We start from the raw sequence: 56,303 nt of genomic DNA, 5'->3' as shown, positions 1-56,303 counted from the left end.
GGTTTCGCTCACAAAGGAGACTTCGAGCGGCTTATAATTATCGCACCGCCCGTCGTGCTCGGCCAGATGCGTCAGGAATTTCATAAGGAAGTTTCAGACAAAATCGTAAGCGAAATTCCAAAAACGCTGACCAACCATTCGATCAACGATATTCAGTCAATTCTCGCGGCATAATGAACTCATCGCAAATATAAAGCAGTCAAACAAAACCCCTGGCCAATCGGTCAAGGGTTTTGCAAGTTGAGGCTTGATTCGGCTCTAACAAACTGGACTCTGGATAAATATATCGCGCATCGTTTCAGTGCGGCTCAGGCTCAAGACACCGCTACACTCAACTTAACTATAGTCTAGCACAATCGTCAGTAGATTCAACAATCAGCTTGAGCACGTATTATTTCAATTGCGCCTTTAGCCGTTCATTTTCTTCTTCTAACGCTTTAATTCTTTCTTCCAAAGCATTGATGGCCTTAAATACTGCCACGCCCATACTTTTGAAGTCTCCACTATGAATTGCAGCTTCAATTGCCTGTCTGGCATTTTCGAGCGACATCTTTCTCCTCCAAGGTCCTGTAAATTGGTCCGTTAAAACCGCGCCTGCCAGAGCGCTCCAGCCCAAAAAGAAATGCCCAACCCTCAGGGGCATGAGGATTGGGCTATTGGCTTGTGGGGTCTAGCCAAAACTGGTTTGGGGGAACCAGTACATGCAGAATGCATGTGCCGAAAATTGGTTCCGGCCTTGGTAAAAAATATTTGGTTAATTTACACCGATGGCAAAAGATTGAAGAGTATCGCCAGATGGAACACCAGAGCACCGGCGAAAATGAGAATAACGCCGAGACGATCCGTGCGAATAAGTTGCTGCCTTTTCAAAGGTGACGTTTCGCAGGAGGTAACATCAATCAGTGCCATGCCGAGATCTCACATTGAGCTGGAGGCAATATGCAACAGTTGATACACGATTGAAACGATAGAGATTGCCCTGCACCCTGTATTATCGAACAAATTTTTCACTAAACGACCAAACAGCGAAAAAATTCACTGGAGAATTGCAGTTTGAGGGCGGTTAGCAGAAGGATTCGGGCGATCTGCTGTCCGCCCCACCGCCCTGGCGTCTCAAGTGACAATATTGGTCACTGAACCGGCAATCATTACAAATGAAACAAACAAGATCAGCCCGTAAAGCCGCGGCCGGTCGAAAATAACTGCGAAACCGAGGAAAAAGGCACTGCAGGCTGCAGCAAGCGCGAAGATAAATGCCGGCTTGTCGCCGGTGGAAATGGCGAAAGCCATCAGGCCAGCAATGATGAGCGCCCCGAAGACAATAAATATCCACGTTGCGAAAGTTTCATAGCGGTCCATATTTCACTCCTGCAGTCCATGCGTATCAATCGGCGGCGATTACAACTGAATAAGTCTACACAGTCAAATCAGTTTGCGCTCTTGCCCGGCTTCGTCCAGCAACTGCAACTGAATTCCACAATTTGCACAAAAACAGGAATTGCCTACCCCATTTGTCATGGAATTTAACCGGCCCATCGTTCTGCTGTCATGAACAATGCCTATAATTAGGGAAAATTGAATCATGGACAGAAAGCGTAACCAAGATGAACGAACGAGTCGTTCCAAATGAAAATCCGGCGGTGGCCGGCGAAAAGCTTCTGGCATCTGTGCTGTCAGGGCAGGCAATACGCACGACCATCAATACCAAAATGCGTCAGGCGCTTTCCCGCATCGACGCGGCCAAACATCAGGTTTCCATTGCTAAAATTGCGGCCGATCAAAGCCTTTTGCGTGCAAAATCTGCACCACGGCCGCATGAAATCAGCAACCCCGCCTTTGTCGAGTTATTTGAGGCTCATCAGCGCGACAGGGAAGTGCTGTTTGCGGCAATGCGTGCTTTAGAAAATGCGCGTGCAGCACTGGATTAGTACGGGCTGAATTGCGACCGGCAATTCAGCAAATATAGACGACCAAAGCTGCGAAGGCGACACCGATACCGAAGATCGCAAGATACCAACCCTGGGAATTATGAACAGCCCATGCATCTTCATCGTCTTCATCAAAATCATCTACTACCAAGTATCCAATCCTTTCGGGATGGGCCGGGACCGGGATTATAACGACCCCGGCCTCAGATTATTTATGGTGTAGGATAACGCATTCTCAATGCAAACAGTTTCAACACTGCCTGATTGTGAGCTTCATGCTGGACGTTTGGGGATATCCAAACCACGTTGCACAGCGGGGCGAGCCAGGCCACGCTCCAGCCAAGCTGGAACATTCTTGAGCGCGTCGAACTGCACGATTTCGCGAGCTCCATAAAAGCCGATAAGGTTTCGCACCCAACCAAGCATCGAAATATCTGCGATTGTGTATTCTTCGCCCATAATCCATTCACGCCCTTCGAGGCGCGTTTCAAGAACACCAAGCAGACGTTGCGATTCAGCGCGGTAGCGCTCAAGCGGCCGCTTGTCTTCATACTCACGACCGGCAAACTTGTAGAAAAAACCGACCTGACCGAACATTGGCCCGATGGCTGCCATCTGGAAGAATACCCATTGGATGGTTTCATAGCGCTTGGCAGGATCAGCGGGAAGCAATTTGCCGGTCTTCTCGGCAAGGTAAAGCAGGATCGCGCCTGATTCAAACAAGGCTAGTGGCTCGCCGCCAGGCCCGTTCGGATCAATAATCGCCGGAATCTTGCCATTTGGGTTTAGCGACAGGAACTCCGGCGTCCATGTCTCATTGGCACCGATATTGACCGTGTGGGCTTCATAGGCCAGGCCAAGTTCTTCCAAGGCTATGGAAACCTTCACACCATTGGGCGTGGCAAAGGAATAAAGCTGCAAGCGATCAGGATGTTGTGCCGGCCACTTTTTAGTAATGGGGAAGGACGATAGATCAGTCATTTGATATTCCCTTGAAAAGACCTGTTTGGTGTGTGCGACTCGTGGAAAAGCTACCACAATCATCCACTAAAATGTTCCGGCGAAATGGGGGCTTCGCCGGAACATTTTTGCGTCATCAGGCGGTCTTGGCAAAGGACGCGAAAAATTCTTCCGGGCTTTCAACCTCAATCAGGCGACGCTTCTCGATAAGCCAGAAGCGATTGCCTATTGCCCGAACGAAACTGCGATCATGCGAAACAACCAGACAGCTTGCCTCATGCGCCATCAATTCGTTTTCCAATGCTTCCTGACCGTCAATATCCAGATGATTTGTCGGCTCATCCAAAAGATAGAAGTTGGGGGTTGACAGGCGCAGAACCAGCATTCCAAGCCGGGCTTTTTGTCCGCCCGAAAGAATGCTGTTTGGCTTGTTTTGGATATCGATTCCCAAGCCAGCGCCTGCAAGAAGCGTGCGAACCCGCTGATCGCCAATATCAAACCGGCGGCTGATTGTATTGAACGGCGTTGAGCTGTCAGAGAGGTCCGACAATGCTTGATCGCCATAGCCAAGAACCAGAGAAGGCGTTGCCTTTACCCCAACCTGAGATGTTGCCGGATCAATGATAGACTTGCGGATCATATCGACAAGGCGTGACTTTCCCGCGCCGTTCAAGCCCAGAAGGACGATACGGTCACCCTGACATATCCAGCGTTTTCCCGAGTTGAACAGAAGCATACCGTCGGGCGTTAACACGGCTGCCTCATCCAGCGTTACCAGAACCTTTGCGTGAGTGCCGCTATTGGCAAGCTTGATTGCCCCGGAAGAGCGTTCCTGATGCGCCGGTCGGGCGGCATCCTCCAGCCGCTCCGCCCTTTGCTTGAGTTGCTTGGTCTTGACTGTCAACAGATCGCTACCCGAATTGATGGCGATGTTGTTGAGTTTTGCAGCCTGTTGGCGCAGTTGCTGCGCGACCTTCATATCGCGCTGGAAACGCCGCGCTTCCGATGCATCAATCTCGTCCAAAGCCTGGCGGGCAGGGCTATAAGGCAGCGAGAATATCTGCGAGTTCTCAGGTCGAAGAAACAGCGTCCGGTTTGTCGTCGCATCGAGAAATGCGCGGTCATGGCTGCAGATGACAAGCGGCACATCGCACGGCAGATCATTGATCCAACGCTCCAGCTGGTTGATCTTGGAGAGATCAAGATGATTTGTCGGCTCATCCAGCAACAGAACATCCGGCTCTGTCACCCAAATGCGGGCAAGCATGGCCAGCCTTTGCCAGCCTCCGCTGAGTTTCGATAGCGCACGCTGGCGAAGCTCTTCGGGCACATCGAGCGAGTCCAGTACAATATCAACCCGCCAACTCTCACTGTCGATCTGGTCAGCGGGCAGGGCAAGGCGCACCGCCTCATAAAAAGCCACGCCCATGAGTTTGTGCGGAACGACCTGCTCGACATGCCCAACCCGCGGACCTCGTGTGCGGGTGATATCGCCGGTCGTTGGTTCGAGATCGCCGTTAAGACAGCGTAGAAGGGTGGATTTACCCCGCCCGTTGGCCGCGACAATACCCAGGCGGTCGCCATTTGCGATGGAAAGATTAAGTTTGGAGAAAAGTGGCGCACCAAGGGTGATGCCGAGGTTTCTGACGTTGATCAAAGTCATGTTCATTCTCTGGTCTGCCGAGCAGATACTGCATCTCTGATGCGAATCCATGGCGGGATATTCCCGCGATTACTCGGTGATTATCGATTGGCAGCGCGCCTGAATTTCAGGTTGGGCGCTGCTCTCAACGAAGGGCAGACCAGGATATGAAGTTGAAATAGATTTCCGGTCAGCCCTGCAAACGCGATTGCAGGGCGTAGACAGGGCCGCGCCGACGATGCTGGTGGAATGGTCCGTTCATGTGCAGCCCTCCTTTCTTGGTAAAATACTCAATGTTCGACGCATCGATAACATTGCTTTTTGATAGGCGCAATCGCTTCAGCGTAATGCAAGCGCAATCTGACAGCTCTATCTGACTGTGTAGTTCATAGTGGTCGGGGGAAATATGTCATGGCTTTGCTGCGGGCATCACAGCAATGATGATCTTTTCATCGAAAATCGCCAGAGAAGAGCGTTTTCTGGCTAACTTGCACGGTACCGAATATGAATATTACAGGCGGCACGTCCGGCGATTCATTCCCGGATTGCGCCACTGGCACCCCGGAAGACTGCCCAGCTATTCAACTGAAGCCGCAGCCACCGGTCTTCTCGACTCGCTTCACTATTTCGCAGCCTTACCATTCGCACTATTGCTGCAAGCCCTGCACGCATCCGGCCATTTGCCGGTATTGCTGGTTCTGCCTTAACTGGCGTGCGGCCGGCTCAAGGCACAAAAACGGCGATTGCCTTTTCGCGGATGGTAAAGCGAACCGGCGTTTCTGTTTTCAACTCACCGTCGAGATTAACGCGACGTGGTTTGCGTGTGCGAATCGTCAGATCCTTGGTGGAAAAGGCCCGCACATCATCCCATTGACCATGGGTGCCTTTCCGCAGACTTGGCAGCAGAGTGAGCAAACGCCACCAGTGATCAACCTCAAGACTGTAAAAATCGAGCAGGCCATCGGTCGCCGTCGCATCCTCATGAACAGTCATGCCGCCGCCATAATGCCTGCCATTGCCTACCGCGATCTGTAAGGTGCGCAGCTCTTCGCTTATCCCATCATGTTCGAGAGTTGCGGTAAAAAGGCGGGAGTCCGCAAGAAGCCGCGCTGCAACCAGACCATAACCAAGCTTGCCCCAATATTTCTTGGCTTTTTCTGTCAGTGACATAGCCAGATCTGCACTGAAACCAATGCTGGCAACGTTGAAAAACGGAAATCCATTGGCGTCGCCGAGATCGACCAGTGTCGTTTTGCCCTCGACGATGCTGTTGATGGCAGCGGGAATATCCAGAGGAATGCCAATTGTACGGGCAAAGTCATTGGCGGTACCGAGCGGTAGGACACCCAGCGGAAGACCGGTATCGAGCAAAGCCTTGGCGCAGTCGTTCAGCGACCCATCACCGCCTCCGACAATCACCAGATCAATGTTTCCTGCATGTTTGTGAATAAGATCAGAAAGGGGTTGGCCGCGGCTGGGCGTATCTTCGATGACATCAATGTCAGCCTGATCCAGCAGTTGCCGGACTTGAACAATGCCGGCCTTGCCACGGCGTGCATAGGGGTTCACCAGAACCAAAGCTCTTTTCGCTGTCAAACCGGTCTCCAGATTGGGGATTAAGTTCATCAATCACACTGCCAATATGATTCTGGTCATTTTCCGGCAGTCATCCGCATATGTGGCGGGCAGGGGCTATATTCAACAAATGGTCTCGTCGGGGAGGTATTTGCGAGAGGACAACAAAGGAAAAGGCGGCTTCGAAAAGCCGCCTCTCACGCATCGCTATCAATTATAGGGTGAATAACACTGGGCGCGCGGGCCGCCATAGGGCTGATAGCTATTGTCCGATGAACGGTACGAACGATATTTGTTATAGCACCACTGCACATGGGCGCTGCCGCGGGCCGGGGCAACCCGGCGAGGCTGATTGGCGATTGCACCTCCAATGATCGCACCCGCGCCAAAGGCAGCCAATGGATACCACCAGCCATCATTGTGGCGGCGATAGCCTGGACGGGAGTGGCGATAGCCGCGATGGCCCCGCCAATGATGGCCACGCCAGCGCCTGTCATGTCGGTATTGAACCTGCTCGACACTCGATTTGATTTCGAGCGGGGCAGGGACAAATGGAGCCGCCGATGCCGGAATGATGGACGTGACTCCCATTGCTAAGCTTAAAGCGCCTGCGAAAATTCCAGATACTATTTTCCTCATGCTTATTCCTCCTGAATGAGGCGTCCAGAATGAGCTTTTTCAGATGAATATTGGATGAATATAATAGAGGTTCAGCCCCACTTCATCTCGCCCTTTGCCACCTTCGCGCCGAGTTCGAGCGAAGAGACATCGGCGAGGTTCGGGTAAAGCTTGGTCATGGCTGCGATCAGTTCCGCGCTGTTTTTCGTGCGAGCCATCTCTTTGTCAAAAGCAATAAGATAATCACGCGTAAACATGACGGCATCAATGCCTTGCGGGGCCCCTTCGACCTGATGTCCAGGAACGACGATTTTCGGTGCGCGCGCGATGATTCCGTCGAGCGCCTTGACCCATGCCGCGCGCAGTTCGGTCGTTGCTGTATCTGCGATCCAGACATGATTCCCGGAATCGACCAGCACGCCGCCGAACACCGCTTCGAGTGCGGGAACGTACAGATAGCGACGGTCGTGCATGTCCGGGATTTCAACGATCTCGATCGTATTTCCCTCAAGGTCAAGCGAGGCAGCGCTCGATGCTTCCGGAATCACGACGTCTGCGAGTGTCTGCGGACCGTTTTCCTTTAATTGCGGTCCCCAAACACCCAGCTTGGCCTCAACATTGGCTTTGATCGCCGCGACAGTGACCGGCTTGGCAATGACCGCCGCCTTCGGAAAGGCTTCAACAATCGGGCGTAGGCTGAAATAATAATCCGGGTCGTTGCAGCTCACATAGATCGTTGTCAGGTTCTTGCCAGTCGCCTTGATGGCGGCCGCGACGGCTTTACCGTCGGAAAGAGTGAAACCACCATCGATCAGAATTGCGTCTTTCTCACCGGTCAAAAGCACCGGCGTGCGGCGGAATCCAGCTTCGTTTGCCTGGAAAAACGTCCATGCAAGGGCACTGCTGCTAGAGCGAGCGGAGGCGAGGGGCAGGACTGTCGCCAAGCCGGCAATAGCGGCGAGCTTAAAGGTTTCGCGGCGCGTGATCATGAGATGTTTCCCGAGGCTGATTTCTCTTCCCGCTTTATTTCACGCCTTGATGCGGTAATAAATATCAATCAATCATACAGACTGTACGATTTAATGAGACAAACATGCGTGATCTTCTCAATCTGAACCGGCTCATCTTCTTTACCTCGGTTATCGAAGCGGGCTCATTCACAGTGGCTGCTGATCGTCTCGGCGTCGCCAAGGCGGTCGTCAGTCATCAAATCGCGCGCCTTGAGGAGGAACTGGGCGTAACGCTGCTTTTGCGTACGACACGCCGTCTACATGCAACCGAAGAGGGCAATCTGTTCTATAAGCGTTGCATACTCATCTTAAGAGAGGCGGAAGCCGCCTACGGGGAATTGTCGCTTCGCAGCACGGAGCCGTCAGGAACGCTGACGTTAACGGCCCCGCTCGACTATGGCACTGCTGTCGTAGCACCCACGATTGCATCGTATATGCAGGCATATCCACAGATGCGGGTCGACGTGATCTTCGACGACAGCGTGAGCGATCTGATCGCTGACCAAATCGACTTATCGATTCGAGTCGGATGGCTAACCGATACCAGTCATCAGGCGCGTCGGATCGGCACGTTTGAACAGATACTTGCCGCAACACCGTCTGTTGCCGCTCGCATTCAAGCTGACTTAACCCCAGCAGAGGCGTGCAACCTACCATGGATCGCCAATGGGGCTTTGAAGAACCCTTTTCGCTGGACGTTTTCACGCGGACAAACGGAAGCTTTGACCGTTGAAATTCGTCCCATCATGATGGCGGACAAGACACCGTCAGCCTATGCCTGCACGCTGGCAGGAATTGGAGTTTCGGTTTTTCCCGACTACTTGGCCAAGGCCGATATGCAAGCTGGAAAACTCGTACGACTTTTCCCGGAATGGTCATTGCCGCAAGGAGGTATTCATGCCGTATTTCCTGCCGCCCGGTTTCGCCCCGCCAAGGTCAAGGCATTTCTGGATATGCTGGTGGTCGCAGAGCGTCAGCGCATGCGCGAAAGCGTAACACCCTCGATCCTGTAATCTTTGGTCGCTACGCCCAAACCCTAAGGGCACGTTCCATTCGGTCTGCTGCATATGTGACGATATAGGCAATGACCATGTAAACCACGACGGCGATGAGAAACGCTTCCAGATAATAGAAATTCAGCGCAGCGCTCAATTGTGATTGGGCGAAAATATCGACAACCTCGATTGCAAACCCCAGGGATAGCGCCTTCATGATCACCATGATTGAATTGGCAAGGTCCGGGATGGCCGCAACAATCACTTGCGGAAGCATGACACGCCGAAACACCTGGCTCTTCTTGTAGCCCAACGAATAGGCCGCATCAGCTTGGCCAGTGTCAAAAGAATTCAGCGCACCCTTCACGACCTCAGCCTGAAATGCTGCAACACAAGCGGTCAAGGCGACAATGAGCGTCACCCAGTTTGGAGTTGCATGGCCATTGTAATCTAACCCGACAAGGGAAGCGAGGAAACGCGTGGCTGGCGGGAGCCCGTAATAGGCGAGGAAGATCACGATAACCATTGGGACACCCTTGAAAGCGACCTTATAGGCGACCACAATTTCACGCAGTACGGGAATCCGTCGGTATTCGATCATCGCGAACAAACTGCCGATAATCGTTGAGCAAACAAAGATGATCAGCGCCATGCCGAGTGTAACGGGAACAGCGCCAAGAATGTCGTACAGATCGGGGAGGAGGACTTCGGAAGCGAACATGTGATGAACTTCTCTTCAATCAGACGCTTGGCATCAGTGTGGCTGCGGCCGGCGTGGTGTTGGAGGTAAACTTTGCGTTTCGCGCTTCAAAAAAGCGTACAATCAGCCATGCCACCAGGCATAAAAGCGAATAAATTACCGCCAGCACGAGGTAGGTTTCGAACTGGTACTGGTTGTAGTCCCGCTCCATGACAAGATGCGCCGTCGCCATCACATCAGCCGCGCCGATATACATGACCAGTGCCACGTTATGGATGAGATAGATGATGGCATTGCCGTAGCCGGGCAGGGCGATGTGGATAGCCTGCGGGCCGACGATGCGCAAAAGCTTCTTTAGAAATGTGTAGCCGAGACTGTCGGCTGCATCATGCTGGCCCCGGTCAATGGCGAGGTAGGCTGGACGCAGGACCTCTGACAGATAACCGCCATGATAGAGGCTGAGACCGACAATCGCAGCGACGTTCGGTGACACGAAATCCTCAACCTCGAATAGGGCTACCACCAGAGGAAGCCCGTAAAATGCTACGAACAACTGGAGCACCACAGGGACGCTCCGGGCATAGGACACGTAAATGTCAGCCAGTTGGCTGATCACTGGTATCCTGCGCACCCGGAACGTCGTTGCGATCAACGCCAGGCAGAAGCCGACGATCATGGCCGTGAATGTTATCGCGAGCGTCAGCGGCAATGCCTTCAACAACTCGGGAACCATTATCGAAAGATCCACCTTGCACTCCTTCTTTCAGTTTGGGCTTTGACCGTCAGGCGCGGCGTTATTTCATGTAGGTGGTGATGTCTTCGCCAAACCATTTCTGCGACAGCTTGGCGAGTGTGCCGTCCGCCTTGAGTTCCTTCAAAGCCTTGTCGATGCCCTCGGAGAGAGCCTGATTTTCTTCGGAGCGATGGATCAGGATAAAGGTGTTGTTGATCGCAACTGGTTCGCTCGCCTTGATGTTGAGCTTCTGCTGGTCGATCACAGTCTGCTCACCGAGATTGGAAGGCAGGACGAGCGCATCATACTTGCCGTTCTCGACTTCTTTCAGACGGTCAGGATAAGGGATGCCGGCACTGGATGCGGTGATCTCGATCTTGGTGTCGGGGTTCTTTTCCTGCCACGCCGTGGCAAACTTGTAGATGCCGCCGCCAGCCGTGACGGGCACGATCTTCTTGCCGACCAGATCTTTCATCTCGTTGATGCCGCTGTCCTTACGGCTGTAAATCTTAATCAGGCTTGCGCCGATTGGGCTTTCAGGGATGAGGAACTGCTTTTCGCGAGCGGGCGCCCGGTAGTAGCCGCCGGTCGCGATATCATATTTGCCGGTGACAAGGCCGGTCTCTTGCGCAATGTCTGCAGCGCCTTCCATGACGAACTTGTATTGAGGCAGCTTGGCATTGATCGCCTTGAGCACATCAGGTTCGTAACCCTGCGGCTCGACACCGATTGCACCCCAGGACAGCGGCTTGGATTCCGCTGCAGTGGCGATCTTTATCGTACGAACATCCTGGGCAAGAGCTGCGCCAGTGGTAACGACGGCAATTGCGACGCCAGCTACGGCAAGGCCAAAGGCTCTACGCGAGATTGATTGGTATGAAGACATATCGGGGTATCCTTTCTTTAAAAGGCGTGTTCAGAGTTGAGAAATTGCGTAAGACGCGGATTTGACGGAGCGTCAAAAATTTCGGACGGACTACCTTGAGATGCGACGACGCCGCGATCCATAAACACGATGCGGTTCGAGACATTCTTGGCGAACTGCATTTCATGGGTGACAAGGAGCGAGGTGATTCCAGACGATGTGACGTCACGAATAACCTTGAGAACTTCGCCGACAAGCTCAGGATCGAGTGATGACGTTGGTTCATCGAACAGCATGACATCCGGCTTGACGGCGAGCGCGCGCGCAATGCCGGTCCGCTGAAGTTGCCCGCCTGAAAGCTGGGATGGATAGCTGTCGATCTTGTCGGACAGGCCCACACGGTCAAGCTCTTGCAGCGCAATGGCATGAGCTTCGTCTTTTGACTTTCGCTGTACAACTATGAGCGGGTCCATCACATTCTGGATGACGGTCATGTTCTTGAAGACATTGAACTGCTGAAAAACCATGGCCGTGCGAAGCCGGATCGCCTGGATCGCGTTTTTATCCGGTTTTTCATAGTCCATGCGGATTTGATCGAAGGCGATTGTGCCGGATGCCGGCTTTGCCAGATAATTGATGCACTTCAGGAGCGTGGTCTTGCCGGTGCCGCTGGGGCCGATGATCGAAACCACGTCCCCGCGATTGACAACGAGATCAACGCCATTGAGGACCTGCGTCTTTCCGTAGGACAGCTTTAGGTTCTTGAGCTCAAGCATTTCAGATCAATGTCCTTTCGGAAGGGGTTGCACAATTCGTCGGGGTTTCGCTGTCGACCCACTCGTCTCCATTTAGTTCGGGTGTATCGAACGCCTGAAGATCAGCGAAGTGACGCTCGCGATCTTCGACGAAGAGCGCTTTTACGATGCCGCGCGCGAGACGATCGGCGCCCTCGCTGACTGCGGGAATGTCGCCCGTGAGCTTGCCGTGGCTCAGGGTCGCCGGGAAATTAAAGCAGTGAATCTTTGACAGGGCCGGGCATGCACCGGGTTCTTTTTCGAGGAATTCGAATGCTTCTCCAAGATCGGGCGACGCCTGCAGCTCGTTGTTTTGCATATCTGCCGGGACGGGGAACCTGTCGCGCCACAAGCGGATAGACGGTGCGACCGCAGCAAGTTCCGACCGATTGATCACGTCGATCCTGAAGCCGGTCCCGAAAATCAGGAAGTCGAGGGGATAACGCCCTTTCGGAGTCACCACCACGATATGGTCTCCGTGGTGCTCCAACGAGGTGATGGGGCTTCCCAGGTGAAGATGAGCTTGCGCGAACGCGCTGACCCGCAGAACACTCGGGCGGGGCGGCGGCGTCTGCTGACCCATCGTATAGTCCAGGAATCGCCACTTCCACTCATCCGGAAGGCCCACAAATCCGTGCACAACCCCTTGGCTGCCAATGCCGGTGAACTTGTTGATCCGTGGCAGTTCCTTGCGGCGCACAAACATGTCCAGGCGTCCCGCCCCAGCTTCAAGCGCTGTCGCAGCATTGTCCATCGCCGATGCGCCAGCGCCTATAACCCCGACACGCTTGTTTTTCAGCGCCGCGAAATCAATCTCATCGGCGGTATGAGCCCAGAATTTCCGTTCAATGCCGTCGGCGATAGGGGGCACATATGGACCGCCCAGACCATCTCGACCCGTCGCGAGCACCACATGGCGGGCGATTATCGTTTCGGTGCGGCCGTCTTGCTCACAAATCAGATCGAGCATGCCGTCGTCGCGCGGAAGAATTGCATCCACCGAGATATTGTTGCGGACCGGCAGTTCAAGCACCCGGCGATACCAGATCAGATAGTCCATCCAGATTTCGCGCGGCGCCCGGTCGAGAGCAGCCCAGGCCTCAATACCATAGCGGGCCTCATAATATGCCCGGAAAGTAAGGGCAGGCAGCCCCATGGCGGGTCCGGTCAATTGCTTGGGTGAGCGCAAGGTGCGCATGCGCGCAAACGTGATCCACGGCCCCTCTTGTCCAGCAGGGGCCTTGTCGAGAACGATGTGGTTGGCAACGCCGAGCCGTTTGAGCATACCGGAGGCGACAAGGCCAGCCATGCCGCCGCCGATGATGACGACATCGACAACTGCTTTGCCATTTGCCATGCGCGGGGGAACCCAGGACTTGGCAGGCAGCTCCAGCCAGGCAAGATCCTGCCGCAGGCGTGCCTCCAATGCATCGAGGCCGGTTGGCAAAATGGAAGGCTCGCTCATGACAGCGTTCCTTCCGGCACTATGCTATTTCCATAGATGGCTTCGGCCAATGCCCCGTCGCCACCCAACTCGCGCAGGCGACAGCCAGGCATGGCCAGTGCGACGGCACGGGCAGCGTCAATCACGGCGGCGACGGTCGGGCTCAGCGGATGTGCGGCAGGCGAGATCGCGCCGAACAGAAAGGGGATAGTTTGGTCGAGCGTTCGCATCACGATCCCCTCCAGCGGCACGCCAACAACGGTCGCTGGTTCAACGAGCGCCACCCCAAGTCCGACGCGGACCATCGTGAGTGCCGTCATGGAGGAATTAACGTCGATAATCCGCTGCGGCGCGACGCCCGCCCGCGCCAAAGCTTCGTCAATGCGATGGCGCAATCGGAACGGATTGGCCAAAGTGATGATACGGCGCTCGGCAAGATCGGCGAGACGCACCACGTCATTTCCTGCGAGAGGATCGTCTACGGCAAGAGCGACGACGCATGGTGCATCGGCAATCCAGTGCACATCCAGGCCCGGATGTTCCAAAGGGAGACTGGCAATGCCGAAGTCCGCCGAGCGGGCGAGAACGGCCTGCACGACATTTTCGGCAGCCAATGCCTGAATATGGAGATGGCGAGGAATGAGATCCGGCGAGACAGCCGCAAGTGCCCGCGGAAGAACGCCAGCCGCAAGCGAGGGCGTGGCGGCGATGGTGAGCGAGATTGGCTCATCAAGACCAATAGCGTTTGCCCGCTCGCGGATATGCGTCAGGCTGGCAAGGTGGCGTTCGACTTCCGCATGAAACTGCAAGCCTCGCGACGTCGGCGTGATGCGCGGTCCACTGCGATGGAGCAGTGCGTAGCCTAGATCGGCTTCTAGATCTTGAATCAATCTGCTGACGGCAGGTTGCGAGCGGCCAAGGAGCCTCGCTGCCCCGGTCACGCTACCAGCGGACATGACTGCTGCGAATGCTTCAAGTTGCCGAATGTCAAATAATCTAGAATGCATATTTTATATTAAGCACCCATCTCAATGCACGTACAGTATAATGATGCTCAATTTAGTCACGAAATTGGATTATTATTCCGCATCATTAGCGATGTATCATGATAAATTGACATGATAACAGGTCGTGCCTAATTACATGGCACACCAGCCATCAATATGAGGAGCTAGTTTTGACACTCATCGAAACCCTTGCCTCCGTCAGGCCGGGCACCGCCCTGGCGGACGCTATGGAGAAACGCGCGGAAATATTGCGCCTCAGTGAAGCAGCGCACGACGCCGTTGTCCTACCGCGTGATCCAGGTGGTCTTTCGCTTGGATTAAGGGCAGCACTTGCCGCTCGAATGGCGCGGCAGAACTGCAACGCCGCGCTCGCAGACCATTATGACATCCTGGTTGCGCGCGCTGACGAACCGGCCACGGCCCCGCTTGCTGATCCCGAAGCCACCGTTACCGAACCACGTGTCGCGGAGATTGTCCGCCACGCCGACCGGCTGACAGTCGCGCCACGAGATGCGACGCAGGCTCATATCGCGGCTTTGCGTCAGGTCGGCGTCACCGACGCCGATATCGTTCGGCTCGCGGAGCTTGCGGCCTTTGTCAATTATCAGGTGCGTGTTCTTGCAGGCTTGAAACTGATGGGAGAAATGCGATGAGCGAGGTTGTCCATACTTTTACTACAACGGTTCCGCGCTGGCAGCCCTATGTTGTCCCGGTGGATTTCGCGACCGCGACAGAAGAGCAGCATGCGGCGATGCAGACAACGCCGTCGAACAAGGGCATTTCGCCCTATGTGCTTACCCTGGCGCACGATCCTGAGACACTTGCTGTTCGCTCGCCGCTGTTCAACCTGATCATGTATGGAAAAGACGGCTTGGCATCGAGCGAGCGCGAGCTGGGCGCAGTTGCGGCATCCATCGTTAACCGCTGCGTCTACTGTGCCGCCGTCCACGCTTCGCGGTTCACCGCCCAGACGAAACGCAGCGACGTAATTGACGCGATCTTCGCTGATGGGCTGAACGCAACGATTGACGAGCATCTACAAGCCATTTTTGATTTTTCAGCACATTTATCGCCGACACCGCCCGAGGCAACAGCGGCCGATGTGCGGGCTCTGGCGGATGTCGGCCTCAACGAACTCGAAGTTCTTGACCTCGTTCTCTCATCCGCAATCTTCGGCTGGGCCAACCGCCTGATGCACACCCTCGGCGAACCGATCAAGGATTAGGGGCGACTGTAGCGTAGTCTGATACCGGGATAGCGCCTGCGGACCTGAGGATCAGCGCAACACTGTTGCGTGCGATGCGCTCAAGTTCCGGCTGTTCTGTCCCGGCACGGGCGCGCAATGCAAGACTGTGCTGCAAGGCGGCGAGCAGGTCGGCGAGGGTATCTACATCGGTTTCAGGCGGTAACTGGACGTCGTCGCGTGCCACCGCGATACGATTGCGAAACCGCGCGTCGGTGCGTTCGAGAGCGGCAGACAGTTCCGCGCTCATCACAGGATCGGCCGTAGCTTCGCCGGCTATGACGCTGAGCATGGGGCAACCGAGCGGGCGATCATCACCTTCCGAATAGATAGCAACAAGTATAAGGAAATAGGCTTCGAGCGCTTTTGCAAACGAAGGTTCGTCGAAGAGGGCACGGTTCCAGTCTACGGCTTTGTCCTCAACATACTGTCCGACTGCCCGCAGATAGATGCTGCGCTTGTGACCGAAGGCGGCATAAAGGCTCGGCCGCGCCATTTTCGTGGCCTCCGACAGATGATCCAGCGACGTGGCGGTGTAGCCATGGCGCCTAAATTCCAGGAGCGCAGCGTCGAGCGCTGCCCTGGTGTCGTATTTGCGTGGACGCCCGCGGGCGGATTTCTCATTCATTTTTGTACCGTATCGCAATAAATTCGTTGCGCCATATTTTTATGCGAACTAGTATAAAATAGGTGACTCAGAAAAAACACCCCTCTGGAAGAAGTCGAGCGAATAGGCGCTTGCATTTCGCCCTGCAGCGCTCAGGCCGCATACGCAAGCGGCGAACCGCCCCGGAAAAGGACAATCCATGACTGATAAAATCCGCATCGGCATTAACGGGTTCGGACGTATTGGCCGGACAGTTCTAAGGGCTGCCATGGCGCGCGACGACGTCGAGGTCGTGGCAATCAACGATCTGCTGCCAATCGATCATCTGGCTTATCTCCTCAAATATGACAGCGTGCATGGCGGCTTCGGGGCCAGTCTAGCCGCTGCGGATAACGCCCTCGATATCAATGGTAGCAAGGTCAGGGCTTTCGGCGAACGGGAACCGGGCGCGATCCATTGGGGCGACGTCGGCGTCGATCTCGTCATTGAGTCCACCGGTCTGTTCCTGACAAAAAAGGCCGTGGAAGGACACCTTGCTTCCGGTGCAGGTAAAGTATTGCTCTCCGCACCGCCAGAGGACGACACACCTGTCTTTGTGATGGGTGTCAATGCGGTCAACTACGCCGGTGAAAACGTTGTTTCGAATGCGTCATGCACGACGAATTGTGTAGCGCCGCTCGCCAAAGCACTGAATGACGCTTTCGGCCTTGAGGAAGCGCTGATGCTTACGGTTCACGCGACAACGTCGAGCCAGAACACGGTCGATGGCGTGGCGCGCAAGGATTGGCGTTTCGGGCGTGGCATCCTTGAAAACATCATCCCGGCGACCACCGGTGCGGCGCGCATGGTGGGCAAAGTTATCCCCGAGCTGAATGGAAGGATCAACGGCATGGCGGTGCGCGTGCCGGTGTCGGACGTCTCGATGATTGATCTTACATGCCGGCTTAGGGAAAGCGTGTCTTATAAGGACATTTGCGCGATGCTCCGCGAGCAGACGGCAAGCGCGATGCATGGCCTTCTCGCTTATTGCGATGAGCCTGTCGTCTCTACCGATATGCGCGGTAATCCGCATTCTTCAATCATCGACGCGCTCGCCGGCATGCAGATTGAAAGCGGACTGACCAAGGTCGTTGCCTGGTATGACAATGAATGGGGATATGCCTGCCGTTGCCTCGACTTGGCAGCGCATGTTTCGCGCGCGAGGTAGCAGCCGGATTGGAACGATTAGAAAAAGCCGAACGAAAGTAAACTCTGCCTTTGTCCGCTAACCTGCCTTTTTATCATTTACTGCAATAAAATGGCGGAGGGGGTGGGATTCGAACCCACGGTAGGCTCTCACCTACGCCGGTTTTCAAGACCGGTGCCTTAAACCGCTCGGCCACCCCTCCAACCTGTTGAAAACACTTGATGACCTGGTTCAGGATCATTTCGGAGATAAAGCAATTGCGATTGCTTTTCTGCCGAATGTTGTTCGGGGGCCTTTATAGCCTTTCGGATTGCCGCGTCAACCTGTTCTACAACGACTATTTGCATTGGCGATATTAGATGTGAATAAAGGCCAGACGAGCCCCAAATGGGAAACAATGTCAGGCTCTCAAGGTGGGACTGAAACCACTCAAAAGTGAGGCCCAGATTGCCGCATGATTTTATTCATGGACGATACTGAGCCTCTATCAGGATGCTTTCCGAAACATGTTCGATGCCGTCCTGATATTAGTAAAATCCATCTCCGCACGATTGGTTCCAATAATTAATTCACTATTGACGAATTTTCTGATTCCAAAAAAAATCGGCGAAAATCAGCACGTTCAATTATGAAGGGACCAGCGCTCGCCATTCAGTGTCATGTCAGCAATTGCCTTCAGACAGGTCACGTCACAACCTGAAGAAGGACAAGACCATGAAATCCATTTTTGCCGCTTTGACACTTTCTCTCGTTGCCAGCACCGCAATGGCTGCCCCAAAATGCGATACCCCTAAAGAGAAGTGGCAGCCAAAAGAGGCGCTGCAGAAACAGCTTGAGGGTGAGGGATGGAAAGTCAAAAAGATCAAGACAGAGAATGGTTGCTATGAAGCCTATGCGACCAAAGCGAGTGGTGAGAAACTGGAAAGGTTCTTTGATCCAGTAAGCTTCAAGGCCATGGGCGATGACAAGTGAGCTATCAGAAATAGCGTCGCAAGAGCGACAATCCATCAAGACATGGCCCGGATATATCCGGGCCATGCACTGGACACTCGCATCCTGTGTATTGGGCGCCTGGATAATGTCCGAGAATATCCGCTGGGTTCATGAATATCTGGGCTATGGCGCCGTTACCATCGTTACCATCCGTATTTTTGCCGGTTTTTTGGATGGTGGCTTTGTCAAATTTACAAACTTTGTGAAAGGACCTGCCGAGACAGTTGGGTATCTCAAGCAAATCTGGCGGGGAAAAGAAGAGCGTCATATCGGGCATAATCCTGCCGGTGGCGCAATGATCCTGGCGCTATTGCTCACCATAAGCATGACAGGGCTGACCGGCTGGCTGTTAACAACAGATCGTTTCTTTGGCGAAGAGTTACTTGAAGATGTGCACCAGTTTCTTGCCAACGGTGTCATTTTTCTTGTGGCGCTTCATTTGGCCGGCGTCCTTCTCGCCAGTGTTCGTCACAAGGAAAATCTCGTCGCAGCGATGATTACGGGGCGGAAGAGACTGACATAGGGCACCCGAATCCCTCAGAAATATACTGCAACACTTGGAAAAGGGTTGTCGTCATTGGGAGAATGCGACCAGACGTCATTTTCAGTTGGGAAACAACATTAACAATTGTTTATGGAGATGGCAGTCTGGAGGCCATCTCCTAGACGTCGGGGCGCGTGCTCAAGATCACCTGACTTACGCTTGCAAATCCATCCATAAACATGCGTAATATTATCAATCCCGCAAAGCATTTGTTAACAACGTATCAACCTCTGGATGACATTGATGGACGTCGTACAAATCCGGTTATGTGTCTCGGCTTTGCGCAGATGTTTCAATCTGGTATTTATGCCTTGATGTAAAATTGTGGGGACGGCCGTGCAGGCCGGTGGTTTGCATTGCCAAAAGCCAAAACCTTCCGAGTTTTCGAGTTCAGCCGCATTGCGGGCGTCGTGGCCATGGGTGTTCTCATGACAGCCTGCGCTTCGCCAAAGGCCAAGATCACCAAGAAGTCCCACGGCAAGGAATATTTTGCTGAATCCAAATATGGTGTGAAGGCAAGCCCGCGCGTTTGGACCGGCGGAAAGATCACACGCGGCGGTGGCCGCAATCAGGTCGGACGTCCATATCAGGTTGCAGGCAAGTGGTATTATCCCAAGGAAGAGCCGGGCTATGTGCGCAAGGGCAGGGCCTCATGGTATGGTTCGGCATTTCACGGGCGCTTGACCGCCAATGGCGAAGTCTATGACACGGCACAACTTTCCGCAGCGCACCCAACTATGCCGCTGCCAAGCTATGCACGCGTCACCAATCTTGGAAATGGCGCGTCAGTTATTGTGCGCGTCAATGATCGCGGACCCTATCATAGCGACCGGGTAATCGATCTGTCGCAGCGTGCTGCCACTATGCTGGACTATCAGCATACAGGCACTGCAGATGTAAAAGTTGAATATGTTGGCCGCGCACCGCTTGAGGGCGATGATGATCGTTTTCTCATGGCATCCTATCGCGGACCAGGTGCATCCGATCCTTGGGGGCAACCGGCATCTGGCGTCATGATCGCAATGAATGGCACCACGCCAACAGCGAGAAAGCAGACGCCCGTTCCCGGTATGGTGCGTCCTGAACCAGCCGGTATTCAGGTCGCGAGCCTTGGCACACAGCCAGTTTCTTTAGGGGAGCAGGCCAACCAATTGGCGATGCCGCAATCCCAGCCAAGTCTGGTCGATGACACGGGCCTGTCGTTCAACACGGATATTGATCCGGTTCTGCCTCTGATCGGGCCATTTATTGCCGATAAACCTGCGGTACTCGTAGGCTCATATAAGGCCCAGAAGCCTACATCCTCACCCTTCGTTAATTCCTATGCCAGCGAGCGTATAGAAATGGCGCATGCGCCTGCCGCAGCGACGGAAATGCTGTTGACGCCGGAAGCTGTAACAAGCGCTTGGAAATCAATGAGCGCCTCGCAAAGCGCATTCCAGGGCGAGTATGTTGATATTGGCCTTTTTGCCGACAAGGAAGAAGCCACGCGCTTGATGAACACACTTGCGCCACTTGGCAAAATAAAACTTTCCGAAGTCGCCAGCCCGGCAGGTAGCCGTATCGCGCTCGCCGCGAAGGCTGACACCGCAAAACAGACTGATGCATTGTTACAGGCAGCCTGGAAGGCTGGCGCAACAGACGCATTTGTTGTTCGCGATGACAGAAGCTAAGCCCGGCAGGACATTCTCTTATCTGACAAAGCATATTCATACCTGTGCTTTGAGTATTGGTATTTTGCTCACGCCCTTGGTTGCCAATGCCGAGGAAGCGCTGTTTGACACCAAAGCCAAGCAGGCTCTTATGGTCGAAGACCAGACCGGAACAATATTATTCGCCAAATCGCCCGACACGCTGATCGAGCCGGCGGCTCTGGCAAAGCTCATGACGATGGAAGTGGTGTTTCATGAGTTGAAGGCGGGCAGGATTTCACAGACGACGCAATATACTGTCAGCGAGAATGCCTGGCGCACGGGCGGCGCGCCATCCGGTGGCTCGACCATGTTCGCCAAACTTAAATCCCAGCTCGCGGTCGGCGATCTGGTACAAGGCGTCATCGTGCAGTCGGCTAATGATGGCTGCATCATTCTCGCGGAAGGAATTGCGGGCTCAGAGGCGAAATTTGCCGAATTAATGAACGCGCGCGCCAAGGAAATAGGGCTTACCGCTTCGACATTCGTCAATTCCACCGGGCTGCCGGACCCAAAGCAGCGGGTATCGCTAACCGATCTTGTGAAGTTGGCGCGACACATAAAAAAGGAATACCCCGAATATTACAAAACCTATGCGCAGGACAATTTTACCTGGAACAACATTTTTCAGCGCAACCGCAATCCGCTGTTGCGGCTTGATATTGGCGCAGACGGCATGGGTACCGGCTACACCGAGCAATCCGGTTATGGCATTGTCGGTGCAGCAGAGCGGGGCGGCCGGCGTTACATCGTTGCATTGAGCGGCCTTGCGACAGACAAAGAACGTGCCGAGGAAGCCAAGCGCATCTTTGAATGGGCTTATCAGGCCTTTGAAGAAGTCGACATTTTCGCACCCAACGAATCTGTTGGCGAGGCCAGCGTATTTGGCGGCGTAAAGTCCGGCGTTCCACTAAAAGCGCATGAGAAAGTGAGCATACTTGTTCCCGTGGCTAACCGCGACCGCCTCAAGGCACATGTGGTCTATAATGGGCCATTGGTGGCACCGCTCGAAGCGGATCAAAAAGTTGGCACATTACGTATCTGGATTGGCGATGCGCTCGTGCAGGAAACGCCGGTCTATACAGCGGAAGCCGTAGAAAGCGGCGATCTCACGGAACGCTCGCTGAATGCGGTATTCGAGCTGACCACGGGCTGGATGCGTCGATTGAACTTTTAAACTTCTTGGCAATTGCCTCCCAATATCAGTAGACATGCCATATTGCATGTTTGCAGTACGTGGTTCATGCCAGTAACGAAGAGATCGAGGCGTGCAGGGATTGTTCATTACATTTGAAGGCGGCGAGGGCGCTGGCAAATCCACCCAGATTGCCCGGTTGAGCGAGTATTTGCGTTCTGACGGCGAAGACGTGCTAGTAACGCGCGAGCCCGGCGGGACGCCAGGAGCTGAAGCTGCCCGCCACGTTATTCTGAGCGGTGCGGCAGAATCACTGGGGCCCGCAATGGAAGCAATTTTGTTTGCCGCTGCGAGAAATGACCACGTGGAGCAGGTTATACGTCCGGCATTGCAGGCTGGGCGTACGGTGCTATGCGATCGTTATATTGATTCAAGCCGCGTCTATCAGGGCGTTACGGGAAATCTGGACCCTCAGCTTATGCGTGCCATAGAACGGACAGCCATTAACGGCCTGATTCCGGACCTGACGATCATTCTCGACCTACCTGCGGAACTTGGCCTTCAACGGGCCAATAAGCGGCGCGGCGCTGACATTGCGGACCGCTTTGAAAAAGAGACCGTGGAATTGCATATAAAACGGCGCGAGGCATATCTTGCTATCGCCAATGCAGAGCCGAAGCGCTGCAAAGTTATCGCTGCGGATCGGCCTATCGATATAATATCGGCCGAGATCATCGCTTATGTTGATCAGGTGAGGGCTGCAAACAAGCACAAAGACACTCAAACAGTTGAGGCGGCGAAGTGAGCGAGCCAGTTCTGGATGTACCAGCCACACATGACGCTATTGATGGCGTTCCGTCGCCTTCAGCAAATCCAGCACTGTTTGGTCATGTGGGGATACGAGCCTTTTTGGCTCAAGCCTATCAGTCCGGTCAAATGCATCACGCCTTGCTTCTTGAAGGTCCTCCAGGTGTTGGCAAGGCGACGCTGGCATTTCATCTCGCTGGACATATGCTGAAATATCCCCAGCCTGAAACCGCACCATTGACGCTTGCAACACCTGATTTCGCAACCGCACCCTACAGGCAAATTGCGACCGGAACGCATCTTTCCATTCTGCATATAAGCCGGCCATTTGATGCAAAAGGCGGAAAATTCAAGACCGGAATACCGGTTGAAGAAATTCGGCGCGTAGGACATTTTCTAAACCGGACATCGCATGATGGCGCATGGCGCATTGTAATCGTGGATCCAGCTGATGACATGAATCGTAATGCTGCCAATGCCTTACTAAAAACTCTTGAAGAACCACCCAAGCGAACACTTTTCATTTTGATATCGCATTCTTCAGGGCGGCTATTGCCGACAATTCGTTCGCGCTGCCAATCGATTCGTTTCGAACCACTGGCGAACGAGGATCTATCAGCGGCATTACAGGCGATTAATCTCGACACCCAAACACTGCCCGATGCAGATCAATTGATGGCTCATGCGGATGGCAGCGTGCGCAAGGCCGCGCTATTGCTCGCCTTTGGCGGCCTCGAAATCTCGGCGGCGGTGGACAGCATACTGGCAAAACGCGTTTTTGACGTGCCAAAGGCTCACGCCCTGGCAACAGCCCTCTCGGGCCGTGACGCGGAGATTCAATACGACTTGTTCCTCGATGATTTGCTGGCGCGGATCGCCGTCAAGGCACGACTTGCCGCCGAGCGGGGCAGTGCCGACGAAGCCAATCGCTGGTCATTGCTATGGCGGGAAATCCAGAATGAGGCGAGGGACGCTGCGGCCTTCAATCTTGATCGCAAACAAACCGTTTTGATTTTTCTTGAGCGTAGCCAGCGGGCATTCAATTAGAGCCGCACAGCGAACCCGCCCACTATGGCAATCACGTCTGACTTGCGTTATGTCAACTTTTCCCAAGATGCGGAAAGAAGAGACAAAGTCAGGTACCCATGAGCCGCGAAAAATTCTACATCACGACTGCCATCGCTTATCCAAACGGAAGCCCGCATATCGGTCACGCCTATGAGGTGATTGCTACCGACGCTATTGCACGCTTCAACCGCCATGACGGTAAGGATGTCATGTTCCTGAGTGGAACGGACGAGCACGGTATCAAGATGCTGCAGACGGCGCGCAAAGAAGGCATCAGCCCGCGTGAACTCGCTGATAGAAATGCTAAACTTTTCCGTGACATGGGGCATCTTTTGAATGCTTCGTTTGATGACTACATTCGCACGACGGAAGAGCGCCACTATAAATCTTCGCAAGCGATCTGGCAGAAAATGGCCGATGCGGGCGACATTTATAAGGGCGGTTATGCCGGCTGGTACTCCGTGCGCGACGAAGCCTATTATCAGGAAGAAGAGACGGAGCTGCGTGCGGACAATGTGCGCTACGGCCCGCAGGGCACGCCTGTGGAATGGCTTGAAGAGGAGAGTTATTTCTTCCGTCTGTCAGCCTATCAGGACCGCCTGCTTGCACTATACAGCGAGAATCCAAGCTTTATCGGACCCGACGAGCGACGTAATGAAGTTGTGTCCTTTGTCAAATCCGGACTGAAAGACCTTTCAATTTCACGAACCACGTTTGATTGGGGCGTCCCTGTTCCCGGCGACGAAAAGCATGTGATGTATGTATGGGTGGATGCCCTGACCAATTACATCACGGCAACAGGTTACCCGGACGAAAATGCAGATCTTTGGCATTATTGGCCCGCTGATGTGCATATTATCGGCAAGGACATTATCCGCTTTCACTCGGTTTACTGGCCAGCATTTCTCTGGTCTGCCGGGATCGAATTGCCTAAGCGGGTTTTCGGGCATGGGTTTGTCTTTAACCGCGGCGAGAAAATGTCGAAATCGGTTGGCAACGTGATTGATCCAACTGCGCTCGTGGAACATTACGGGCTTGATCAGTTGCGTTATTTCCTGCTGAGGGAAATACCGTTCGGTCAAGATGGCAATTACAGCCATGAAGCGATCGTCAATCGTACAAATGCCGATCTTGCCAATGATCTTGGCAATCTGGCGCAGCGTTCGCTGTCGATGATCGCCAAGAATTGCGAGGCCAAAGTGCCAAAACCTGGCGAATTGACTGAAGCCGACAAGGCAATTCTCGATCAGGCAATCGCGGCATTGGATACGGCGCGCAAAGCTGTTGGCGTTCAGGCACTGCATCAGGCCTTGGCGGCAATCTTTGGCGTCGTGGCCGAAGCAAACCGCTATTTTGCAGGGCAGGAGCCTTGGGCGCTGAAGAAAACCGATCCGGCCCGCATGGAAACTGTTCTTTATGTAACAGCAGAAGTGATCCGGCGTATCGGTATTCTTTGCCAGCCATTCATTCCGGGTTCGGCTGAGAAATTGCTCGATATTCTGGCGGTACCGGCCGACGAGCGCAACTTTACTGACCTCGTGGAAAGCCAACTTGTTCCGGGTGGCGATTTGCCTGCACCGCAGCCTATTTTCCCTCGCTACGTCGAAGCAGACAAAGCGGAATAGACTGATGCTTGTTGATAGTCACTGCCATCTGGATTTTGCAGATTTCGCCGAGGAACGCGATGCCATCGTTCAGCGGGCGCTTGATAATGACATCAAGCGCCTTGTAACGATTTGTACGCGTGTTCGTCGTTTTGATAGCATCATTGCGATCGCGGAGGCCTATGAGGGCGTTTACGCTTCCGTTGGCACGCATCCCAATAATGCCCACGAAGAGCTGGATGTGGCGGTTGAAGAGCTTGTCGAGTTGTCAAAACATCCAAAGGTCGTGGCCATTGGCGAGGCAGGACTTGATTATCACTATGATTATGCGCCGCCCGCAGCACAGGATCAGGGTTTCCGCACACATATCGCGGCATCCAGAATAACGCAGCTGCCATTGGTCATTCACGCGCGCAGCGCCGACGAAGACATGATCTCGATCTTGCGTGAAGAAACAGGGAAGGGCGCCTTCCCCTTCATTCTACATTGCTTTTCGTCGGGTGCCGAACTTGCACAAGTAGGCGTAGAGCTTGGTGGCTATATCTCATTTTCCGGTATTCTGACTTTCAAAAACTCGCCCGAAATTCGGGAGATTGCACGAAATGTTCCGCGCGACCGGCTTTTGGTGGAAACCGATGCTCCATATCTTGCACCCATGCCGCACCGCGGAAAACGCAACGAGCCGAGCTTCGTTCGCCATACGGCTGCTGTTCTGGCCGAAACGATTGGCGTAAGCGAGGCTGAAATCGCCAATATAACGTCTGACAATGTGTTTCGCCTGTTTACAAAGATGCCAAGGCCAGCCCATGCCTGATCGCTTGCGCTTCACTATCCTTGGATGCGGTTCGTCGCCCGGCGTGCCGCGGCTTAATGGTGACTGGGGCAATTGCGATCCGAACGAGCCAAAAAACAAACGCCGGCGCGCATCGATGCTTGTCGAGCGTATTGGCGATCATGGCACCACAACAGTCATTATTGATACGGGGCCGGATTTCCGCTCGCAGATGATCGATTTTGGTCACGGCAAGCTGGACGCCGTTGTCTATACTCACGCCCATGCCGACCATATTCATGGGCTCGATGACTTGCGCACCTTTGTCATCGACAGACGCGATCTTGTGAATATCTATGCCGACGCAGCGACGCAAAGACGCTTGATGGAGGGATTTTCTTACTGTTTCAAAACACCGGAAGGCTCAAGCTATCCGCCGATCTTGCGACCGCATGAGATTATCCATCACGAAGCCTTCGAAATTGACGGGCCGGGCGGACCAATCAGGTTTTTACCTTTGCCTCAGATACATGGCGACATTCTTTCCCTGGCTTTCAGGATCGCCGATGTTGCTTATTGTTCCGATGTGAATGCGTTTCCCGACACAACTGCAGCTCAGCTTTTCAACCTTGATACTTTGATCATCGACGCTTTGCAGTATCGTCCACATCCAAGCCATTTTTCACTCGAAGAATCAATGGATTGGATTGATAAGTTGAAACCTCGTCGAGCATATCTCACACATATGCATATACCCCTGGATTATGGAACTGTGCTGCGCGAAACTCCAGATAATGTCGAACCGGCCTATGACGGGCTGTCTTTTGAGGTCGAATTGTGAGCAAGAGCGTTGAACGTGTCCGGCAGGCCGCCGTAGCCGCCGGTCTCGACATCGAAATTCGCCAAATGGCTGATTCAACGCATACGGCTGAAGATGCGGCAGTACAATGCGGCGTTACGGTAGCGCAAATCGTCAAATCCTTGGTTTTCCAGGGTGCAGACAGCAATAGTCTTTATCTCTTCCTTGTATCCGGGCCGCGCAAGCTTGACCTCGACAAGGCCGCCAAACTGACAGGCGAGCCATTGCATCGGGCAGACCCGAAATATGTGCGCAAGGAAACGGGCTTTGCTATCGGCGGAGTATCGCCATTGGGACATCTGATCGACATCAAGACATATGCAGATGAAAGCCTGATGCAGTTTGATATCGTATGGGCAGCAGCAGGTGGAACGAACTTCGTTTTTCCATGTGAACCACACAGGCTGGCAACAGCTGCCAAAGCGCATATTGCTGACATTACAATTTAAATCTCGATGCATTAATCAAGGTTTTTGATCAAGAAAAACCGCGTCATAGCTGGGTTTTGGTCATCCCATTAGTTCCATAATCTATCTTATGCGACTTAAGTGTAGGCGCTCTGTAAAGTTGAAATGTCACACTCCCCGGACCATACGACATCCAGGAAATTGCGGATGAGCAATCTCGCTCTTGTACAGTTGAGCGTGGACGAACGCCGCACGGTCGCCCGGTTGTTTTTGGCGTCGACGTGCCAATTGCAATCCTACACCGGACTTGCCTGGAAACAGTCGGTTCCTTCGGCAAAACTCACCCAATGATGTTTTGATTGCTCGAAAACTGACATCGTCGGCGCCGGGAAATTTGGGTCAGCCAAAGTACCCACTGCTACACCAACAATTGTCGGATCCGCATCGGGTTTCCAATAGACCGTTGAACCACAGCTCGGGCAAAAATACATGCGAACCTTGCGCCCGCTTTCGGCAACACGGCTGTACTCCGTTGCAGCTCCCGAAATCTCGACACTATCAGCCGCATAGAACGCATTGACGCTGAATGATGTGCCTGTTCGCCTCTGGCAAGCGAAACAATGACACACGGCAACCAACTTTGTTGGCTTTCGCATTGTCAGTCTAAGTCCACCGCATACGCATTGAGCATCGGTCATGGGAAAACCCTCCGTCTTTTCGGTAATGAAATTTTGGGATTTTGGTGAGGCGCAGTTTGATCGCTGTCACAGGCGGACAGCATGATTTATCGGCCCGTAGGACCGGGATGCGCAGTATCAACGATTGTATAGCTTCACGGAATTGTCAACCGCCGCATCTAAAACCTGTCCGCGCCCTACCTTGAAAAGCCGCACATCATTTGCATTTCATCGCAATTTAACGGATCAAGGCAACATGCAATGGCAGCAGACCGAGACAAACGAAATGAACATGCAAAAACCTGAGCACCAAGCGGCGATTCTTCAGCTAAACGCGGTCAGCAGACGCTTTGGGGCAGTTGATGCGCTTAAAGACATATCGCTGTCGATCCAGGCGAGTGAAATCATCTGCCTTGCAGGTCATTCTGGTTGCGGCAAGTCCTCGCTTCTAAGAATTATTGCAGGCGTCGACAGCCCCGACAGTGGCGTCCTGTTAATGCAGGGTGAGGAAATCGCCGGGCCGCAGCGTTTCGTTGAGCCTGAAATGCGCAAGATCGGGTTTGTATTTCAGGATTACGCCCTCTTCCCGCATTTGACGGCCGAACAGAATATTTTGTTTGGTTTGAAGGCTTTGCCCAAGCAGCAAGCGCTTAAGCGCGCCCAAGAAGTCATCGAGCATGTAGGAATCGCATCGCTTACCACGCGCTACCCGCACATGCTTTCCGGCGGCGAACAGCAACGCGTGGCATTGGCGCGCGCGCTCGCCCCCAGCCCTGATATCCTGCTCATGGACGAGCCATTCTCCAGTCTGGATTCGGGATTACGGCAGAAAGTTCGAAACGATACATTCGGGTTGCTGCGGGAGTTGGGCACAACGGTCATCATGGTAACGCATGATCCTGAAGAGGCGCTGTCAACCGGAGATCGCATTATCCTTATGCGGCAAGGACGTATCGTTCAATCAGGGACAGGGTATGAACTGCACGACGCGCCAAATTCACCCTATGCAGCAGACTTCTTTGGAGATTTTAATAAGGTCCCGGGCATCTATCGCAACGGGCATATTGAAACAGCGATAGGCACCTATGCTTGTACAGCCCCGGTAAATGACGGGACAGCAGTCACCGCCTATTTGCGCCCTCAGGCGATTTCGGTCAGCACTGACCAGAGCCAACTGAGAGGGAAAATAGCCAAACGGATATTCCTGGGCGATACCGAACAGATCATGGTCAATGTTGAAGAGCTGACTGAGCCATTGCATGTGAAGACATTCGACCGGCTTCCCGGCACGGCAGACCATATAGGCCTTACGGTAAAAGCAGAAGGTTTGTTGGTTTTCCCAGCCCCCTAGCCAAAGACAACCCCAATCAACATTTCGTGATATGGAACCAGCTACATCCTAAAAACTTGATAAGATCAATCAAGTATGGTTTTGCCATGACTGTGTTTTTTCATTTTCCAAGGGGGTTACAATGCATCCATCCAATACGGCAAAATCAATTGTACTGGCCGGCGTTCTTGCCATTGGTGCGGGCGCAGCATCCGCTGCCGAACTCAATATTTATACCACCCGGGAACCAGGCCTGATTCAACCCTTGCTGGACTCGTTCAAGGCTTCGACAGGAATCACGGTCAATACGGTATTTATGAAAGACGGACTTGCTGAACGCGTTGCCAGCGAAGGCGAAAGCTCTCCTGCAGACATTTTGATGGCAGTTGACGCAGGCAACCTCGTCGATCTGGTTGATAAAGGTGTCACACAGCCGGTCGAATCCGCAGTTTTGACAGAATCCATTCCGGAAACTTTGCGCGATCCAAAGGGTAACTGGTTTGCCCTGTCCATGCGTGCCCGCGTTCTTTATGCGGCCAAGGACCTCGATCTAGCCAGCTTCAATTATGAAGACCTTGCAGACCCGAAATGGAAGGGCAAGATTTGCATTCGTTCCGGCCAGCATCCTTACAACACAGCGCTTTTTGCCAGCTATCTGGCCCATTATGATGCAGCCGAGACCGAAAAGTGGCTTGCAGCCGTAAAAGGCAACCTCGCCCGCAAAGCTGGCGGCGGTGATCGCGACGGCGCCAAGGACATTCTTGGCGGGATCTGCGATATCGCAATTGCAAACTCTTACTATGTTGGTTTGATGCGCTCTGGAAAGGGCGGCGAAGACCAGGTCAAATGGGGCGAAGCAATCAAGGTCGTACTTCCAACCTTCAAAAATGGAGGAACGCAGGTCAATATCAGCGGCGCAGCAGTTGCAAAACATGCTCCAAACAAGGCCGAGGCTGTCAAGCTGCTCGAATATCTGGTTTCTGATGAAGCACAGAAAATCTATGCCGAAGCCAATTTCGAATATCCTGTAAAGGCCGGTGCCAAAGCAGATCCGATCATTGCCTCTTTTGGCGAGCTCAAGATCGACTCAACCCCGTTGACCGAAGTTGTTAGCCATCGCAAAGAAGCAAGCGAACTCGTAGACAAAGTCGGTTTCGACAACTAATCAAAAAGGACGAGCGCCCGGCTTCACGGGCGCTCGTCCTTACCTTGAATGGATGCGCGTTTGACCACCCCGTTAACAACAAACCGGCGGCACAGCCGTAGCGGATCGGGATGGATCGTCTCGGCAGCAATTATAGCTGTTCTGGTTCTCCTGCCTGTTTTTGCACTGGCGCTACAGGCTATTCAAGGCTCAGCCGGATTATGGTCTCATCTGCTTGTGACCACCCTACCCACAGCACTCGCCGATACGCTTATTTTGCTTTGCGGCGTGGGACTGCTCGTCGCAATCTTGGGCACAGGAGCCGCCTGGCTCGTCACTGCCTATGATTTTCCGGGCAGGCGCATCCTCGAATGGGCGCTCATCCTGCCCCTGGCAGTACCAACATATATTATCGCCTACGCCTATCTGGATATTCTTCACCCGATAGGCGTTGTGCAAGGTGCGATACGCTGGCTCTTCGGCTATTCCAGCCCGCGTGAGTTCCGCCTTCCGGATATACGCAACATGACGGGCTGCATCATCCTGCTCGGTTTCGTCCTGTACCCTTACGTATATATTCCAACACGGGCACTTTTCCTGATGCAGTCGTCCAGTTTGATCGAGGCCGCCCGTACGCTTGGTGTTTCGCGACGTCACATATTCTGGCGGGTGGCCCTGCCCCTCGCCCGTCCCGCCATAGCAGTTGGTGTCAGTCTGGCGCTCATGGAAGCGTTAAATGATATCGGTGCCTCTGAATTCCTGGGCATCCGCACACTTACGGTCTCGATCTATACAACATGGATAACGCGCGCCGATTTGCCGGGCGCTTCGCAGATCGCGCTTTCGCTGCTTTTCATCGTCGTTGCACTGGTGGCAATGGAGCGTTGGGCAAGACGCGAACAACGCTACTCCATCAGCGCGCAGAGAAGCCGCATTTCCGAGCCGCTGAAAGTAACCTCGCGGCAAGGGCTGATATTTTTCTGCATCGGGTCCATTCCAGTTCTCATAGGATTTGTTTTCCCGGCCATATATCTTGCAACCGAAGCTTGGCGCCGTTTCCAATTTGCCGGGCTTTCGCCCCGATTTCTTATTGAGGCGGCCAACACTGTCGTTTTTGCTTTTACAGCGACAATAGTCACCGTGGGGCTTGGCGTCTTGCTTGCCTATGTTGCCCGTCTGCGGCCAGGACCAGCTTCCGCCTGGTTTTTCAGGCTGGCGACTATCGGTTATGCCGCACCCGGCACTGTTATTGCCATTGGTGTCCTTATTCTGCTGGCGGGGCTGGACCAGTTCATAAACAGAAATGCCATAGCCTGGTTCGGCGTTTCGACCGGTCTGCTTTTTATGGGATCAGGCGCAGCGCTGATTTATGCCTACGCTACCCGTTTCCTCGCCATATCGGCGGGCGGCATGGACGCCGGGCTCACGCGGATACCGCTTTCATTCGACCACGCTTCGCGCACGCTCGGTCAAAGTGCCAGCGGTACGTTCCGGCATGTCCATTTACCTTTGTCAAAAGCGGCGTTGACTGCGGCCGCCCTTCTCGTTTTTGTGGATTGCGTAAAAGAACTACCAGCCACATTGCTGCTACGACCGCTTAACTTTGAAACCTTTGCAACGCACCTTTACGGTGAAGCTGCACGTGGCACTTATGAAGAAGCATCCATCGCGGCGCTTGCTATTGTTGTCATAGGCATATTGCCAGTCATTCTATTGTCGAAAATCGGGCGTAGAGCCTGATCCGCTTGTTGTGGACAATTGACCCGGTCTTTGCATGTGAGATGGCTGTAAGGAGTGACCTCGCTTATGGTCGTGCAATGAAACCATCGCGCGAAATTACACGTCTCCTCGACATCATGGCCGCTTTGCGCACGCCTGTTACCGGCTGTCCATGGGATATCGAGCAGGATTTCAAGTCAATCGCCCCGTATACGCTTGAAGAAGCGTTTGAAGTCATTGATGCCATCGAACGCAATGACATTGATGATTTGCGCGAGGAGCTGGGCGACCTGTTGCTTCAGGTCGTATTTCACGCTCGAATGGCGGAGGAAATGAAGGCTTTTGATTTTGGCGATGTGGTGCAAGCCATCACGCACAAGATGATACGGCGCCATCCGCATGTTTTTGGCGACGAAAATGCCCGTGGCGCAGGCATGGCCAAGGGCATGTGGGACAAGATCAAGGCTGAAGAGAAGGCAGAACGGCGCGAGCGACGGGCGGCATTGCAGCTTGAAACTGCCGAGCCGAGTGGATTTCTTGACGATATTCCTCAGGGCTTTCCATCGCTGATGCGGGCCCTGAAATTACAGCAAAAAGCCGCCAAAGTGGGCTTCGACTGGTCGGAAGCCCTTCCCATTCTTGACAAGATTGAAGAAGAAATCGCCGAGTTGAGACATGAAATAAGCATTGGCGACCAGCAAAAGACCGAAGAGGAATATGGCGACTTGCTGTTCGCCATGGTCAATCTTGGTCGACATTTGAAACTGGAACCGGAAAGCGCATTGCGCGGAACCAACGAGAAATTCCGCACACGCTTTCATTATATTGAGCGCAAGCTGACAGAACGCCAACAATCCCTTGAAGATGCTACACTGGACGAAATGGAGGCACTCTGGAGCGAAGCAAAGACCAAGAAGTGAATTAGGCTTTGTTTTTGGTCAGCAGTTTCTCTTGTAAAACGGCATTTGAAGTCACCGTCATATCCATGGTCAGTACAACTGAGCCATCATCCTCATCTTTGCGCTTCAGATTGCTGGAGTGCTGGTAAATCCAATCAATGAGGCCCATTTGCTCTGGCTTTAATGTAAGCTTCACATGAGCAAGCTTTCCGGCGATGCGGTTTTCAATTTCAGCCAGAAGGGTGTCTACGCCCTCTCCCGTGATCGCCGAAACAGGAATTGGGTGTTCGTTGCCTGTGGCAGCGGCACTAAGCCTTTGCGCAGATTCCCTGCCCGGCTCATCCAGTAGGTCAATCTTGTTCCAGACCTCGATAATGCGCTTCGTATCGCCTCGCTCAATACCAAGATCGGCCATGATGGCATGGACATCTTCGGCCTGCGCAGCGGTATCCGGATCGGAAATATCGCGTATGTGCAAGATCAGATCCGCCTCGACAACTTCTTCGAGTGTCGCCCGGAATGCCGCAACAAGATGCGTCGGCAGGTTTGATATGAATCCCACCGTATCAGACAGGATAACCATTTCGCCATGTTCCAGGCGGATTCGCCGCAAGGTTGGATCAAGCGTGGCGAAAAGCATGTCTTCCGCGACCACTCCGGCGCCGGTCATGCGATTGAAAAGCGTGGATTTACCGGCATTGGTATAGCCTACGAGCGCAACGATGGGATGCGGAACCTTGCGGCGCTTGCTACGGTGCAAGGCGCGTGTGCGGACAACTGTTTCCAGCTCGCGCTTGATACGCAGAATCTTTTCCTGCAGTGCGCGTCTGTCAGACTCGATCTGCGTTTCACCCGGACCGCCCAGAAATCCGCCGCCGCCCCTTTGCCGCTCAAGGTGAGTCCAGCTTCGAACCAACCGGCCCTTCTGGTAGGTCAGATGCGCCAGTTCGACCTGCAACGTGCCTTCTTTTGTTTGGGCACGACGACCGAAAATCTCCAGAATAAGTCCAGTTCTATCAAGAACCTTGGCATTCCACGCTTTTTCAAGATTGCGCTGCTGTACGGGTGACAGTGCGTGATCGACAATCACCAGTTCGGCATGCGTTTCTTCAATGATCTCAGCGATCATGTCGACTTTGCCTGAACCGAGCAGCGTTGCTGGTCGGGGCGCAGAGACCTGTACGATGTCGGAATGGACAATATCCAGATCAATGGCGCGAGCGAGACCTTTGGCCTCTTCCAGACGTGCTTCATCGCTGCGTTGAAATTCGCGGTAGTAGGCAGGTGTTTTGTGATCTTCCTGCTTGCCACCATCTGCAAAGCGATGCGGCAACACTGGAACTATGACGAGCGCGCGAGTAGCTTCGCGGGCGGTATCGCCATCCTCGGCAATTCCGCCCCTTTTGTCTGCGTTACGCGTATTTTCTTTGGTCAAATGCGGTTAGTCACTTTCTTCAACTTCGAACATCTGCACAGGCTGACTTGGCATGATGGTCGAAATGGCATGCTTGTAAACAAGCTGCGAATGGCCGTCACGGCGCAAAAGCACGCAGAAATTGTCAAACGAAGTAACAATACCGGTCAGTTTTACACCATTTATCAGGAAGATTGTCAGAGAAATCTTCTGTTTTCTGACGGAGTTCAGAAAAAGGTCTTGAAGATTCTGCGATCGTTCAGCCATTGTTTTTATCCTTTTATGCGATCAGCAAATGTGTCTCGTGCAAAATTCTGCAGTGGAAACAGGTAACCCTGCTCCAACAGGAGGTGGAAAACAGCGTTTGTAAAGTCCCCTCACTCACGGGTTAACAGGATGGCGTTTTTTCCGCAATCTCAAAAAACGCTTCGCGTAACGAAAGTGTTATAGTACCGGGGTGCCCGTTTGCGACCACAACGCCATCGATGTCAACAACGGGCATAATTACAGTGGTTGCGGCACTGATGAAAGCCTCTTTTGCATTTTTTGCTTCGTCTACTGAAAATCCCCGTTCTTCAATTTTCAAACCAAGCTTTTTAGCCACATCAAAGATTGTCGTTCGGGTAATGCCGCGCAAAATACCGGTTTCCGCTGACCGCGTAACAAGAACGCCGTCCTTTGTGACAATCCACGCATTGGTGGCAGCGCCTTCCTTAACGGTCCCATCCGGATCCACAAACCAGGCTTCCTGAGCCCCCTGCTCTTTGGCTTGCTGGCGGGCAAGCACGTTTGGAAGCAGCCCTACCGATTTGATATCCACCCGCTCCCATCTGTTTTCAGGAACTGTGATTACCTTGATGCCCTTTGCAGCACGTGCTGCGGATGCCGCCGGGCTGGTGCGCTTGGCAGTAATGACGAGCGAGGGCGGCGTATCAGCTGACGGGAACACATGGTCGCGGCGGGCAACGCCGCGTGTCACCTGCAAATAGACAAGACCATTGTGAACCTTGTTCCGTCGCACCACTTCCCTGATGATGAGCTGCAATGCCTTGCGCTCCATCGGCCAGGCGATCTTCAGTTCTGACAATGAACGACCAAGCCGGTCTAGGTGCCGCGTCATATCCATAATGTTATCGCGGGCAATCTCGCATACCTCGTAGACGCCATCAGCGAATTGGTAGCCGCGATCCTCAATATGCACCCCGGCATCTGAATGCTGCACATATTGTCCGTTTACATAGGCAATTCGGGACATTCTGAGGCTCCTTAAAACGTGCCGAAGACGATACGCATGGGTGTCGGCAAATCAACACGCTTGCCTGTGTCTTCCAACGCTCCCGTCTCGATATCGCGTCTGAACACTGCAATACCGCCGCCCTTCTGGTTCGACACCAGCATGAATTTTCCGGAAGGATCGATAATGAAATTGCGCGGGCCAATACCTTGCGATGGCGTCCATCCGATCAGTGAGATCTTTCCGGAATCCTCGATTGAATAAGTCACAATGCTGTGGTGGCCACGGTTTGATCCGTAAAGGAAACGACCATCGGCACTGACAGCAATCTCCGCGCATGTATTGGTTTCGGTAAAATCGTCAGGAATTGTTGGCAAAGTCTGCAATATTGTCAGGCTGGCTTTTTCAGCGTCATAATCCAAAACAGAAACAGTGCAGTTTAATTCATTGATAACGTAGGCAATTTTGCCATTGGGATGAAATGTTAAATGGCGCGGCCCGGCACCTTCCGGAAACTGGGTAAAAGGCGTTGCGGCGAGTTTCAGCTTTTCGCCGTGCTTGGGTATTTCATAAGCAAGGATCTGATCCAGCCCAAGATCACAGACAAATAATGTCCTATTATCCGGACTGGCCACCGCACAATGACCATGCTGTCTTTTCTTGGTCGGCAGGATGGCGTTTGGACCTTCATGGCAAGCGGCTGCAAAGGCAGGGTCAATAGCGCCATCATTGCGAATGGAGAAAGCAACAATTGCATTGCCCGGACGCTCTCCCAACGGAGCCACGGTGTAATTGGATGCGAAAATCTTCTCACCCGTCTGATCAAAGCCCAGATGGCACGTGGTATTCCCGAGTGTGGACTGCATGTTGATGTAGGACAGCGCACCGTTTTCGGGATCAATGTCGAACGCGGCTACGAGATTTTCATTCCACTCGGGAATTTCAACTGCTGCATAGAGACGCTTGCGCTGCTCATCTATTGCCAGATAACCAGGATTATCGATTGCCAGATACTCACTCGCAAGCGCAAGATCGCCGATTTCGGTATCGAACTGATACACACTGATGCCCTTGCCCTGACCGGGCAAAGCATTGCGATTGAGGTTTCCGACGAAAGCAAATGTTTTGGGCATTGTCATACTCATGGATTGGAAGCTGTGAGAGGGAGGATTTCTTGAATGCAGGTCTACCATGCAACTCTTTGTTTTTATTCAGCTCAACTACGCTAGAAGAACTCGAGACTGACCCGGAACATCTGCTCAACCTGCTTGACTGTCTCCGCCGTGGCAAAAAGCACCACTCTGTCTTTTGGTTTTATGCGAACGTTACCATCGGGCTTGATAACTTCACCATTGCGATAGATTGCGCCTATCCGCAAGCCAGCCGGCAAATCAAGCTCGCGCAAAGGAGCACCAACCATCGGCGAGGTTTCCAACGCTTCCGCTTCAATGATTTCCGCCTGCCCTTTCTGCACGCTATGAACAGCGCGAATTCGGCCTCGACGGACATGCTGCAACACGCGGGAAATCGTGACGCTGCGCGGACTGATATGCGCATCGATGCCAAGTGATTTGCTCAAGTCGAGATAGTCAGGATTGTTGATCAGCACGAGATTGGACTTGCAGCCCATACGCTTTGCCATAACGCCTGCAAGCATGTTGACCTGATCGTCATTCGTCAGGCTGACCATCAGGTCGGCATCCTGTATCTCGGCTTCATAGAGAAGTTTCTGATCCAGCGCACTGCCGTGCAGAACCAGGGACCGGCGAAGCTCGTCCGCGATCGTGTTGGCGCGTTTGAGATTTGGCTCTATCAGCTTGACCTTGGTCTTTGGCTGCTTCGCTTCGATAGTCTGCGCAACATGAAGGCCGATATTGCCGCCGCCAGCAATGACAATGCGGGTCGCCTCAGGTTCTTCATGGCCAAATAAAGCTAATGTTCGATGGATCTGCGATTTAATGGAAGCGACATAAGCGATATCGCCGCTAAACATCTGGTCTGTCGAGTGAGGTATGAACAGCTTGTCATTACGCACAATTGCCATGACTGTCGCAACCAGATCGGGGAAAAGATCGGTAAGCTGAAACAAGGGCGTGTTGATGACCGGGCAGTCCTCAAGGCATTCGATGGCCAATACCGCTACATTCTCATCGGCAAACCGAACGACATCGCTAACACCGGGAAGCGCGATGCGCCGCAACACCATCTCGCCCACTTCCAATTCCGGCGAAATGATCACGTCGATGGGCATGTGATCGCGTGAGAATAGATCCTGATAATGCGATTGAAGATAGGCCTGCGCGCGGATACGCGCAATCTTGGTAGGCACATTGAACAACGCGTGCGCGACCTCACACGCAACTATATTCACTTCGTCATAAAGCGTCGCGGCAATAATCATATCCGCCTGATCAGCGCCTGCCGCCGCCAAAACATCCGGATGAGCGCCATGTCCAACGAAGCCGCGTACGTCCAGCGTATCGCGAATAACCTCAATGAGTTCCGCAGACGTATCGATGACGGAAATATCATTATCTTCGGCGGCAAGCCGTTCAGCTATGCCATAACCTACCTGGCCCGCCCCGCAGATAATTACTCGCATTTTGCTATACCCCGAGGGACTTCAACTTCCGGTGCAGTGCCGAACGTTCCATACCAACGAATTCCGCCGTACGCGAGATGTTTCCGCCAAATCGGTTGATTTGCGCGATCAGATATTCCTTCTCAAAACGCTCACGCGCCTCGCGCAGCGGCAAGGCCATAATGTGCTGGTCAGATTCTGTAGGAGCCTTGGGCAAAGTATCGCCAATTTCCGCTGGAAGCAGATCTGCGGTGATAACAGCGTCAGGATCATCGCCGCGAGCAAGGATGATCAATCGCTCAACATTGTTGCGCAACTGCCGAATATTGCCCGGCCAGGAATGCGATTGCAAAACCGCCATCGCATCGGGGCCGATCTTGCGTGGCTTGATACCAGCCTGATCAGCGATCTGTGCCATGAAAAAGTCTACCAGAGCGGGAATATCATCGCGGCGGTCCGCAAGCGGCGGAACAATAACCGGAACAACTGCAAGCCGGTGAAACAGATCCTCGCGGAAACGGCCCTCTGCGATCATCGCCTCAAGATTTTGCGCCGTCGACGAGATGATCCGCACATCAACCTTGATCCGCTTGGTACCGCCCACACGCTCAAATTGCTGATCGACGAGAACGCGCAGAATCTTGTTTTGCGTTTCACGCGGCATATCAGCGATCTCATTGAGATAAAGAATGCCACCATGTGCCTCCTCCAACGCGCCAACCTTGCGTTCGCCGCCATCGGATTCCGTACCGAAAAGTTCAACCTCCATACGTTCAGGCGTGATGGTCGCAGCATTGAGATTGACGAATGGACCCTTCGACCGGCTGGACAAGGCATGAATTGCCCTGGCCGTCAGTTCCTTACCGGCGCCTGATGGACCGGTAATCATGATTCGGCTGTTGGTTGGCGCCACGCGCTCAATTGTTTGCCGCAAATGATTCATCGATAGGGAAGAGCCTAAAAGCTCGAAGCTCTCCGACGAACGCTTGCGCAGGTCGGAGACTTCGCGGCGAAGCTTGGAGGTTTCAAGCGCGCGCTCGGCAATCAGGATAAGCCTGTCAGCCTTGAATGGTTTTTCAATGAAATCATAGGCACCCCGGCGGATTGCCGAGACAGCTGTTTCGATGTTTCCGTGACCCGAAATCATGACAACGGGAATTTCCGGATGACGCAGCTTGATCTCATCAAGCAGGGCCAGACCGTCAAGACGGCTACCCTGCATCCAGATATCAAGGAATATGAGACGCGGAATTCGTTCATCTATGGCAGCCAGAGCGCTGTCGGCGTCCGATGCCACGCGCGTATCATAACCTTCGTCGCTCAGTATGCCTGCAACAAGCTCGCGGATATCGACTTCGTCGTCGACTACAAGAATGTCAGATGCCATTTGAATTCACCTGTTTTGCCGTTTTATCGGGATTTTCTGAATCTGCGGAAGCAGATTGGTTCATTGGAAAAATCATGCGGATCATTGCGCCTCGCCCCCCGTAAAAATCGTCCGGCGCATCGTGTAGTTCTATGTGACCGGCGTGGTCCTCAACGATCTTCTTGACGATAGCAAGGCCAAGGCCAGTCCCTTTTTCGCGTGTCGTCATATAGGGTTCGAGCAGACGTTGACGATGCTCGCGCGGCAATCCTTTGCCGCTGTCGAGAACTTCAACAACGATCGAACCCTCCTGCGCGCGTGATCTGATGAGGATATGGCCGTCAACGTGCCCTTCCTTGACAACCGCCTCCACCGCTTCAGCGGCGTTCTTGATAACATTGCCAAAGGCTTGCCCCAAAAGACGGCTGTCAAACTGACCAATTAACGGCACGGTACCGAAATCTCGTTCAAAACGGATATCGCTGCGGCTTACTTCCACGAGGAACGAAGCTTCACGAAGCGCTTCACGCAAGTCCATCGCCTTAATCTCCGGCTTGGGCATGCGCGCAAACGACGAAAACTCGTCAACCATGCGACCAATATCGCCGACCTGCCGGATAATGGTTTCGGTGCATTGGTCGAAAACTTCCCGGTCTTCAGTGATCACCTTGCCAAAACGGCGGCGCAAGCGTTCTGCCGATAGCTGAATGGGCGTAAGCGGATTCTTGATTTCATGCGCAATGCGCCGCGCCACATCGGCCCAGGCAGATGAGCGTTGCGCTTCAACCAGATCCGTTATGTCATCAACGGTCACAACATATGAGTGTTCTATGGATTCAGCATCTTCCACGGTAATCTGAACGTTAAATGTCCGGGCGCTGCCACGACGCGACATGGTTACCTGTTCACGATAGACGGATCGTCCGGTGGCATGCGCCACTTCAAATACCAGACCTATTTCCGGAACAAGAGCGGACAGGTTTTTACCACGCGAGGCAATCGGATCGAGTGCCAGCATGGTTTCAGCAGAGCGATTTAAAATGCCGATCGCGCCATCAGCATTGACGCTGATGACACCTGCGGTAACGCCTGACAGCACAGCCTCTGAAAAGCGGCGCCGCTCGTCGATCTGATCTTTCGCCGAAACAAGGTCTTTGCGCTGGCTGCCCAATTGACGGACCATTGTATTGAACGTCTGGGACAATGACCCGACATCACCGTCAGAGCGGTGAACAGGAACAGAAACATTCAGATTGCCAGTCGCAACATTATCGGCTGCACCGATGAGCAAGCGTATTGGGCGAACGAGACGATCCGCTACCGCAATGCCGGTCCAAATTGCAGAGAGAAGCAGAGTAAGCGTCAATCCGAAGTACAGCATCGCAAAGAGAATCTGTGTTGTGATGCCATTGCCGTCGGCGGCGATTGCAGCGTCAGCGGTCTTTTTCTCCATCGCCCGACTGGTATTGAGAATATCCGGATCGACCGGCCGTATCGCATAGAGAAATACGCCCGGGATCTCACGCAGTTTGATGACGGCACTCAACAGATTGGTCTGATCTGGCGGAATAAGCACAGGTTTTCCGTCAGAGGCAGTTTCAAGAACTGACTTTGCAACTGTCGGTATCGGTGTTGCCGTTTGAATATCAGCGCGCACCACCGTGCTTCCGTCAGTACGGATTATCGACGCCGCAATCATGTTCCGCCCGAGTGCCTGCTGTGTAATTAGCCGGACGAAACCGCTGCGGTCCAGATCAAACAATGTGCGTTGCGTGTCCAGGTCATCGACCATTTCGAGGCTCGTGGACTGCAGATTCCGTGCGCTTTCCTGAATATAGGCTTCCGCCAGGCTGATCGACGATTTTACAATCGTCGAGGTTCGCATTTCGAACCACCGATCAAGCCCCATATCCAGGGTGATGGAGGCGACAATTGCCACGATCATTGCCGGCACGGCAGCCACGAGCGAAAAAAGCACAACGAGACGCACGTGAAGACGAGATGCCGCCTTTCCCCGATGCCTCGCCTGGACAACACGGTAAATTTCGCGGCCAATCAACAAAATGAGCGCGACGATTAAAACCGCATTGATGCTGGTCAGCAGCAAAGTTACATCACTATCCGGATGGATCGGTGTAACCCCGGTCAGAATAAGGAATGTTACGCCTGTGGTCAGCAACGCCAGTATTACTGTTGCAATACCCAGACGTGAAAAGAACCTCTGCGTAACGCCGCCCCTAGCGCCGGATACAGAACCATTCAATGTGTTGACCGAGTTTGACAAGAGCATTGCTATGTGACCCCAACCAAGTGGCACTCATGCAACACATTGTGGCGGAAATGCAACGCTTTATCGTTTGGGTTGTGTGAAATGCACAACCATTTGCAATAGTCGACATGAAACATCAACAATTCAGCCAACTATTAAAATTTACGGCGTTTTACGCATAGCTTCTTCACAAATCACGGTTGTAATTAAGTGTATCAACTTCGCGGTGGGTGCAATGACGACCTACGATTTCTGGATGACCAAATTTGGCAATATGTCGCCTTATCGACAGGTCGTCATAATGGTCTTAATGGCAACTATCGCGGCAAATGTCCTAGCTGTGGCGTTCTTTGCCTTGGTTGATCTGGGCCGAATTAACAATGTTTTGATCGTGACAACGGCCATCGTCATAATTGTTAGTGCTCCACTCGGTTCATTTCTGGTTGGCTTGAACTATCGCCTGAAACAGACCGCATCGCTGCTTGATCTTGCATCGCGCAGAGATGATTTGACGGGACTGTCAAACAGGAATGAATTTTATCTCCAAGCGCAAAGGCAAATTACGTTGTGCGACCCAGCGAAAAGTGCAGGCGCAATCCTCTACATTGATGCCGACCATTTCAAATCAATCAATGATCGTTATGGACATGCAGTCGGCGATAGCGTTTTACAGGAAATCGGTATCTTGCTGCGCTCAGTTATTGGCGAATGGGATTTTGCCGCACGGTTCGGCGGCGAAGAATTTGCTCTTTTTCTCACCAATGCCGACATTGGCAAAGCTGATTGGCTGTCACACAAAATTCTTATGGGTATGCGGGAAATCCCCACTTACTTGCGCATTTCTGAACTTAACGTCACCGTGAGTGTCGGTATTGCTATTCACGAGCCGGGCCAGCCTTTGGAAGAAGCGCTTGTGGCAGCTGACAAGTGCCTCTACGCCGCCAAAAATCAAGGGCGAAACCGTATCGTTCACGCAAACAGCGAATACATAGAAATATATCAGCCAAAGCGCCAAACAATGTAGACTGATACGTCTGAATGGCGGCAATCTTTGGCGCTGGCCTTGAAAAAACAAAGCTGAGGCGTATCTGCCACTCAGCCAGCTGCGCGTGAAGTTGGCATCCATGCAGTTGCAACGACCTTCCAGGAAAGACACCCATGTCCAATTCAACCTACGCTATTTCAATACCCGCTCTGTTACGCGGGCTTTCCATTGTTTCATCGCTGATTGATAAGGCAGAAGCGTTTTCGACTGAGAAGAAAATAAGCCCAGACGTACTTATCAATGCGCGGCTTGCACCGGACATGCTGCCATTTTCCGGTCAGGTACAGCGGGTAAGCGATACCTCAAAAGGTGTTATTGGCCGCCTTACCTCTATCGAACCACCTAAAATGCCCGACGAAGAGAAGACGTTTGCAGAGTTGCAGGAGCGCGTTGCAAAAACAGTGGATTTTCTGAAAAGCGTGGATGAAAGCGCGTTTCGTGACGCTTCTTCAAAAGAAGTCACGCTGAGCTTCGGCAAATTGAAGACAACGCTGAGCGGCGATGATTACATCACCAAGTTCGTTTTGCCCAACTTCTATTTTCACGTCACAACCGCGCAGAACATCCTGCGCCATAATGGCGTTTCAGTAGGCAAGCTCGACTATCTCGGACCGATTGCCTGAGAGAAATATTCGGGTGGCCGTTTACGCGGCCGCCCTTAGCGGTCGCTTTTATTGTTCTTGTAGATATTGACACCCAATTCGCGAATTTTCTTGCGCAACGTATTGCGATTCAACCCCAAAAGCTCGGCGGCCTTGATCTGATTGCCGTGAGTGGCAGTCAGACACGACAAGATAAGCGGGTACTCAACCTCTTCCAGTACGCGCTGGTAAAGTCCCGCTGGCGGCAGGTCGTCTCCGTAGGACAGAAAGTACCGCTGCATATTCAATTCCACTGCTTGAGCAATGGTAATGTCTTCATTCGCCAAGCCATTCGATGATGGCTCTGCGGGGCGCAAATCCGCCTTCAGTTCAACTTCAATGACATCCGCATTGATTTCTTCTTGCGGATAGAGCGCTGCCAAGCGCCGAACGAGGTTTTCGAGTTCACGCACATTTCCCGCCCAGGGATAGCGGCGCATAAGATCCAAACCGGCGCCGGTAATGCGTTTTTCCGGAAGACCATCCTTGACCGCCATTTTGAAGAAATGCCGGACCAGATCAGGAATGTCCTCCCCGCGTTCACGCAGCGGCGGCAAACGCAGCGGCACCACGTTAAGGCGGTAGTACAAATCTTCGCGAAACAACCCCTGATTGATGAGGGTGCGAAGGTCCTTATTGCTTGCCGCAACGATACGGACATCCGTCTTGATCGGTGTTCGTCCACCGACGGTCATGTACTCGCCCTGCTGCAGGACACGTAGCAGGCGCGTCTGGGCCTCCATTGGCATATCGCCAATCTCGTCGAGAAAAAGTGTTCCGCCATCGGCTTGTTCGAAACGCCCGCTTGAGCGGTTCTGCGCTCCGGTAAAGGCTCCGCGCTCATGCCCGAACAATTCTGATTCAATCAGATCACGAGGAATCGCCGCCATATTAATTGCAACGAAGGGCCCTTTGCGCCGCCGACCATATTCATGCAACGCACGAGCCACCAATTCCTTGCCCGTACCGGATTCACCGGAAATCATGACCGTCAGGTCAGTCTGCATCATACGGGCAAGCACGCGGTAAATGTCCTGCATGGCGGGAGAACGACCCACCAGCGGCATTGTATCGGGTTGCTCATCTACAGGTCGTTTGTCGAGCTTCTTTTTCGGCTCAGCCAAAGCCCGGCCAACAATGCTGACAAATTCGGTCAGATCAAACGGTTTTGGCAAATACTCATAAGCACCAGCTTCCGAGGCGCGAATAGCTGTCATGAACGTGTTTTGCGCGCTCATAACGATAACCGGCAGATCCGGACGGGATTTCTTTATACGCGGCAAAAGATCAAAGGCATTTTCGTCCGGCATGATCACATCGGTAATCACGAGATCGCCGTCACCTGCCGAGATCCAGCGCCACAACGTTGCGGCATTCGACGTTATGCGAACATCATAACCGGCACGCGAAAGCGCCTGATTGAGAACCGTTCTGATTGCCGCATCGTCATCGGCTACGAGAATGCTACCCAAACTCATTATCAGAATCCTGTCTTAGTGGGGTATGGATTGTCATCTGCGTGGTCATCGTCAAGCGGACCGTTTTGCCAAGCAGGCATCAAAATCCGGAATGTTGTCTTGCGGGGAAATGAATCGCATTCAATGACACCGCCATGGTCACCAACGATCTTCGCTACAAGTGCAAGCCCAAGGCCAGAACCGTTGGGTTTTGTCGTGACAAACGGATCAAACAAATGCGGCATGATATCGGGTGAAACGCCAGCGCCGGTGTCGGAAACGCAAAATTCAAGCGGGAGCGAAACGCGGTTGCGCATCCCCGGTACCGACAGCCTGATTCCGGGGCGAAATGCCGTGGAGAGTGTGATTTCACCGGGCTCGTTTGCGCCTATGGATTCGGCTGCATTTTTTACGAGATTGAGAAATATCTGCACAAGTTGATCGCGATTGGCGAAAACATAGGGCAGCGAGGGATCATAATCCTCATGAAACTTTATGTGGCTGGCGAAACCGTTTCTGGCGATAGCTTTGACGTGATCCAGAACCACGTGGATATTGACTGCTTCCCGTTCAATCGGTCGCTCATCCGAAAACACTTCCATGCGATCTACAAGCGATACGATACGATCAGTTTCGTCGGTTATCAGCCGCGTCAAAGCTCTGTCATCGTCATTAAGACCGGTTTCCAGCAGCTGGGCTGCACCGCGTATGCCTGACAGAGGATTCTTGATCTCATGTGCGAGCATCGAGGCAAGGCCCGTAACCGAACGCGCAGCGCCCCTATGCGTCATCTGGCGGTCAAGCTTTTCCGCCATGGAACGTTCTTTGAACAGGATAACGATGGACCCCGGAGACTCGCTCACCGGCGTCACGTAAAGATCGACGATCCGGTCTTGGCCAAGGCGCGGCGATGAGACATCCACGCGATATTCATTTACCGGCGATGGGCTCTCGCGCACCTGTTTAACAAGAGCCAATAGAGGGCTGCCAAAGGGCAGCAGCATATCAAGTGTATTGCGGCTCAAGATTGTGGCGCTTGAACGAAAAAAAGCTTCCGCATCCGCATTGGCGTAGGAGATATAACCCGCTTCATCCAGCATTATCACGGGATGGCGCAGTGAATTGAGAACCATGCTTGCAAGCGTATTTTCAGGTACCGTCATCAAGCCACTTTCTTCAAATCTGTCTGCGGGCGGCTCAAAGCATCGTGCAAACGTTTTGCCACAAGGAGTGGATTGGTTTCCGTCATGATGGAACCGCGCGTGGCAGGGCCGATATCAACCCCGTGCAAATCGAGATACCAGCCAAGATGTTTGCGCGCATGGCGGATACCTGTCGTTGATCCATAATGCGCCAGCATTGCTTCGTAATGGGCAATCGCATAGTCAGCCACCGTCTCGGGGCCTGTCGTGCTGCTATCGCCGGCAATCCAGCCCGGCAACCACGGTTGCCCATATGATCCCCGCCCCACCATGACAGCGTCGGCTCCAGAATCTCTCAGGATCGCAATAGCATCATCACGGGTCAGAACGTCGCCATTGGCAACAAGCGGTATGGAGATGACATCACGCACCGCATGAATCGCCCGCCAATCCGCCTTGCCTTCATAAAACTGGCAGCGTGTGCGCCCATGCACCGTTATCATCTGTATACCCGCCTGCTCCGCTCTGGATGCAAGTTCCGGCGCATTGATGCTATTATCGTCCCAGCCAAGACGCATTTTCAACGTTACGGGCACTTTGACGGCATTGATGGTTGCCTCAATCAGCGTCAAAGCGTGATCAAGGTCACGCATAAGCGCAGATCCGGACAGGCCTCCAGTTACTTTTTTTGCAGGACAACCCATATTGATGTCCACGATATGGGCGCCTTCACCCTCGGCAATACGAGCGGCCTCCGACATCCATCTGGTTTCACGACCAGCAATCTGCACGACATGGGTGCCTAATCCATCGCCCTTCAGCCGCAGCAGATTTCCACGCTCCCGCGTGCAAAGCTCCGCACTCGCGACCATTTCGGACACGACCATTCCCGCGCCAGCCTGCCACGCAAGCTGGCGGAACGGCAAATCCGATACGCCGGACATCGGCGCCAGAAATACGCGATTGCGCAATTTGACGCCGCCTACGGTCAATGGTTGCTTTAAATCGGTCACCACGTCTGCCTGTTTCGTATGCAATTTTATAATAGCCTAACCTTTAGACAGGATCATGCTGCTTCGCAAGGCAATCCACGCCTTTCTCTGATCAGTTTTCGACCTTTAATAACTAAGGCCTCTAGCCTTTCGGTTTGGCAAAGGGTAACGCAGATTGATTGATCGGAGAGAATTGTGCCTGCCAAGACTGACGACAATAAACTGCGGGTAGCTGCTGTCATCGTGGCAGCAGGACGCGGCGAACGCGCTGGCCAAAGCGTCGAAGGTCCCAAGCAATATCGCAGGATCGGCGGCGAAGCCGTGCTGATGCATACGGTTCGGGCTTTTCTTGGCTGTCCCATGATCGATCAAATTGTCGTGGTCATTCACAAAGAGGATGGCGCACTGTTTGCCCAGGCGCTGGGCGATGTGGCCGATAAAGTGAAGGCTGTTACCGGCGGCCCAACGCGACAGGAATCAACCCGTCTTGGCTTATTGGCTTTGGACAATGCGGGAATCGATCACGTACTCATTCACGATGGCGTGCGGCCTTTCATAGCTGCAGATTTGCTCGAGCGCGTTATCTTTAATCTTACTCCTCATATCGGTGTCCTGCCGGTACTGGCGGTGTCCGATACATTGAAGGCTGCCGGCCCCGATGCAATGGTGAGTGCAACGGTTCCTCGTGCAGGCCTATATGCAGCGCAAACCCCTCAAGCTTTCCCCTACCAGCCCATTCTTGATGCCCATAATGCAGCTTATGCCGCCGGACGCTCTGACTTTACAGATGATTCCGCCATCGCCGAATGGCACAGTCTGCCCGTGCGCATAGTCGAAGGGTCCGCTGATAATACAAAGCTCACCTGGGCAAAGGATATTGAAATGGCCGATGATCGTCTGTCGCAAAAGCAATTCTCCTTCCCGGACGTGCGCACCGGCAATGGATATGACGTTCATGCATTCGAACCGGGCGATGGTGTCTGGTTGGCTGGCGTGTTCATCCCGCACGACAGGAAGCTTTCGGGGCATTCAGATGCTGATGTCGCCCTGCATGCCCTAACTGATGCCCTGCTGGCGACGCGCGGCGCCGGAGATATCGGGACACACTTCCCGCCCTCTGATCCCCAGTGGAAGGGCGCCGCTTCCCACATCTTCGTTGAACATGCAGTGAAGATTGTGAAAGAGGCTGGCGGAAGGATCGCCAATGCGGATATTACCTTAATCTGCGAGGCACCCAAGGTTGGGCCCCACCGCGAAGCTATGACCGCAGCTTTGGCAAAAATGCTTGGCATTACGCCGGATCGTATCTCTATAAAAGCGACGACAAATGAAAAACTCGGTTTTATCGGACGCGAGGAAGGGGTAGCCGCAATAGCAACTGCCTCGGTCATATATCCTGGCGGACTACCTGAATGAGCACACTTATTGCAGAAACCAAGGCAATAGCATTGCTTGAAGCGTGCCGGCGTGAGGGTATCCTGCTGGTTACCGCCGAATCCTGCACTGGCGGACTAATTGCCGCTTCGCTGACAGATATTGGCGGCTCTTCCGATGTTGTCGACAGAGGCTTCGTTACCTACTCTAACGAAGCCAAACATGACATGCTGGGCGTTCCTATGGAAACGATCGAGAAATACGGCGCTGTCTCAGAGGAAGTCGCATTGGCGATGGCTACGGGTGCGCTTGCCCACTCCCGCGCAGCAATTGCGCTTTCTGTCACCGGCATTGCGGGACCCGGCGGCGGGTCGAAGGAAAAGCCGGTCGGACTTGTGTGGTTTGGACTGGCACTGAAGGGTCAGGAGCCCGTTGCCGCACACCACCTGTTTGAAGATAAGGGACGGGCCTCAATTCGCATGGCCGCGGTCAATACTGCGCTAGATATGGCACTTTCGGCACTTGAAACTAAGTCCGCTTGACCCTCAGCGCCATACCAATCGATTTGGGAGTGACCGGCTCGAAACCAAATTTTTCGTAGAGATATTTAGCGGGACCATCGGCAATCAAACTGCAATAGGCACCATCCGGTGCATTGTTCTGCACATAGTCCACCAGATTTTCCACGATGATCTTGCCTAGCCCCTTGCCCTGGTGCTCCGGATCGACTGCAATATCAACGACCTGATAGAAACAGCCTTTGTCGCCGACAATCCGGCCCATTCCAACTGCTTGGCCTTGATATCGAATGATCGCGGCGTGAATGGTGTTCGGTAGTCCGATTTCGGCAGCTTCCCTGCCCTTCGGACTTAACCCCGAGATTATTCGAAGACGAAGATAGTCATCCACGGATGGCGTTTCGACACAAAGCTGATATTCGGTGTTTTCGTCCTGCACGGGCAAACTCTTCTCAAGCAATTGGCGATTTGCCGTCGACACCGTAAATGGCATCTGCACGCTTTTCAAACGCCTCGGTAAACTTCCGGAACGCAATATCGAACATCGAGCCCATCAGAAATCCGAGCGTACGGCTTTTGAACTCATAATCGATATAGAATTTCACTGTCGATCGCTCAGGATTTGCATCCGGAACGAACTGCCAGCGATTATCGAGATAGCGGAATGGACCATCAATATATTTGGTTTCGATGATTTTTTCTTCGCGCTTCAGCAAAACCTGACTGGTGAAGGTTTCACGGATAAGCTTGTAGCCGACTGTCATATCCGCAATCAGCAGCACCTTGCCGTCCCGTTCCTTGCGCGAGCGTACTTTCAAGCTCTCGCACATCGGCAAAAACTGCGGGTAGCTTTCCACATCGGCAACAAGGTCGAACATCTGCTCTGCGCGGTGGGCGACAGGTCGAGTCGTGTCAAATTTCGGCATTTGTCAGGCGCGGCTTGCGTGCAGCGCCTCGCGCGCAGCTTTCAATCTGGCAAAATCTTCGCCCGCATGGTGCGAGGAACGTGTGAGCGGGCTCGAGGCAACAAGAAGAAAGCCCTTGGTCTTGGCGATAGTGGCGTAAGACTTGAACTCGTCAGGCGTGACATAGTTGAGCACAGCGTGATGTTTGCGCGTTGGTTGGAGATATTGGCCAATCGTCATGAAATCCACATCCGCAGAGCGAAGATCATCCATAAGTTGCAAAACTTCGTTCCGCTCTTCGCCCAACCCAACCATGATGCCGGATTTGGTGAAGATGGTGGGATCGATTTCCTTGACGCGCTGCAACAACCTTATGGAATGGAAATATCGCGCACCCGGTCGAACCTTCAGATAATTCGAAGGCACAGTTTCAAGATTATGGTTGAAGACGTCTGGACGGGCAGCAACCACGATTTCCAGTGCGCCGGGCTTGCGCAGGAAGTCGGGGGTCAGAATTTCAATGGTCGTGCCGGGAGAAATGCGGCGAATGGCCAGGATGACATCGGCAAAATGCTGCGCCCCGCCATCGGCCAGATCATCACGATCAACAGATGTAATCACGACGTGTTGCAGACCCATTTTCAGGACTGCTTTGCCAACATTCTCCGGCTCTTCAGGGTCCAGCGCCTTCGGCAGGCCAGTTGCGACATTACAGAATGCACAGGCACGCGTGCAGATCTCGCCCATGATCATGAAGGTCGCGTGCTTCTTATCCCAGCATTCACCAATATTCGGACAGCCGGCCTCTTCACAAACCGTGACAAGGTTATGGGAACGCACAATATCGCGGGTTTCGGAGTATCCCTTCGATACGGGCGCTTTTACACGTATCCAATCAGGCTTCTTGAGAAGCTCCGTGTCCGGACGGTTAGCTTTTTCCGGATGGCGCAAGCGCCTTTTTTGATCGATGGTGTCGAGTACCGTTACCATTAGAATATCCTAATTTGCGGCTTTGGCTTTACCAAAGACCCACAGGATGAGAATTGCGCCAACTGTCGCAACGATCAGATTTCCAAAGAATCCATAGAAATTGAAATTCACCAGACCTGCCAGCGTCCCGCCAACAAAGGAACCGGCGATGCCAACCAAAATATTGGTGAAAAGCCCATGATTGCGGCTCATCGCCTTCTCGGCAATATAGCCAGCAAGGAAGCCGATAAGCAACATGCCGAAGAAACCGACTTCGGGCATACCCATTATTCCGACTGGCTGATCCATCTCTTCGTTCCCTTTTAGCGTCCTGACGCCATGGCAATGGCGCGAAATACCAAGGCCCATATAGCACCGAAAAGAAACCCGCCCAAGCCAAAGGCAAAAGTTACCATCCAAACTCCGGTCCAGCCAGTAATTGCCAAACCGTTGACTGATATGGTGTTGCCTGAAACCAGACTCAAGGCAGCAGGCACAAACCCCAGCACGATGCCGATCAGGGTCGACCATTTTAGGATCAACCATGAAAAGCTGATCCACGGCCTGCTGTCTTTGATGACTACCAGCTTCGGTTCCTTTCCTGTCGCCTCAACTATCAGGCGTTAAGCACGCGCCCATAAGCATCCAGCACACTTTCCTTCATCATTTCCGACAAGGTTGGATGCGGGAATACCGTATGCATGAGTTCTTCTTCCGTCGTCTCCAGATTCATGGCAACGACAAAGCCCTGTATCAGTTCAGTCACCTCTGCACCAACCATGTGAGCGCCGATCAGCTGGCCGGTCTTCTTATCAAAGATGGTCTTTACCAAACCCTGATCCTCACCAAGAGCAATGGCCTTGCCATTTGCAGCAAACTGGAACCGGCCCACGCGGATTTCACGGCCGCCTTCCTTGGCCTTGGCTTCGGTCAGACCGACAGACGCGACCTGCGGGTGGCAATAAGTGCAGCCAGGAATCTTGTCTTTTTCCATTGGATGCACCCCGGGGACATTTGCTATCTTCTCAACGCAGATAACGCCCTCATGCTCGGCCTTGTGCGCCAGCATGGGGGGGCCAGCCACATCCCCAATGGCATAAATGCCCGGAACATTGGTCCTGCCATAACCATCAATGACCACACAGCCGCGATCTGTCTTCACGCCGTGCGCTTCAAGCCCAAGATTTTCGATATTGCCTTGAACGCCCACAGCTGAAATCAAACGGTCGGCAGTAATTTTCTCAACCTTGCCATCCTTGGTTTCGACATGGGCTGTGATGGAATTTGCCGCTTTCTCAACCTTGGTTACCTTGGCCTCCGTGATGATCTTCATACCCTGCTTTTCGAATTGCTTGCGGGCAATGGCGGATATTTCCGCGTCTTCCACAGGCATGACATTTGGCAGAAGCTCGACGACTGTGACTTCCGCACCCATGGTGCGATAGAATGATGCGAATTCGATACCAATCGCACCCGAGCCCATGACTACAAGGGACTTAGGCATTTCCGGCGGGATCATGGCTTCGAAATATGTCCAGATCAACTTGCCATCCGGTTCGATACCTGGCAGCGCACGAGGGCGCGCGCCGGTGGCGAGAATAATATGCTTGGCAGTATAAGTGCCCTCGCCCTGCGCGTTCTTCGGAACCGGATTTTGGGGCTCCATGGGCTTCTTTGAAGTCTTTGTGACGACGATCTCACCAGGCTTTGAAAGCTTTGCTTCGCCCCAGATCACATCGACCTTGTTCTTCTTCATCAGGAAGCCGATGCCGGCATTCAGGCGGGCAGAGACGCCGCGCGAACGCTGCACAACAGCCTTGATATCGGCGGAAATCTTGCCTTCAATAGTAAGACCGTAGTCCTTGGCGTGCTGGCCGTAATGGAAAATCTCCGCTGAACGCAGCAATGCTTTGGTCGGTATGCAGCCCCAGTTGAGACATATGCCGCCCAGATGCTCCCGCTCGACAATAGCGGTCTTAAGGCCAAGCTGCGCGGAACGAATTGCGGTCACATAGCCGCCAGGGCCAGAACCAATGATGATCACGTCGTAATTATTGGCCAAGACCATTATCCTCCTGAATTAAAGATCGAGTATGTCTCGAACGATGGGTGCAACGGCCTTGCCGATTGCCCGGGTATTTTCTGCATCAAGATGTACGCCATCAAGCGGTGATGTTTTCACAACGGATCCGGCATCAAAGAAAGCGCAACCGGCAATATCTGCGGCATCACGATAAAACGCAGCAAGCAAGCGCGACTGCTCAATGCCCTGCTCGAAGGTCAGCCGGAATTCCGGCCCTTCCGTTTCGCCCAATGCGGGCGGCGACATGACAAGTATCTGCGGTGGCTGGGCATTGAACTGGTATGGCGCTGTGCGGACGATCTCAATCAGCCGCTGCATGCCTCGTTTTGCACCCTGCGCATTGCCGCAGATAAATGCTTTCATATCATTTGTGCCAAGCATGATAATGATCAGATCGAGAGGGAAATGGGTGCCAAGAACGGTGGTCAGTGTCTTGGCACCATTCCTTTGAAATCCTGACAGATGATCATCATAGGCAGTCGTGCGACCGTTCAAACCGTCCGCGACGACATTGACGCCCGCTCCAAGCTCTGCCTGAAGCGCATTTGGCCAACGATCAGCCAGTGCATGGCGACCCGATCCTCCCGGGATATATCCCCAGGTCAGTGAGTCGCCATAGCAGAGGACTGTTTTCATATCTTTTCTCAGACCAGCATGCCCATCGGGTTTTCAATGTGCCGCTTGAAAGCCTGAGCGAGTTCTGCCCCAAGGGCCCCGTCAACCGCACGATGATCGGTTGAAAGCGTAACGGACATTACCGTAGCAACCTTGATCTCGCCTTTTTTCACCACAGCACGTTCTTCGCCTGCCCCAATGGCAAGGATGGTCGCATGTGGAGGGTTGATGATCGCCGCAAAATCCTTCACGCCGAACATGCCGAGGTTGGAGACTGCTGTCGTGCCGCCCTGATATTCCTCGGGCTTTAGCTTGCGATCACGCGCGCGCTTGGCCAAGTCTTTCATTTCGTTGGAAATTGCCGACAGGGTTTTCTCTTCTGCCTTGCGGATGATTGGTGTGATCAATCCACCGGGGATGGAGACAGCCACACCCACATCGGAATGCTTGTGCTTGACCATATTGCTTTCAGTCCAGGAAACATTGGCTTCCGGTACATCGCGCAAGGCCAAAGCCATCGCCTTGATGATGAAATCATTGACCGAGAGCTTGTAGACCGGAACATCGCCCTTGTCGGTTTTGCGCATTGGTGCAGCAAGATTGATCTGCTGGCGTAGGGCCAGAAGGGCATCCAACTCGCAATCGACAGTTAGGTAGAAGTGAGGAACCGTCGATTTTGCCTCGAGAAGACGCTTGGCGATTGTTTTACGCATGCCGTCATGCGGTACAAGCTCGTAAGAGCCTTCGGCAAACAGCTTAAGCACAGCGTCATCAGACATCGGCTTGGGCGCGGATGCAGCAGTAGCTGGCGCTGCAGCGGCAGGCGCAGCCGACTTGGCACCGCCTCCGGCAATAGCGGCTTCAACGTCTTTCTTTATAACGCGGCCATGCGGTCCAGTGCCCGTAACCGCGACAAGATCAATCCCTGCATCCTTGGCTATGCGGCGCGCAAGCGGCGATGAAAATGGACGATCGCCCGCCTTGGCATCAACAGCAGGTGCTTCCTGCTTTGGCGCTTCTGCCTTGGCCGGTTCAGCCTTTGGCGCCTCTGCGGCTGGCTCAGCCTTCTTCTCTTCTTTTGCTTCTGCTTTGGCAGGAGCAGCATCGCCACCGCCTTGGGCAGCAGCGCCAACATCCTCGCCATCAGCCGCAAGAATAGCAATCAAGGCATTGACCTTGACGCCTTCAGTGCCTGCCGGAACGACGATTTTGGCAACGGTACCTTCGTCAACGGCTTCAACTTCCATTGTTGCCTTATCGGTTTCGATCTCGGCAATAACATCGCCGGGACCAACCTTATCGCCTTCTTTGACGAGCCATTTGGCAAGGTTGCCCTCTTCCATCGTAGGAGAAAGCGCCGGCATGGTGATATTGATCGGCATATCGGTTTCCTCCCCTTATGCTGTGTAGGTCACAGCTTTGACGGCGTCGATAATTTCCTGAATGTTTGGCAGCGCCAGCTTTTCCAGATTGGCAGCATAAGGCATTGGAACATCCTTGCCCGCAATCGTCAGGATTGGAGCATCTAGATAATCAAAGGCCTGCTGCATGACGCGGGTGGCAATTTCCGTACCAACTGAAGACTGCGGGTAGCCCTCCTCAATGGTTACAAGGCGACCTGTCTTCTTCACAGATTCAACCACTGTTGGAATATCCATTGGCCGGATTGTACGCAGATCAATGATTTCCGCATCAATACCCATCTTGGCAAGCTCGACTTCAGCCTTCACCGTATAGTTCATGCCGATGCCGAATGAGACAAGTGTAACATCCTTGCCCTTCTTGTGGATACGGGCCTTGCCGATTGGCAGGACGAAATCATCAAGCTTCGGCACATCAAATGAATGACCATAAAGGATTTCGTTCTCAAGGAAGATCACCGGATTAGGATCGCGGATTGCAGCCTTGAGCAGGCCTTTTGCATCGGCAGCCGAATAAGGCATAACGACCTTCAGACCGGGAATGTGACTATACCATGCAGCGTAACATTGCGAATGCTGGGCCGCCACGCGTGAGGCTGCACCGCTTGGGCCACGGAAAACCATCGGCGCACCCATCTGACCGCCAGACATATAGAGCGTCTTGGCAGCAGAGTTGAGTATCTGGTCGATTGCCTGCATGGCAAAGTTGAATGTCATGAATTCAACGATTGGACGAAGGCCGGTCATCGCAGCGCCAACGCCAACACCGGCAAAGCCATGCTCCGTGATTGGCGTATCGACAACGCGGCGCGGACCAAATTCATCAAGCAGGCCTTGAGTGATCTTATAGGCACCCTGATATTCAGCGACTTCCTCGCCCATGACAAACACCGAGTCGTCGCGGCGCATTTCTTCAGCCATCGCATCGCGCAAAGCTTCACGAACGGTCGTCGAAACCATTTCGGTGCCTGCCGGAATATCGGGATCAGCGGCAACTTCAGTTTTCGGCGCAGCAGGAACGCTGGTCTTTTCAGGAGCAGTCTCTTGCTTGGGAGCTTCCGGCTCAGCCTGTGCTGGCGCAGCTTCTGCCTTGGCGGAAGCATCTGCCTTGGGCGCTGCGGCATCATCAGCGCTTTCGCCATCACCAAGCAGCACGGCGATCACGGTGTTCACCTTTACACCGTCAGTACCTTCGGCGACAAGAATCTTGCCGATTGTACCTTCGTCAACGGCTTCGACCTCCATCGTCGCCTTGTCGGTTTCGATTTCGGCGAGAATGTCACCGGACGTGACCTTATCGCCTTCTTTCTTCAGCCATTTG

At 53.4% G+C, this 56,303-nt stretch carries 61 protein-coding genes and 1 tRNA gene (2 of these 62 cut by a window edge); 25 read left to right on the top strand and 37 right to left on the bottom strand.

The window, feature by feature from the left end; all coding sequences use genetic code 11:
• On the top strand, window positions 1-174 hold the end of the coding sequence (locus V9K92_RS20170) for a baeRF12 domain-containing protein (RefSeq protein ID WP_115053094.1). The gene continues 273 nt to the left of window position 1, outside the view; 174 of the gene's 447 nt are visible here — the last part of the coding sequence; the start codon falls outside the window, past its left edge; it ends in the stop codon at window positions 172-174.
• Window positions 175-391: 217 nt separating this feature from the next.
• Here the strand turns inward: V9K92_RS20170 and V9K92_RS20165 are convergent, their stop codons facing one another.
• From V9K92_RS20165 to V9K92_RS20155, 3 genes are all read right to left on the bottom strand, one after another.
• A complete protein-coding gene (locus V9K92_RS20165; protein WP_162802493.1) occupies window positions 392-550 on the bottom strand; it encodes a DUF5320 domain-containing protein in 159 nt (52 codons plus the stop codon).
• 209 nt (window positions 551-759) lie between these two features.
• Window positions 760-909 (bottom strand): hypothetical protein, encoded by a 150-nt coding sequence (locus V9K92_RS20160; RefSeq protein WP_336440114.1) that lies wholly within the window; start codon window positions 907-909, stop codon window positions 760-762.
• Between the two features lie 204 nt (window positions 910-1,113).
• Window positions 1,114-1,359, bottom strand: coding sequence for a hypothetical protein (locus V9K92_RS20155; protein ID WP_115053093.1), 246 nt, complete (start codon window positions 1,357-1,359; stop codon window positions 1,114-1,116).
• Between the two features lie 245 nt (window positions 1,360-1,604).
• Here V9K92_RS20155 and V9K92_RS20150 point away from each other — a divergent pair, with 245 nt between their 5' ends.
• On the top strand, window positions 1,605-1,928 hold the full coding sequence (locus V9K92_RS20150; RefSeq protein ID WP_115053092.1) for a hypothetical protein: 324 nt from the start codon (window positions 1,605-1,607) through the stop codon (window positions 1,926-1,928).
• Between the two features lie 25 nt (window positions 1,929-1,953).
• Here the strand turns inward: V9K92_RS20150 and V9K92_RS20145 are convergent, their stop codons facing one another.
• The 3 genes from V9K92_RS20145 to V9K92_RS20135 form a co-directional block, all read right to left on the bottom strand.
• Complete coding sequence (locus V9K92_RS20145; protein ID WP_307284959.1) at window positions 1,954-2,079, bottom strand: hypothetical protein; 126 nt, start codon at window positions 2,077-2,079, stop codon at window positions 1,954-1,956.
• Window positions 2,080-2,201: 122 nt separating this feature from the next.
• Window positions 2,202-2,909: a glutathione S-transferase N-terminal domain-containing protein gene (locus V9K92_RS20140; protein WP_115053091.1), complete on the bottom strand. Its 708-nt coding sequence runs from the start codon at window positions 2,907-2,909 to the stop codon at window positions 2,202-2,204.
• A 115-nt stretch (window positions 2,910-3,024) separates the two neighbouring features.
• Window positions 3,025-4,551, bottom strand: a complete 1,527-nt coding sequence (locus tag V9K92_RS20135) for an ABC-F family ATP-binding cassette domain-containing protein (protein ID WP_337354761.1) — start codon at window positions 4,549-4,551, stop codon at window positions 3,025-3,027.
• A 416-nt stretch (window positions 4,552-4,967) separates the two neighbouring features.
• Here V9K92_RS20135 and V9K92_RS20130 point away from each other — a divergent pair, with 416 nt between their 5' ends.
• Window positions 4,968-5,237, top strand: a complete 270-nt coding sequence (locus V9K92_RS20130) for a hypothetical protein (RefSeq protein ID WP_337354760.1) — start codon at window positions 4,968-4,970, stop codon at window positions 5,235-5,237.
• Window positions 5,238-5,253: 16 nt separating this feature from the next.
• On the opposite strand, the gene V9K92_RS20125 is transcribed toward V9K92_RS20130, so the two are convergent.
• The 3 genes from V9K92_RS20125 to V9K92_RS20115 form a co-directional block, all read right to left on the bottom strand.
• Complete coding sequence (locus V9K92_RS20125) at window positions 5,254-6,126, bottom strand: lipid kinase (RefSeq protein WP_336440111.1); 873 nt, start codon at window positions 6,124-6,126, stop codon at window positions 5,254-5,256.
• 189 nt (window positions 6,127-6,315) lie between these two features.
• Complete coding sequence (locus tag V9K92_RS20120; RefSeq protein ID WP_336440110.1) at window positions 6,316-6,744, bottom strand: BA14K family protein; 429 nt, start codon at window positions 6,742-6,744, stop codon at window positions 6,316-6,318.
• A gap of 71 nt (window positions 6,745-6,815) precedes the next feature.
• Window positions 6,816-7,712 carry an MBL fold metallo-hydrolase gene (locus tag V9K92_RS20115; RefSeq protein ID WP_307284975.1) on the bottom strand — a complete coding sequence of 299 codons (897 nt, stop codon included), beginning with the start codon at window positions 7,710-7,712 and terminating at the stop codon, window positions 6,816-6,818.
• Between the two features lie 104 nt (window positions 7,713-7,816).
• Here V9K92_RS20115 and V9K92_RS20110 point away from each other — a divergent pair, with 104 nt between their 5' ends.
• Window positions 7,817-8,746, top strand: coding sequence for a LysR family transcriptional regulator (locus tag V9K92_RS20110; RefSeq protein ID WP_337354759.1), 930 nt, complete (start codon window positions 7,817-7,819; stop codon window positions 8,744-8,746).
• Window positions 8,747-8,756: 10 nt separating this feature from the next.
• Here the strand turns inward: V9K92_RS20110 and V9K92_RS20105 are convergent, their stop codons facing one another.
• From V9K92_RS20105 to V9K92_RS20080, 6 genes are read right to left on the bottom strand one after another with little or no spacing between them, the layout of a single operon-like run.
• Complete coding sequence (locus V9K92_RS20105; protein WP_115053086.1) at window positions 8,757-9,449, bottom strand: amino acid ABC transporter permease; 693 nt, start codon at window positions 9,447-9,449, stop codon at window positions 8,757-8,759.
• Between the two features lie 19 nt (window positions 9,450-9,468).
• Window positions 9,469-10,176, bottom strand: coding sequence for an amino acid ABC transporter permease (locus V9K92_RS20100; protein WP_337354758.1), 708 nt, complete (start codon window positions 10,174-10,176; stop codon window positions 9,469-9,471).
• A 46-nt stretch (window positions 10,177-10,222) separates the two neighbouring features.
• The gene (locus tag V9K92_RS20095; RefSeq protein WP_337354757.1) at window positions 10,223-11,047 is read right to left on the bottom strand and encodes an amino acid ABC transporter substrate-binding protein; all 825 of its coding nucleotides are present in this window, start codon (window positions 11,045-11,047) and stop codon (window positions 10,223-10,225) included.
• Between the two features lie 17 nt (window positions 11,048-11,064).
• Window positions 11,065-11,802 carry an ATP-binding cassette domain-containing protein gene (locus tag V9K92_RS20090; RefSeq protein WP_115053083.1) on the bottom strand — a complete coding sequence of 246 codons (738 nt, stop codon included), beginning with the start codon at window positions 11,800-11,802 and terminating at the stop codon, window positions 11,065-11,067.
• 1 nt (window position 11,803) lies between these two features.
• Window positions 11,804-13,285, bottom strand: a complete 1,482-nt coding sequence (locus V9K92_RS20085; protein ID WP_337354756.1) for an NAD(P)/FAD-dependent oxidoreductase — start codon at window positions 13,283-13,285, stop codon at window positions 11,804-11,806.
• Window positions 13,282-14,271 (bottom strand): LysR substrate-binding domain-containing protein, encoded by a 990-nt coding sequence (locus V9K92_RS20080; protein WP_115053081.1) that lies wholly within the window; start codon window positions 14,269-14,271, stop codon window positions 13,282-13,284. Before V9K92_RS20080 ends, V9K92_RS20085 begins: the two co-directional genes overlap by 4 nt.
• 170 nt (window positions 14,272-14,441) lie before the next feature.
• On the opposite strand from V9K92_RS20080, the gene V9K92_RS20075 reads away from it, so the two are divergent.
• Both V9K92_RS20075 and V9K92_RS20070 read left to right on the top strand, forming a co-directional pair.
• Window positions 14,442-14,924, top strand: a complete 483-nt coding sequence (locus V9K92_RS20075; RefSeq protein WP_337354755.1) for a CMD domain-containing protein — start codon at window positions 14,442-14,444, stop codon at window positions 14,922-14,924.
• Entirely contained in the window at window positions 14,921-15,496 is a 576-nt protein-coding gene (locus tag V9K92_RS20070) for a peroxidase-related enzyme (protein WP_336440103.1), read from the top strand. Before V9K92_RS20075 ends, V9K92_RS20070 begins: the two co-directional genes overlap by 4 nt.
• On the opposite strand, the gene V9K92_RS20065 is transcribed toward V9K92_RS20070, so the two are convergent.
• On the bottom strand, window positions 15,486-16,142 hold the full coding sequence (locus tag V9K92_RS20065; protein ID WP_336440102.1) for a TetR/AcrR family transcriptional regulator: 657 nt from the start codon (window positions 16,140-16,142) through the stop codon (window positions 15,486-15,488). The two genes, V9K92_RS20070 and V9K92_RS20065, sit on opposite strands and share 11 nt — an antisense overlap.
• A 178-nt stretch (window positions 16,143-16,320) precedes the next feature.
• Here V9K92_RS20065 and gap point away from each other — a divergent pair, with 178 nt between their 5' ends.
• Window positions 16,321-17,328: a type I glyceraldehyde-3-phosphate dehydrogenase gene (gene gap, locus V9K92_RS20060; protein WP_336440101.1), complete on the top strand. Its 1,008-nt coding sequence runs from the start codon at window positions 16,321-16,323 to the stop codon at window positions 17,326-17,328.
• Window positions 17,329-17,419: 91 nt separating this feature from the next.
• Here gap and V9K92_RS20055 read toward each other — a convergent pair.
• Window positions 17,420-17,509 (bottom strand) — tRNA-Ser (locus V9K92_RS20055).
• Between the two features lie 512 nt (window positions 17,510-18,021).
• On the opposite strand from V9K92_RS20055, the gene V9K92_RS20050 reads away from it, so the two are divergent.
• The 10 genes from V9K92_RS20050 (at window position 18,022) to V9K92_RS20005 (ending at window position 27,229) form a co-directional block, all read left to right on the top strand.
• Window positions 18,022-18,279, top strand: a complete 258-nt coding sequence (locus V9K92_RS20050) for a PepSY domain-containing protein (RefSeq protein ID WP_307285014.1) — start codon at window positions 18,022-18,024, stop codon at window positions 18,277-18,279.
• Window positions 18,269-18,823, top strand: a complete 555-nt coding sequence (locus tag V9K92_RS20045; protein ID WP_307285017.1) for a cytochrome b/b6 domain-containing protein — start codon at window positions 18,269-18,271, stop codon at window positions 18,821-18,823. Before V9K92_RS20050 ends, V9K92_RS20045 begins: the two co-directional genes overlap by 11 nt.
• Window positions 18,824-19,260: 437 nt before the next feature.
• Window positions 19,261-20,517 (top strand): septal ring lytic transglycosylase RlpA family protein, encoded by a 1,257-nt coding sequence (locus V9K92_RS20040; RefSeq protein ID WP_435530159.1) that lies wholly within the window; start codon window positions 19,261-19,263, stop codon window positions 20,515-20,517.
• A complete protein-coding gene (locus tag V9K92_RS20035) occupies window positions 20,504-21,712 on the top strand; it encodes a D-alanyl-D-alanine carboxypeptidase family protein (protein ID WP_336440099.1) in 1,209 nt (402 codons plus the stop codon). Before V9K92_RS20040 ends, V9K92_RS20035 begins: the two co-directional genes overlap by 14 nt.
• Before the next feature lie 91 nt (window positions 21,713-21,803).
• Window positions 21,804-22,475, top strand: a complete 672-nt coding sequence (tmk, locus tag V9K92_RS20030; RefSeq protein WP_336440098.1) for a dTMP kinase — start codon at window positions 21,804-21,806, stop codon at window positions 22,473-22,475.
• The gene (locus tag V9K92_RS20025) at window positions 22,472-23,524 is read left to right on the top strand and encodes a DNA polymerase III subunit delta' (RefSeq protein WP_337354754.1); all 1,053 of its coding nucleotides are present in this window, start codon (window positions 22,472-22,474) and stop codon (window positions 23,522-23,524) included. Before tmk ends, V9K92_RS20025 begins: the two co-directional genes overlap by 4 nt.
• Before the next feature lie 98 nt (window positions 23,525-23,622).
• Window positions 23,623-25,170 (top strand): methionine--tRNA ligase, encoded by a 1,548-nt coding sequence (gene metG / locus V9K92_RS20020; protein WP_337354753.1) that lies wholly within the window; start codon window positions 23,623-23,625, stop codon window positions 25,168-25,170.
• A 4-nt stretch (window positions 25,171-25,174) separates the two neighbouring features.
• Complete coding sequence (locus tag V9K92_RS20015) at window positions 25,175-25,963, top strand: TatD family hydrolase (protein ID WP_337354752.1); 789 nt, start codon at window positions 25,175-25,177, stop codon at window positions 25,961-25,963.
• A complete protein-coding gene (locus V9K92_RS20010) occupies window positions 25,956-26,762 on the top strand; it encodes an MBL fold metallo-hydrolase (RefSeq protein ID WP_337354751.1) in 807 nt (268 codons plus the stop codon). Before V9K92_RS20015 ends, V9K92_RS20010 begins: the two co-directional genes overlap by 8 nt.
• Window positions 26,759-27,229 carry a YbaK/EbsC family protein gene (locus tag V9K92_RS20005; protein WP_337354750.1) on the top strand — a complete coding sequence of 157 codons (471 nt, stop codon included), beginning with the start codon at window positions 26,759-26,761 and terminating at the stop codon, window positions 27,227-27,229. Before V9K92_RS20010 ends, V9K92_RS20005 begins: the two co-directional genes overlap by 4 nt.
• Window positions 27,230-27,483: 254 nt before the next feature.
• Here the strand turns inward: V9K92_RS20005 and V9K92_RS20000 are convergent, their stop codons facing one another.
• Window positions 27,484-27,885: a GFA family protein gene (locus tag V9K92_RS20000; protein WP_307285044.1), complete on the bottom strand. Its 402-nt coding sequence runs from the start codon at window positions 27,883-27,885 to the stop codon at window positions 27,484-27,486.
• A 271-nt stretch (window positions 27,886-28,156) separates the two neighbouring features.
• Between V9K92_RS20000 and V9K92_RS19995 the strand changes: the two genes are divergently transcribed.
• The 4 genes from V9K92_RS19995 (at window position 28,157) to mazG (ending at window position 32,977) form a co-directional block, all read left to right on the top strand.
• Entirely contained in the window at window positions 28,157-29,215 is a 1,059-nt protein-coding gene (locus V9K92_RS19995) for an ABC transporter ATP-binding protein (RefSeq protein WP_443094479.1), read from the top strand.
• Between the two features lie 121 nt (window positions 29,216-29,336).
• Complete coding sequence (locus tag V9K92_RS19990; protein ID WP_307285050.1) at window positions 29,337-30,359, top strand: extracellular solute-binding protein; 1,023 nt, start codon at window positions 29,337-29,339, stop codon at window positions 30,357-30,359.
• A 48-nt stretch (window positions 30,360-30,407) separates the two neighbouring features.
• Window positions 30,408-32,078, top strand: coding sequence for an ABC transporter permease (locus tag V9K92_RS19985; protein ID WP_115053066.1), 1,671 nt, complete (start codon window positions 30,408-30,410; stop codon window positions 32,076-32,078).
• A gap of 77 nt (window positions 32,079-32,155) precedes the next feature.
• Entirely contained in the window at window positions 32,156-32,977 is an 822-nt protein-coding gene (gene mazG / locus V9K92_RS19980) for a nucleoside triphosphate pyrophosphohydrolase (protein ID WP_115053065.1), read from the top strand.
• Between the two features lies 1 nt (window position 32,978).
• On the opposite strand, the gene hflX is transcribed toward mazG, so the two are convergent.
• From hflX to V9K92_RS19945, 7 genes are all read right to left on the bottom strand, one after another.
• Complete coding sequence (hflX, locus tag V9K92_RS19975) at window positions 32,979-34,391, bottom strand: GTPase HflX (protein WP_443094478.1); 1,413 nt, start codon at window positions 34,389-34,391, stop codon at window positions 32,979-32,981.
• 6 nt (window positions 34,392-34,397) lie between these two features.
• The gene (gene hfq, locus V9K92_RS19970) at window positions 34,398-34,637 is read right to left on the bottom strand and encodes an RNA chaperone Hfq (RefSeq protein WP_008129219.1); all 240 of its coding nucleotides are present in this window, start codon (window positions 34,635-34,637) and stop codon (window positions 34,398-34,400) included.
• A 121-nt stretch (window positions 34,638-34,758) separates the two neighbouring features.
• Window positions 34,759-35,625, bottom strand: coding sequence for a D-amino-acid transaminase (locus V9K92_RS19965; RefSeq protein WP_115053063.1), 867 nt, complete (start codon window positions 35,623-35,625; stop codon window positions 34,759-34,761).
• An 11-nt stretch (window positions 35,626-35,636) separates the two neighbouring features.
• On the bottom strand, window positions 35,637-36,737 hold the full coding sequence (locus V9K92_RS19960; protein ID WP_337354748.1) for a lactonase family protein: 1,101 nt from the start codon (window positions 36,735-36,737) through the stop codon (window positions 35,637-35,639).
• Window positions 36,738-36,829: 92 nt separating this feature from the next.
• Window positions 36,830-38,206, bottom strand: a complete 1,377-nt coding sequence (gene trkA / locus V9K92_RS19955) for a Trk system potassium transporter TrkA (RefSeq protein ID WP_115053061.1) — start codon at window positions 38,204-38,206, stop codon at window positions 36,830-36,832.
• A gap of 4 nt (window positions 38,207-38,210) precedes the next feature.
• Window positions 38,211-39,572 carry a nitrogen assimilation response regulator NtrX gene (ntrX, locus tag V9K92_RS19950; RefSeq protein ID WP_115053060.1) on the bottom strand — a complete coding sequence of 454 codons (1,362 nt, stop codon included), beginning with the start codon at window positions 39,570-39,572 and terminating at the stop codon, window positions 38,211-38,213.
• Window positions 39,562-41,841 (bottom strand): sensor histidine kinase NtrY-like, encoded by a 2,280-nt coding sequence (locus V9K92_RS19945; RefSeq protein ID WP_337354747.1) that lies wholly within the window; start codon window positions 41,839-41,841, stop codon window positions 39,562-39,564. The genes ntrX and V9K92_RS19945 overlap by 11 nt, the downstream gene beginning before the upstream one ends.
• A gap of 214 nt (window positions 41,842-42,055) precedes the next feature.
• On the opposite strand from V9K92_RS19945, the gene V9K92_RS19940 reads away from it, so the two are divergent.
• Together V9K92_RS19940 and V9K92_RS19935 are read left to right on the top strand one after the other, a co-directional pair.
• A complete protein-coding gene (locus V9K92_RS19940) occupies window positions 42,056-42,844 on the top strand; it encodes a GGDEF domain-containing protein (protein ID WP_337354746.1) in 789 nt (262 codons plus the stop codon).
• Between the two features lie 134 nt (window positions 42,845-42,978).
• The gene (locus V9K92_RS19935; protein WP_115053057.1) at window positions 42,979-43,488 is read left to right on the top strand and encodes a DUF1993 domain-containing protein; all 510 of its coding nucleotides are present in this window, start codon (window positions 42,979-42,981) and stop codon (window positions 43,486-43,488) included.
• 35 nt (window positions 43,489-43,523) lie between these two features.
• Here V9K92_RS19935 and ntrC read toward each other — a convergent pair whose 3' ends face one another.
• From ntrC to dusB, 3 genes are read right to left on the bottom strand one after another with little or no spacing between them, the layout of a single operon-like run.
• Window positions 43,524-44,984 carry a nitrogen regulation protein NR(I) gene (ntrC, locus tag V9K92_RS19930; RefSeq protein ID WP_115053056.1) on the bottom strand — a complete coding sequence of 487 codons (1,461 nt, stop codon included), beginning with the start codon at window positions 44,982-44,984 and terminating at the stop codon, window positions 43,524-43,526.
• A 2-nt stretch (window positions 44,985-44,986) separates the two neighbouring features.
• A complete protein-coding gene (locus V9K92_RS19925) occupies window positions 44,987-46,126 on the bottom strand; it encodes a two-component system sensor histidine kinase NtrB (RefSeq protein ID WP_115053055.1) in 1,140 nt (379 codons plus the stop codon).
• Window positions 46,126-47,118 carry a tRNA dihydrouridine synthase DusB gene (dusB, locus tag V9K92_RS19920; RefSeq protein ID WP_337354745.1) on the bottom strand — a complete coding sequence of 331 codons (993 nt, stop codon included), beginning with the start codon at window positions 47,116-47,118 and terminating at the stop codon, window positions 46,126-46,128. Before dusB ends, V9K92_RS19925 begins: the two co-directional genes overlap by 1 nt.
• Window positions 47,119-47,292: 174 nt before the next feature.
• Here dusB and V9K92_RS19915 point away from each other — a divergent pair, with 174 nt between their 5' ends.
• Both V9K92_RS19915 and V9K92_RS19910 read left to right on the top strand, forming a co-directional pair.
• Window positions 47,293-48,513, top strand: coding sequence for a bifunctional 2-C-methyl-D-erythritol 4-phosphate cytidylyltransferase/2-C-methyl-D-erythritol 2,4-cyclodiphosphate synthase (locus tag V9K92_RS19915; RefSeq protein ID WP_337354744.1), 1,221 nt, complete (start codon window positions 47,293-47,295; stop codon window positions 48,511-48,513).
• The gene (locus V9K92_RS19910) at window positions 48,510-49,013 is read left to right on the top strand and encodes a CinA family protein (RefSeq protein WP_337354743.1); all 504 of its coding nucleotides are present in this window, start codon (window positions 48,510-48,512) and stop codon (window positions 49,011-49,013) included. The genes V9K92_RS19915 and V9K92_RS19910 overlap by 4 nt, the downstream gene beginning before the upstream one ends.
• Here V9K92_RS19910 and V9K92_RS19905 read toward each other — a convergent pair.
• The 9 genes from V9K92_RS19905 to V9K92_RS19865 all read right to left on the bottom strand — a co-directional run.
• Complete coding sequence (locus tag V9K92_RS19905) at window positions 49,000-49,428, bottom strand: GNAT family N-acetyltransferase (protein WP_115053302.1); 429 nt, start codon at window positions 49,426-49,428, stop codon at window positions 49,000-49,002. The two genes, V9K92_RS19910 and V9K92_RS19905, sit on opposite strands and share 14 nt — an antisense overlap.
• Before the next feature lie 13 nt (window positions 49,429-49,441).
• Entirely contained in the window at window positions 49,442-49,915 is a 474-nt protein-coding gene (locus tag V9K92_RS19900) for a type II toxin-antitoxin system RatA family toxin (protein ID WP_337354742.1), read from the bottom strand.
• A 3-nt stretch (window positions 49,916-49,918) separates the two neighbouring features.
• Entirely contained in the window at window positions 49,919-50,884 is a 966-nt protein-coding gene (gene lipA / locus V9K92_RS19895) for a lipoyl synthase (protein ID WP_337354741.1), read from the bottom strand.
• Window positions 50,885-50,893: 9 nt separating this feature from the next.
• Window positions 50,894-51,172: a GlsB/YeaQ/YmgE family stress response membrane protein gene (locus tag V9K92_RS19890; RefSeq protein WP_115053050.1), complete on the bottom strand. Its 279-nt coding sequence runs from the start codon at window positions 51,170-51,172 to the stop codon at window positions 50,894-50,896.
• Between the two features lie 14 nt (window positions 51,173-51,186).
• Window positions 51,187-51,405, bottom strand: coding sequence for a hypothetical protein (locus V9K92_RS19885; protein ID WP_435530135.1), 219 nt, complete (start codon window positions 51,403-51,405; stop codon window positions 51,187-51,189).
• Between the two features lie 74 nt (window positions 51,406-51,479).
• Window positions 51,480-52,925, bottom strand: coding sequence for a dihydrolipoyl dehydrogenase (gene lpdA, locus V9K92_RS19880; protein WP_337354740.1), 1,446 nt, complete (start codon window positions 52,923-52,925; stop codon window positions 51,480-51,482).
• Window positions 52,926-52,943: 18 nt separating this feature from the next.
• Entirely contained in the window at window positions 52,944-53,582 is a 639-nt protein-coding gene (locus V9K92_RS19875; protein ID WP_336440084.1) for an SGNH/GDSL hydrolase family protein, read from the bottom strand.
• An 8-nt stretch (window positions 53,583-53,590) separates the two neighbouring features.
• Window positions 53,591-54,943, bottom strand: a complete 1,353-nt coding sequence (locus V9K92_RS19870) for a pyruvate dehydrogenase complex dihydrolipoamide acetyltransferase (RefSeq protein WP_336440083.1) — start codon at window positions 54,941-54,943, stop codon at window positions 53,591-53,593.
• A 15-nt stretch (window positions 54,944-54,958) separates the two neighbouring features.
• Window positions 54,959-56,303: the 3' portion of a pyruvate dehydrogenase complex E1 component subunit beta gene (locus V9K92_RS19865; protein ID WP_115053047.1), read on the bottom strand. 59 nt of this gene lie beyond the right edge of the window; the window shows 1,345 of its 1,404 coding nt (coding positions 60-1,404); its start codon lies beyond the right edge, outside the window; it ends in the stop codon at window positions 54,959-54,961.

The sequence above is a fragment of the Phyllobacterium sp. CCNWLW109 genome (assembly GCF_037203905.1).
GTDB classification, from domain to species: domain Bacteria; phylum Pseudomonadota; class Alphaproteobacteria; order Rhizobiales; family Rhizobiaceae; genus Phyllobacterium; species Phyllobacterium ifriqiyense.
The sequence above is the reverse complement of the archived record's forward strand: the minus strand, read 5'-3'. Positions and strand labels throughout refer to the sequence as shown.

Coding starts and splice junctions, on each gene's coding strand:
- V9K92_RS20150 (WP_115053092.1), top strand. CDS start 1,605: ATGAACGAACGAGTCGTTCCAAATGAAAATCCGGCGGTGGCCGGCGAA.
- V9K92_RS19935 (WP_115053057.1), top strand. CDS start 42,979: ATGTCCAATTCAACCTACGCTATTTCAATACCCGCTCTGTTACGCGGG.
- V9K92_RS20065 (WP_336440102.1), bottom strand. CDS start 16,142: ATGAATGAGAAATCCGCCCGCGGGCGTCCACGCAAATACGACACCAGG.
- V9K92_RS19875 (WP_336440084.1), bottom strand. CDS start 53,582: ATGAAAACAGTCCTCTGCTATGGCGACTCACTGACCTGGGGATATATC.
- trkA (WP_115053061.1), bottom strand. CDS start 38,206: ATGCGAGTAATTATCTGCGGGGCGGGCCAGGTAGGTTATGGCATAGCT.
- ntrX (WP_115053060.1), bottom strand. CDS start 39,572: ATGGCATCTGACATTCTTGTAGTCGACGACGAAGTCGATATCCGCGAG.
- V9K92_RS20115 (WP_307284975.1), bottom strand. CDS start 7,712: ATGATCACGCGCCGCGAAACCTTTAAGCTCGCCGCTATTGCCGGCTTG.
- mazG (WP_115053065.1), top strand. CDS start 32,156: ATGAAACCATCGCGCGAAATTACACGTCTCCTCGACATCATGGCCGCT.
- V9K92_RS20050 (WP_307285014.1), top strand. CDS start 18,022: ATGAAATCCATTTTTGCCGCTTTGACACTTTCTCTCGTTGCCAGCACC.
- lipA (WP_337354741.1), bottom strand. CDS start 50,884: ATGGTAACGGTACTCGACACCATCGATCAAAAAAGGCGCTTGCGCCAT.
- ntrC (WP_115053056.1), bottom strand. CDS start 44,984: ATGAGTTTGGGTAGCATTCTCGTAGCCGATGACGATGCGGCAATCAGA.
- V9K92_RS20085 (WP_337354756.1), bottom strand. CDS start 13,285: ATGAGCGAGCCTTCCATTTTGCCAACCGGCCTCGATGCATTGGAGGCA.
- V9K92_RS19900 (WP_337354742.1), bottom strand. CDS start 49,915: ATGCCGAAATTTGACACGACTCGACCTGTCGCCCACCGCGCAGAGCAG.
- V9K92_RS19985 (WP_115053066.1), top strand. CDS start 30,408: ATGGATGCGCGTTTGACCACCCCGTTAACAACAAACCGGCGGCACAGC.
- V9K92_RS20035 (WP_336440099.1), top strand. CDS start 20,504: ATGACAGAAGCTAAGCCCGGCAGGACATTCTCTTATCTGACAAAGCAT.
- V9K92_RS20110 (WP_337354759.1), top strand. CDS start 7,817: ATGCGTGATCTTCTCAATCTGAACCGGCTCATCTTCTTTACCTCGGTT.
- V9K92_RS19940 (WP_337354746.1), top strand. CDS start 42,056: ATGACGACCTACGATTTCTGGATGACCAAATTTGGCAATATGTCGCCT.
- V9K92_RS19925 (WP_115053055.1), bottom strand. CDS start 46,126: ATGACGGTACCTGAAAATACGCTTGCAAGCATGGTTCTCAATTCACTG.
- gap (WP_336440101.1), top strand. CDS start 16,321: ATGACTGATAAAATCCGCATCGGCATTAACGGGTTCGGACGTATTGGC.
- V9K92_RS20045 (WP_307285017.1), top strand. CDS start 18,269: ATGACAAGTGAGCTATCAGAAATAGCGTCGCAAGAGCGACAATCCATC.
- V9K92_RS20155 (WP_115053093.1), bottom strand. CDS start 1,359: ATGGACCGCTATGAAACTTTCGCAACGTGGATATTTATTGTCTTCGGG.
- V9K92_RS20135 (WP_337354761.1), bottom strand. CDS start 4,551: ATGACTTTGATCAACGTCAGAAACCTCGGCATCACCCTTGGTGCGCCA.
- V9K92_RS20120 (WP_336440110.1), bottom strand. CDS start 6,744: ATGAGGAAAATAGTATCTGGAATTTTCGCAGGCGCTTTAAGCTTAGCA.
- V9K92_RS19870 (WP_336440083.1), bottom strand. CDS start 54,943: ATGCCGATCAATATCACCATGCCGGCGCTTTCTCCTACGATGGAAGAG.
- V9K92_RS20140 (WP_115053091.1), bottom strand. CDS start 2,909: ATGACTGATCTATCGTCCTTCCCCATTACTAAAAAGTGGCCGGCACAA.
- V9K92_RS20105 (WP_115053086.1), bottom strand. CDS start 9,449: ATGTTCGCTTCCGAAGTCCTCCTCCCCGATCTGTACGACATTCTTGGC.
- V9K92_RS20015 (WP_337354752.1), top strand. CDS start 25,175: ATGCTTGTTGATAGTCACTGCCATCTGGATTTTGCAGATTTCGCCGAG.
- V9K92_RS20010 (WP_337354751.1), top strand. CDS start 25,956: ATGCCTGATCGCTTGCGCTTCACTATCCTTGGATGCGGTTCGTCGCCC.
- V9K92_RS20070 (WP_336440103.1), top strand. CDS start 14,921: ATGAGCGAGGTTGTCCATACTTTTACTACAACGGTTCCGCGCTGGCAG.
- V9K92_RS20160 (WP_336440114.1), bottom strand. CDS start 909: ATGGCACTGATTGATGTTACCTCCTGCGAAACGTCACCTTTGAAAAGG.
- V9K92_RS20165 (WP_162802493.1), bottom strand. CDS start 550: ATGTCGCTCGAAAATGCCAGACAGGCAATTGAAGCTGCAATTCATAGT.
- metG (WP_337354753.1), top strand. CDS start 23,623: ATGAGCCGCGAAAAATTCTACATCACGACTGCCATCGCTTATCCAAAC.
- V9K92_RS20040 (WP_435530159.1), top strand. CDS start 19,261: ATGGGTGTTCTCATGACAGCCTGCGCTTCGCCAAAGGCCAAGATCACC.
- V9K92_RS20090 (WP_115053083.1), bottom strand. CDS start 11,802: ATGCTTGAGCTCAAGAACCTAAAGCTGTCCTACGGAAAGACGCAGGTC.
- V9K92_RS19995 (WP_443094479.1), top strand. CDS start 28,157: ATGCAAAAACCTGAGCACCAAGCGGCGATTCTTCAGCTAAACGCGGTC.
- V9K92_RS19990 (WP_307285050.1), top strand. CDS start 29,337: ATGCATCCATCCAATACGGCAAAATCAATTGTACTGGCCGGCGTTCTT.
- V9K92_RS19910 (WP_337354743.1), top strand. CDS start 48,510: ATGAGCACACTTATTGCAGAAACCAAGGCAATAGCATTGCTTGAAGCG.
- V9K92_RS20130 (WP_337354760.1), top strand. CDS start 4,968: ATGATGATCTTTTCATCGAAAATCGCCAGAGAAGAGCGTTTTCTGGCT.
- V9K92_RS19960 (WP_337354748.1), bottom strand. CDS start 36,737: ATGCCCAAAACATTTGCTTTCGTCGGAAACCTCAATCGCAATGCTTTG.
- hfq (WP_008129219.1), bottom strand. CDS start 34,637: ATGGCTGAACGATCGCAGAATCTTCAAGACCTTTTTCTGAACTCCGTC.
- V9K92_RS19945 (WP_337354747.1), bottom strand. CDS start 41,841: ATGCTCTTGTCAAACTCGGTCAACACATTGAATGGTTCTGTATCCGGC.
- V9K92_RS19965 (WP_115053063.1), bottom strand. CDS start 35,625: ATGTCCCGAATTGCCTATGTAAACGGACAATATGTGCAGCATTCAGAT.
- V9K92_RS20095 (WP_337354757.1), bottom strand. CDS start 11,047: ATGTCTTCATACCAATCAATCTCGCGTAGAGCCTTTGGCCTTGCCGTA.
- V9K92_RS20080 (WP_115053081.1), bottom strand. CDS start 14,271: ATGCATTCTAGATTATTTGACATTCGGCAACTTGAAGCATTCGCAGCA.
- V9K92_RS20000 (WP_307285044.1), bottom strand. CDS start 27,885: ATGACCGATGCTCAATGCGTATGCGGTGGACTTAGACTGACAATGCGA.
- V9K92_RS19890 (WP_115053050.1), bottom strand. CDS start 51,172: ATGGATCAGCCAGTCGGAATAATGGGTATGCCCGAAGTCGGTTTCTTC.